Source organism: Kineosporia babensis, from assembly GCF_021129305.1.
Classification (GTDB): Bacteria; Actinomycetota; Actinomycetes; order Actinomycetales; family Kineosporiaceae; genus Kineosporia; species Kineosporia babensis.
Genome location: NZ_JAJOMB010000022.1, coordinates 57,672 through 115,342, shown reverse-complemented (window position 1 = coordinate 115,342; position 57,671 = coordinate 57,672). Strand labels below are relative to the sequence as shown.

At 70.4% G+C, this 57,671-nt stretch carries 44 protein-coding genes (2 of these 44 cut by a window edge); 25 read left to right on the top strand and 19 right to left on the bottom strand.

Annotation, left to right across the window (positions count from 1 at the left end):
• Window positions 1–1,112: the 5' portion of an alginate O-acetyltransferase AlgX-related protein gene (locus LR394_RS31775; protein WP_231448307.1), read on the bottom strand. It extends 553 nt beyond the left edge of the window; 1,112 of the gene's 1,665 nt are visible here — the first part of the coding sequence; it begins with the start codon at window positions 1,110–1,112; the stop codon falls past the left edge of the window.
• A 22-nt stretch (window positions 1,113–1,134) separates the two neighbouring features.
• The gene (locus LR394_RS31770) at window positions 1,135–2,619 is read right to left on the bottom strand and encodes an MBOAT family O-acyltransferase (protein WP_231448306.1); all 1,485 of its coding nucleotides are present in this window, start codon (window positions 2,617–2,619) and stop codon (window positions 1,135–1,137) included.
• A gap of 200 nt (window positions 2,620–2,819) precedes the next feature.
• On the opposite strand from LR394_RS31770, the gene LR394_RS31765 reads away from it, so the two are divergent.
• The 3 genes from LR394_RS31765 to LR394_RS31755 are packed head-to-tail and all read left to right on the top strand — an operon-like array spanning window position 2,820 to window position 10,591.
• Window positions 2,820–3,143, top strand: coding sequence for an MGMT family protein (locus LR394_RS31765; protein ID WP_269330128.1), 324 nt, complete (start codon window positions 2,820–2,822; stop codon window positions 3,141–3,143).
• Window positions 3,144–3,191: 48 nt separating this feature from the next.
• Complete coding sequence (locus LR394_RS31760; RefSeq protein WP_231448304.1) at window positions 3,192–6,527, top strand: ATP-dependent helicase; 3,336 nt, start codon at window positions 3,192–3,194, stop codon at window positions 6,525–6,527.
• Complete coding sequence (locus tag LR394_RS31755) at window positions 6,524–10,591, top strand: ATP-dependent helicase (RefSeq protein ID WP_231448303.1); 4,068 nt, start codon at window positions 6,524–6,526, stop codon at window positions 10,589–10,591. Before LR394_RS31760 ends, LR394_RS31755 begins: the two co-directional genes overlap by 4 nt.
• 41 nt (window positions 10,592–10,632) lie before the next feature.
• Here LR394_RS31755 and LR394_RS31750 read toward each other — a convergent pair whose 3' ends face one another.
• The 7 genes from LR394_RS31750 to LR394_RS31720 form a co-directional block, all read right to left on the bottom strand.
• Window positions 10,633–11,325, bottom strand: a complete 693-nt coding sequence (locus tag LR394_RS31750; RefSeq protein WP_231448302.1) for a hypothetical protein — start codon at window positions 11,323–11,325, stop codon at window positions 10,633–10,635.
• A gap of 56 nt (window positions 11,326–11,381) precedes the next feature.
• A complete protein-coding gene (locus LR394_RS31745; RefSeq protein WP_231448301.1) occupies window positions 11,382–12,128 on the bottom strand; it encodes a hypothetical protein in 747 nt (248 codons plus the stop codon).
• A 125-nt stretch (window positions 12,129–12,253) separates the two neighbouring features.
• The gene (locus LR394_RS31740; RefSeq protein WP_231448300.1) at window positions 12,254–13,618 is read right to left on the bottom strand and encodes a hypothetical protein; all 1,365 of its coding nucleotides are present in this window, start codon (window positions 13,616–13,618) and stop codon (window positions 12,254–12,256) included.
• A gap of 66 nt (window positions 13,619–13,684) precedes the next feature.
• On the bottom strand, window positions 13,685–14,002 hold the full coding sequence (locus tag LR394_RS31735) for a type VII secretion target (protein ID WP_231448299.1): 318 nt from the start codon (window positions 14,000–14,002) through the stop codon (window positions 13,685–13,687).
• A 90-nt stretch (window positions 14,003–14,092) separates the two neighbouring features.
• The gene (locus LR394_RS31730; RefSeq protein ID WP_231448298.1) at window positions 14,093–15,256 is read right to left on the bottom strand and encodes an acyl-CoA dehydrogenase family protein; all 1,164 of its coding nucleotides are present in this window, start codon (window positions 15,254–15,256) and stop codon (window positions 14,093–14,095) included.
• A 90-nt stretch (window positions 15,257–15,346) separates the two neighbouring features.
• On the bottom strand, window positions 15,347–16,333 hold the full coding sequence (locus tag LR394_RS31725; RefSeq protein ID WP_231448297.1) for an LLM class F420-dependent oxidoreductase: 987 nt from the start codon (window positions 16,331–16,333) through the stop codon (window positions 15,347–15,349).
• A 73-nt stretch (window positions 16,334–16,406) separates the two neighbouring features.
• Window positions 16,407–18,359 (bottom strand): anthranilate synthase family protein, encoded by a 1,953-nt coding sequence (locus LR394_RS31720; RefSeq protein ID WP_231448296.1) that lies wholly within the window; start codon window positions 18,357–18,359, stop codon window positions 16,407–16,409.
• Between the two features lie 226 nt (window positions 18,360–18,585).
• Here LR394_RS31720 and LR394_RS31715 point away from each other — a divergent pair, with 226 nt between their 5' ends.
• The 3 genes from LR394_RS31715 (at window position 18,586) to LR394_RS31705 (ending at window position 23,418) form a co-directional block, all read left to right on the top strand.
• Entirely contained in the window at window positions 18,586–19,923 is a 1,338-nt protein-coding gene (locus LR394_RS31715; protein ID WP_231448295.1) for a UDP-glucose dehydrogenase family protein, read from the top strand.
• Between the two features lie 698 nt (window positions 19,924–20,621).
• Entirely contained in the window at window positions 20,622–22,127 is a 1,506-nt protein-coding gene (locus LR394_RS31710; protein WP_231448294.1) for an LCP family glycopolymer transferase, read from the top strand.
• 214 nt (window positions 22,128–22,341) lie between these two features.
• Window positions 22,342–23,418, top strand: coding sequence for a glycosyltransferase family 2 protein (locus tag LR394_RS31705; protein WP_231448293.1), 1,077 nt, complete (start codon window positions 22,342–22,344; stop codon window positions 23,416–23,418).
• Window positions 23,419–23,522: 104 nt separating this feature from the next.
• Here LR394_RS31705 and LR394_RS31700 read toward each other — a convergent pair whose 3' ends face one another.
• The 5 genes from LR394_RS31700 to LR394_RS31680 all read right to left on the bottom strand — a co-directional run bounded on the left by LR394_RS31700 (window position 23,523) and on the right by LR394_RS31680 (window position 29,711).
• Window positions 23,523–24,608, bottom strand: a complete 1,086-nt coding sequence (locus tag LR394_RS31700; protein ID WP_231448292.1) for a glycosyltransferase family 4 protein — start codon at window positions 24,606–24,608, stop codon at window positions 23,523–23,525.
• 117 nt (window positions 24,609–24,725) lie between these two features.
• Window positions 24,726–25,757 carry an ABC transporter ATP-binding protein gene (locus tag LR394_RS31695; protein ID WP_231448291.1) on the bottom strand — a complete coding sequence of 344 codons (1,032 nt, stop codon included), beginning with the start codon at window positions 25,755–25,757 and terminating at the stop codon, window positions 24,726–24,728.
• On the bottom strand, window positions 25,750–26,661 hold the full coding sequence (locus LR394_RS31690) for an ABC transporter permease (protein ID WP_231448290.1): 912 nt from the start codon (window positions 26,659–26,661) through the stop codon (window positions 25,750–25,752). The genes LR394_RS31695 and LR394_RS31690 overlap by 8 nt, the downstream gene beginning before the upstream one ends.
• Window positions 26,658–28,037: a nucleotide sugar dehydrogenase gene (locus tag LR394_RS31685; RefSeq protein WP_231448289.1), complete on the bottom strand. Its 1,380-nt coding sequence runs from the start codon at window positions 28,035–28,037 to the stop codon at window positions 26,658–26,660. The genes LR394_RS31690 and LR394_RS31685 overlap by 4 nt, the downstream gene beginning before the upstream one ends.
• A gap of 165 nt (window positions 28,038–28,202) precedes the next feature.
• Window positions 28,203–29,711, bottom strand: a complete 1,509-nt coding sequence (locus LR394_RS31680) for a glycosyltransferase (RefSeq protein ID WP_231448288.1) — start codon at window positions 29,709–29,711, stop codon at window positions 28,203–28,205.
• 246 nt (window positions 29,712–29,957) lie between these two features.
• On the opposite strand from LR394_RS31680, the gene LR394_RS31675 reads away from it, so the two are divergent.
• The 5 genes from LR394_RS31675 to LR394_RS31655 all read left to right on the top strand — a co-directional run bounded on the left by LR394_RS31675 (window position 29,958) and on the right by LR394_RS31655 (window position 36,580).
• A complete protein-coding gene (locus tag LR394_RS31675) occupies window positions 29,958–31,562 on the top strand; it encodes a glycosyltransferase (RefSeq protein ID WP_231448287.1) in 1,605 nt (534 codons plus the stop codon).
• Window positions 31,562–32,821, top strand: a complete 1,260-nt coding sequence (locus LR394_RS31670) for a glycosyltransferase (protein WP_231448286.1) — start codon at window positions 31,562–31,564, stop codon at window positions 32,819–32,821. Before LR394_RS31675 ends, LR394_RS31670 begins: the two co-directional genes overlap by 1 nt.
• Window positions 32,821–33,912, top strand: coding sequence for a non-hydrolyzing UDP-N-acetylglucosamine 2-epimerase (gene wecB / locus LR394_RS31665; RefSeq protein WP_231448285.1), 1,092 nt, complete (start codon window positions 32,821–32,823; stop codon window positions 33,910–33,912). The genes LR394_RS31670 and wecB overlap by 1 nt, the downstream gene beginning before the upstream one ends.
• Complete coding sequence (locus tag LR394_RS31660; protein WP_231448284.1) at window positions 33,909–34,967, top strand: class I SAM-dependent methyltransferase; 1,059 nt, start codon at window positions 33,909–33,911, stop codon at window positions 34,965–34,967. The genes wecB and LR394_RS31660 overlap by 4 nt, the downstream gene beginning before the upstream one ends.
• Window positions 34,968–35,287: 320 nt before the next feature.
• Complete coding sequence (locus LR394_RS31655; protein ID WP_231448283.1) at window positions 35,288–36,580, top strand: SpoIID/LytB domain-containing protein; 1,293 nt, start codon at window positions 35,288–35,290, stop codon at window positions 36,578–36,580.
• Between the two features lie 8 nt (window positions 36,581–36,588).
• Here LR394_RS31655 and LR394_RS31650 read toward each other — a convergent pair whose 3' ends face one another.
• Window positions 36,589–37,356: a TIGR03089 family protein gene (locus LR394_RS31650; RefSeq protein WP_231448282.1), complete on the bottom strand. Its 768-nt coding sequence runs from the start codon at window positions 37,354–37,356 to the stop codon at window positions 36,589–36,591.
• A gap of 190 nt (window positions 37,357–37,546) precedes the next feature.
• Between LR394_RS31650 and LR394_RS31645 the strand changes: the two genes are divergently transcribed.
• From LR394_RS31645 to LR394_RS31625, 5 genes are all read left to right on the top strand, one after another.
• Window positions 37,547–39,739, top strand: a complete 2,193-nt coding sequence (locus LR394_RS31645; RefSeq protein WP_231448281.1) for a hypothetical protein — start codon at window positions 37,547–37,549, stop codon at window positions 39,737–39,739.
• 91 nt (window positions 39,740–39,830) lie between these two features.
• Complete coding sequence (locus tag LR394_RS31640; protein ID WP_231448280.1) at window positions 39,831–40,823, top strand: glycosyltransferase family 2 protein; 993 nt, start codon at window positions 39,831–39,833, stop codon at window positions 40,821–40,823.
• A gap of 131 nt (window positions 40,824–40,954) precedes the next feature.
• Window positions 40,955–42,178, top strand: a complete 1,224-nt coding sequence (locus LR394_RS31635) for a glycosyltransferase family 4 protein (protein ID WP_231448279.1) — start codon at window positions 40,955–40,957, stop codon at window positions 42,176–42,178.
• Between the two features lie 270 nt (window positions 42,179–42,448).
• Window positions 42,449–42,625, top strand: coding sequence for a hypothetical protein (locus tag LR394_RS31630; RefSeq protein ID WP_231448278.1), 177 nt, complete (start codon window positions 42,449–42,451; stop codon window positions 42,623–42,625).
• Entirely contained in the window at window positions 42,622–43,584 is a 963-nt protein-coding gene (locus LR394_RS31625; protein ID WP_407937162.1) for a lysylphosphatidylglycerol synthase domain-containing protein, read from the top strand. Before LR394_RS31630 ends, LR394_RS31625 begins: the two co-directional genes overlap by 4 nt.
• Window positions 43,585–43,709: 125 nt before the next feature.
• Here LR394_RS31625 and LR394_RS31620 read toward each other — a convergent pair whose 3' ends face one another.
• A complete protein-coding gene (locus tag LR394_RS31620) occupies window positions 43,710–44,114 on the bottom strand; it encodes a hypothetical protein (protein ID WP_231448276.1) in 405 nt (134 codons plus the stop codon).
• Here LR394_RS31620 and LR394_RS31615 point away from each other — a divergent pair.
• The gene (locus tag LR394_RS31615; RefSeq protein ID WP_231448275.1) at window positions 44,104–45,078 is read left to right on the top strand and encodes a DNA-3-methyladenine glycosylase family protein; all 975 of its coding nucleotides are present in this window, start codon (window positions 44,104–44,106) and stop codon (window positions 45,076–45,078) included. The genes LR394_RS31620 and LR394_RS31615 overlap by 11 nt on opposite strands.
• Here LR394_RS31615 and cofE read toward each other — a convergent pair.
• Window positions 45,067–46,113 (bottom strand): coenzyme F420-0:L-glutamate ligase, encoded by a 1,047-nt coding sequence (gene cofE / locus LR394_RS31610; RefSeq protein WP_231448274.1) that lies wholly within the window; start codon window positions 46,111–46,113, stop codon window positions 45,067–45,069. The genes LR394_RS31615 and cofE overlap by 12 nt on opposite strands.
• Entirely contained in the window at window positions 46,110–47,093 is a 984-nt protein-coding gene (cofD, locus tag LR394_RS31605) for a 2-phospho-L-lactate transferase (RefSeq protein WP_231448273.1), read from the bottom strand. Before cofD ends, cofE begins: the two co-directional genes overlap by 4 nt.
• Window positions 47,094–47,681: 588 nt before the next feature.
• On the opposite strand from cofD, the gene LR394_RS31600 reads away from it, so the two are divergent.
• From LR394_RS31600 to LR394_RS31590, 3 genes are read left to right on the top strand one after another with little or no spacing between them, the layout of a single operon-like run.
• The gene (locus LR394_RS31600; protein ID WP_269330122.1) at window positions 47,682–48,017 is read left to right on the top strand and encodes a WhiB family transcriptional regulator; all 336 of its coding nucleotides are present in this window, start codon (window positions 47,682–47,684) and stop codon (window positions 48,015–48,017) included.
• A 39-nt stretch (window positions 48,018–48,056) separates the two neighbouring features.
• Entirely contained in the window at window positions 48,057–52,694 is a 4,638-nt protein-coding gene (locus LR394_RS31595) for a glycosyltransferase (RefSeq protein WP_231448272.1), read from the top strand.
• Window positions 52,691–54,274 (top strand): DUF5719 family protein, encoded by a 1,584-nt coding sequence (locus LR394_RS31590; protein ID WP_231448271.1) that lies wholly within the window; start codon window positions 52,691–52,693, stop codon window positions 54,272–54,274. The genes LR394_RS31595 and LR394_RS31590 overlap by 4 nt, the downstream gene beginning before the upstream one ends.
• Window position 54,275: 1 nt before the next feature.
• Here the strand turns inward: LR394_RS31590 and LR394_RS43340 are convergent, their stop codons facing one another.
• A complete protein-coding gene (locus LR394_RS43340; RefSeq protein WP_231448270.1) occupies window positions 54,276–54,746 on the bottom strand; it encodes a metallopeptidase family protein in 471 nt (156 codons plus the stop codon).
• 215 nt (window positions 54,747–54,961) lie between these two features.
• Here LR394_RS43340 and LR394_RS31580 point away from each other — a divergent pair, with 215 nt between their 5' ends.
• The 5 genes from LR394_RS31580 to LR394_RS31560 all read left to right on the top strand — a co-directional run.
• On the top strand, window positions 54,962–55,345 hold the full coding sequence (locus LR394_RS31580) for a DUF3499 domain-containing protein (protein ID WP_231448269.1): 384 nt from the start codon (window positions 54,962–54,964) through the stop codon (window positions 55,343–55,345).
• A gap of 192 nt (window positions 55,346–55,537) precedes the next feature.
• Window positions 55,538–55,831, top strand: a complete 294-nt coding sequence (locus tag LR394_RS31575) for a hypothetical protein (protein ID WP_231448268.1) — start codon at window positions 55,538–55,540, stop codon at window positions 55,829–55,831.
• An 87-nt stretch (window positions 55,832–55,918) separates the two neighbouring features.
• A complete protein-coding gene (locus LR394_RS31570) occupies window positions 55,919–57,400 on the top strand; it encodes a phosphomannomutase/phosphoglucomutase (RefSeq protein WP_231448267.1) in 1,482 nt (493 codons plus the stop codon).
• Window positions 57,387–57,587, top strand: a complete 201-nt coding sequence (locus LR394_RS31565) for a Trm112 family protein (RefSeq protein WP_269330099.1) — start codon at window positions 57,387–57,389, stop codon at window positions 57,585–57,587. Before LR394_RS31570 ends, LR394_RS31565 begins: the two co-directional genes overlap by 14 nt.
• A gap of 66 nt (window positions 57,588–57,653) precedes the next feature.
• Window positions 57,654–57,671, top strand: partial view of an SIS domain-containing protein gene (locus LR394_RS31560; protein ID WP_231448265.1) — the start only. Its footprint extends 1,155 nt past the window's final position; the window shows 18 of its 1,173 coding nt (coding positions 1–18); it begins with the start codon at window positions 57,654–57,656; its stop codon lies beyond the right edge, outside the window.

Below are 57,671 nucleotides of genomic sequence, written 5' to 3'. Positions count from 1 at the left end.
TGGCTGTCGCCCTTCTGGAACACTGAGCCCGGGTCCTCGTCCTGCGCGGCCTGCAGCTGGTCCCACGAGATCACCACCGGGCCGTCCGGATCGGCGGCCCAGGTCTGCTCGGTCTGCGTACGCACCTGCTCGGAGCAGGCCAGCAGGGCGTCGGCGCGCTTGCCGAGCACGCCGGACATGATCGCGGACTTGTCCGGGGCGATCGCCACCATCAGCGACTTGCCGTTGGCCTGGGCGATCCCGGTGAGCCGGTCCAGGCCCGCCGCCACCGGGGCCGGGTCGAAGTCGTGCTTGCAGGGCAGGGTGAAGTCCTCCGACAGGAACGGGGTGCGGTTGCGGCCCAGCACCACGGCCGGGTTCAGGCTGGTGCCGAGCCGGTCGCGGGAGGCCTGGCCGATCGCCTCGGTGACGTACTGCCGCAGGGCCAGCCGGTCGCGCAGCGCCTCGTCGGTCTGCTGGCTGTCGGCGCCGCTGAGCAGACCGGAGGGGGAGACGTCGGGGAACGAGGTGATCTTGCGGTTCTCCTCGCCCCAGGGCATCGGCGGGTCGAGCAGCCAGACCGCGAGCAGGGCGGCGGCGAACCCGGCTACCAGCACCCGGGCCGCCCTCACGCTGCGCCTGCGCTGACGTTCCGCGCGGAACCGGGCCAGCAGGTCGTCGAGTTCCTCGGTGGCCGAGTGCGGTGCCGGTTCCTCGGGTTCGGCCGGCTGGTTCTCGGCCGGCTGCTTTTCGGGCGGCCGGCTGCCGGTTGGGTGCTTTTCGGTTGAGTGCTTGAGGACGGGGTCGGTCGCCTCTGGCTCGGTTGTCCCGCAGTCGCGTGGCTCGGGGGTCGCCGGGGGGTTGTCCACCCGGGCTTCGGGGGCTGGGTGGTGGATGACCTCGAGCCGGTCCGGATGCTCCGCGGAGCGGACGGCCAAGCCGGAAGATCGTTGCACGCTGTGATGGGCCGCCGGGCCGGTCGGGGAGCCTGAGGCATGCGAAGAGTGTGGGGTGGAAGGGCCGCCGACGGGGCCCAACCGGCCGAACGTGGCCGCGGATTCGGCCGCCCGGTGGCCCACTCCGGGCGGGTTCTCGGGTTCGTCGTCGTCCGGAAGGATGATGGTTCGGCCCACGGGTGACAGCATGGCAGAACAATCAGAACTGGAAGTACAGGAACGGGCTGAAATCCAGCCAGAGCACCGAGATCAACGCAACCGCGAGCAGGACCGGCGCGGTGATCGCAGCCATCGGATATCGGAATCGCCGGTGCGCTGAATGCCCGCCGTGCACCCATTGGAATCCGGTGGCATTTCGCGGCATCAGGAACGCCAGGGCGCCCAGGGTCAGGGCGAGCAGATTCCACGGGGTCAGGGTGATCAGGACGTCCGGCGACGGGCCACCCGGCGCCAGGCCGGTCATCGCCGCCCAGACGTCCACCGCCTCGGTCAGGGTCGGGGCCCGGAACGGTACCCAGCTGAACACTACGAACAGGGCCATCGCAGCACGTCGCAGGCCGGTGGTGAGCGGGCCGGGGGTGCTGCGGTGCCGGCCGGTCACCCGCTCCAGCAGCAGGGCCAGGCTGTGCAGCCCGCCCCAGACCAGGAAGCCCCAGGTGGCCCCGTGCCAGAGCGAGGTCAGCAGGAAAGTGATCAAGAGCGCGGCATACTCCCGGCGTACTCCGTGCCGATTGCCGCCGAGCGGAATGTAGACGTAATCCCGGAACCAGCGCGAGAGGGTCATGTGCCAGCGCCGCCAGAAATCCGCCGGGCCGGTGGCCGCGTAGGGCGAACGGAAATTCTCGGGAAAGCGAAAACCGAAGATTGCGGCGAGTCCTATCGCCATGTCCGAATAGCCGCTGAAGTCGAAATAGATCTGCAGGGCGTAGGCCAGGGCCCCGATCCAGGCGGTGGCGGCGTTGAAGCTGCCGTCCGGGGTGGCGAACGCGGCGTCGGCCACCACTCCGCAGGAGTCGGCGATGTAGGCCTTCTTGGTCAGGCCCCAGGCGAAGCGGGTCAGGCCGTAGGTGGCGTTGCCCAGCGTGACCTCGCGGCTGTCCTTGAGCTCCTTGGCGATCTCGGAGTACCGCACGATCGGGCCGGCGATCTGGTGCGGGAAGAGGAACAGGTAGAGCAGGTAGTCACGGCTGGAGCGCTCCGGCGGCAGGTCGCCGCGGCCCACGTCGATCACGTACGAGATGGCGTGGAAAGTGAAGAACGAGATGCCCAGGGGCAGGGCCCAGCTGACCTGCGGGGCGCCGGGCCAGGCCGTGCTGGCGAGGAACTCGCTGACCGGCGGCAGGTACTTGGCGAGCACGATCGGGACCAGAACGAGGATGACCAGGCCCGCGATCTCGGCTCTGGGGGCACTCCGGGAGGGCTCGGGCGCTCCTGGCGCCGACCCGTCCCCAGTTGTTGCTCGTGCTCTTGCCTTGGCTCTTGCCCTTCCGGCCATCCGGGCGCCGTAGAAACTGACCAGGGCGACGTAGAGCAGCACGAAGACGTGCCCGCCCGCGCCCCAGACGTAGAACACGATGCTGGCCAGCAGCAGGCAGGCGTTCCGCCACGACCGGGGCACCAGCAGGTAGGCCAGCAGGGTCAGGGGCAGGAAGAGGAACAGGAACGTCGGCGAGGAGAAGACCATGTCCGCAGATCTGTCGGGTCCGAAGCTTCAGGGTTTCCGGGATTGGAGGGGGTTGTGTGCATCGAAGGCGGGCCAGGGAAGCTTAGGGCCTTCCTGTGTCCTACTCATCGGGCATCGGTCGAACGGATGATGCTGCCGCGCACCGGATTTCTGGGCCGGCTGGGAGGAGTGCTCGGGTGACGTCTGCTGAGGATGCCGATCTGGCCGATCCGGCCGATTCGACCGCTGAGACTTTCGTGGCGGATGTGCTGGACGTGGTCAATGCGATCCCGCCGGGGAAGGTGCTGACCTACGGGGACGTGGCCGCGCTGGTTGGTCGGGGCGGTCCGCGGCAGGTGGGGAAAGTGATGTCGCAGTGGGGGAGTCTGGTGCCCTGGTGGCGGGTGCTGCGGGCCGGGGGCGCTCCGCCTACCGGGCACGAGCAGCGCGCGCTGGGGCACTACCGCGACGAGGGGACGCCGTTGCGGCCTGGTGGGGAGCGGGTGGATCTACGGCTGGCGCGGTGGTCGGCCGAGGACGAGTAGCGCTGGACAAAGCGGATGTTGTCGGTGGGCTGTGGTCTGATGTTGGCCGTGACCATCGCTACCCGTGAACGCCACACCGGGGGCCCGGCCGTTCGGCTGGTCGGCCCGAGTGAGGGCCCGGCCGAGCTGCTGGTCCCCGACCAGGCCCAGGCTCAGCTGGTCGCCCGGCGGCAGGGCAGCGGGCCGGTGGTGGTTTTCGGGGCTCCGGGCACGGGCAAGACCGCCATGCTGATCGAGGCGGTGGCGGCGCGGGTGGAGCGAGACGGGCTGTGGCCGGGTTCGGTGCTGGCGATCGCCCCTACCCGGCTGGCGTCGGCCCGGCTGCGGGAACGCTTGTCGGCCCGGATCGGCGGCACCGTGCAGGAGCCGATCTCGCGTACGCCGCACTCCTACGCCTTCGGGCTGCTGCACCGGGCCATGGCGTTCGACGGCATACCCTCGCCCCGGCTGATCTCCGGTCCGGAGCAGGACCGGATGCTGGCCGATCTGCTGGCCGGGCACGCCGAGGGGCAGGGCCGGGCCCCGAGCTGGCCCGATGCCACCGGTGAGGAGATCCGGCAGCTGCGCGGCTTCCGCGACGAGCTGCGCGATCTGCTGATGCGGGCCGTCGAGCGCGGTCTCACCCCGGAAGACCTGCGCCGCCTGGGCCGTCAGCAGGGCCGGCCGGACTGGGCCGCGGCCGCCGAGGTGATGTCCGAATATCTTGACGTGACAGCGCTTTCCACCCCGGGCGCGTACGACCCGGCGGGCATCGTCGATGCGGCCGCCGAGCTGCTCCTGTCCGACGAGGACCTGCTGGACGCGGAGCGGGCGCGGCGCCGGCTGATCGTGGTGGACGATGCGCACGAGCTCACGGTGGCCGCCGAGCACCTGCTGCGGCTGGTCTCCGGCAGCGGGCGCGACATCATCCTGGCCGGTGACCCCGACTCGGCCACCCAGACCTTCCGGGGTGCGCGGCCGGGCGGTCTGGCCGATGCGGTGCACAAGTTCACTCACACCGACGGCTCGTCGGCCGAGGTCATCACCCTGCGCACGGTGCATCGCCACGGTGCCGAACTGCGGGGTGTGGCCGGGCGAGTCGTGGAGCGGATCGGGGCGGCAGGCAAGGCTGTGCACCGCGCCGTCACCGCTACCGGTCCAGCCACTGCCTCGATCGAGGTCGAGGTCTTCGCCTCTCCGGCCCGCGAAGGTGCTTACATCGCGCAGTATCTGCGTCGGCTGCATCTGGAACAGCGGGTCCCCTGGCAGCAGATGGCCGTGGTGGTCCGCTCCACCAAGGCCACCTCGTCGCTGCGGCGCGCGCTCGGGGCCTCCGGTGTGCCGGTAGCCATTCCCACGGCCGAGGTGCCGGTGCGCGACGAGATCGCGGTGGTGCCGCTGCGGCTGGCCCTGCGCTGCGCCCTGCGGCCCGGCGAGCTCACCGCTGAGGTGGCCGGTGATCTGCTGACCAGCCCGGTCGGTGGTGCCGACGCGATCGCGGTACGTCGGTTGCGCCAGTCGCTGCGCTCCGAGGAGATTGCCGGAGGTGGCGGCCGGGCCAGCGATGCCCTGCTGGTCGAGGCCCTGGCCGAACCGGCGCGACTGGCCGCCCTGGAACCACGGATCTCCGCTCCGGCCCGGCGGGTGGCCACGGTGCTCGCCGCCGGGCGCGAGGCGGCGGCCAGACCGGAGGCCAGCCCCGAAACGGTGCTCTGGGAGATCTGGGACAAGACCGGGCTGGCCCTGGCCTGGCGGCGGACGGCCTTGTCCGGCGGCGTGGCGGGCACCCGGGCCGATCGCGATCTCGATGCCGTGATGGCCCTTTTCGAGGCTGCAGCCCGGTTCACCGATCGTTTCCCGGGGGCCGACGCCCAGGCCTTCCTCGATTTCCTGGAGGCGCAGGACGTTCCGGCCGACACCCTGGCCGAACGGGCTCCTACCGACGAGGCGGTGGCTCTGGTCACCGCAACCGGTGCGGCCGGTCTGGAGTGGGACGTGGTGGCCGTGGCCGGGGTGCAGGAAGGCGTCTGGCCCGACCTGCGGCTGCGGGACTCGTTGCTGGGTGGTCAGCGGCTGGCCGATGCGGTGGACGGGCGGGGCGACGAAGGATTCGTGGCCCAGCGAAAAGCCATCCAGGACGACGAGTTGCGGTTGTTCCACGTGGCGGTGAGCCGGCCGCGGCGGCATCTGCTGGTCACCGCGGTGCGCTCCGAAGAGGTCATGCCTTCCACCTTTCTCGACCTGGTCGATCCGGAGGCGGTGAGCGGTGAGCAGGAGGTGCGGCCGCTGGCCGAGGTGCCGCGGATGATGACGCTGCCTGCCCTGGTGGCGCAGCTGCGCGCGGTGGTGGTGGACCATCGGGCGGGCTCGTCGCGGCGCGAGGGCGCGGCCCGGCAACTGGCCCGGCTTGCCCTGGCCGGAGTGCCGGGCGCCGATCCGGCCGAGTGGTACGGGCTGGCACCGGTTTCCGTCGAGGGGCCACTGCGTCCGCCGCATACGCTGGTGCGCGTTTCCCCTTCGCAGGTGGAGTCGTTCGACCGGTGCTCCCTGCGCTGGCTGCTCGGGGCCTCCGGCGGGCGGCGGCCTTCGTCCACCGCGCAGGGGCTCGGCGAGCTGGTGCACGAGCTGGCCGAGCAGGTTCCGGACGGCAACCTGATCCGGCTGAGAACTCTGCTGAACGAGCGGTGGAGCCGGCTGGGCCTGGGCTCGGGCTGGGTGGCCGAGACCGAGCGGGCCCGGGCCGAGGGCATGGTGGCCAAGCTGGCCGAGTACGCGGCGGCGGCCAAGAAGGCCGGGCGCTCGCTGGTGGCAGTTGAGCAGACCGTCACGGTGGATGTCGGCCGGGCCCGGATCTCCGGCAAGGTGGACCGGCTGGAGCGCGACGCCGACGGCCGGCTGGTGGTCATCGACCTGAAGACCGGCAAGTCGGCGCCCAGCCGTGCCGAGCTCGCCCGGCACGCTCAGCTGGGCGTCTACCAGGTGACCATCGAGGAGGGCGGCTTCGCCCGGGCCGTGGCCAAGGCCGGGCTGCTGCCGGCGGCATCGGACGTGGCCGGGTCCGATGCCGCCGGACCGCAGGAGGCCGGGCTGGAGCCGGGTGGCCAGGACCAGCTGGGCCTGGAGCTGCCCGGTTCGGATCAGCGGGATCAGGCTGGGCCGGAGCGCAGGGCCTCGGGCGGCGCGATGCTGGTGCAGCTGGGCACGAAGAACAAGAGCGTGTCGGTGCAGTCGCAGGTTCCGCTGGCGAAGGACTCCGAACCGTCCTGGGCCCAGGACCTGGTGAAGAACACCGCCGAGGGAATGGCGGCCGGTCAGTTCCCGGCCAAGTCGAACAACATGTGCCAGGTCTGCGACGTGCGCCGAACCTGTCCGCTCCAGAACGAAGGCCGGCAGGTGGGGCAGTGAACGAGGACCAGCCGAACCTCGGTGAAACCGGGCAGGCCACTCCGGCGCCGGGGCCCGCCCAGAACAGCTCGTCGGGCAACCCACCGATTCCGGAAGGCGACGGTTCCGCGGCGGCCGGCAACAACGTCCAAAAGCACTCTACGGAAGCACCGGTCGAGGAGCAGCTCGGGTTCGATCTCGGCCTGCCCGCGCCCACCCCACCCCCCAAGCGTCGCCGCCCGCAAGCCGACCGAGCCGCCAGAAGTCCCCGGAAACAGGCCATCTCGGCCGCCGCGATCGCCAAGGCACTCGGCCGCCCGGAGCCCACGCCCGAACAGGTGGCCGTGATCGAGGCGCCGCTCGAACCGCTGCTGGTGGTGGCCGGCGCGGGCTCGGGCAAGACCGAGACGATGGCCGCGCGGGTGGTCTGGCTGGTGGCGAACGGACTGGTCGAGCCGGACGAGGTGCTGGGCCTGACGTTCACCCGCAAGGCCGCCGGGGAGCTGGCCGAGCGCATCCGGGCTCGGCTGCGGGCTCTGCACCGCAAGGGCCTCACGCCCGAGTCCCGGCCGGTCACCGTCTCCACGTATCACTCCTACGCCGCCAACGTCCTGGGCGACCATGCGCTGCGTCTCGGAATCGAGCCCGGGGCAAGGCTTCTGGGTGAGGCCGGCAGCTGGCAGCTGGTGGACGAGCTGGTCGAGCGCTGGGACGGCGACATGAGCGGCGTCGATCTCTCCCGCACCACGGTGGTCGACGCGGTGCTCGGTCTGGCCGGGGAGATCGCGGAGCACCTGCTGGATCCCGAGGGCATCGACGCGCTGGCCGAGTCGGCCCTGGAACGCATCGCCGAACTGCCCAAGAACGTCGGCGACGGGGTGCCGGGCAAGCCCAAGGGCGAGGTCAAGGTCGTGGCCCAGCGCATGCAGGCCCGGCGCGCGCTGATTCCCCTGGTCGCGGCCTACCACCGGCGCAAGCGAGAGCTCGAGGTGCTCGACTTCGGTGACCAGGTGGCGCTGGCCGCCCAGCTGGCACGGACCGTGCCGGACGTCGGAGCGGTGGAGCGCCAGCGGTTCCGGGTGGTGCTGCTGGACGAGTACCAGGACACCAGCCACGCCCAGGTGGTGCTGCTGCAGGAGCTGTTCGGCGGTGGGCACCCGGTGATCGCGGTCGGCGACCCGCACCAGTCCATCTATGCCTGGCGCGGCGCCTCGGCGGGCAACCTGCAGCGCTTCGGCCTCGACTTCCCGGCCACCGACGGGGGGCGGGCGGCCACCCGGCACCTGTCCACGAGCTGGCGTAACGACCTGGCGATCCTCCAGGTGGCGAACGAGTTGGCCGCGCCGCTGCGGCACACCCCGATCTGGAGCGACCCCGATCTGAGCGTGGACGTGCAGCCGCTCGCCGCCCGCCCGGGCGCCGGCCCGGGACGAGTGCGGCTGGAATGGCACGCCACGCTGGAGGACGAGGCCCGGGCGATCGCCGACATCGCCGAGTACGCCTGGGTGAACAGCGACGAGAGGCCTTCGGTGGCGGTGCTCTGCCGGGCCCGGGCCCAGTTCCCGCTGATCGAGGCGGCGCTGCGGGGGCGAGGTCTGCCGGTCGAGGTGATCGGTCTGGGTGGTCTGCTGCACGTTCCCGAGATCGCCGATCTGCGCGCGGCCCTGGAGGTGGTGCACGACCCGACCCGCGGTGACGCGCTGATGCGGCTGCTCACCGGCCCGGCCTGGCGGATCGGTCCCCGGGATCTGGATGGTCTGGGCGCCTGGGCCCGCGAACTGGCGGCGAGCTGGCGAGGCGACAAGAAAGACGGAAAGGTCCGCCTCCCGGCCGATTCGGGCCTGTCGGCGGCGCACATCCAGCTGGATGCGGTGGACGACGTGTCCATCGTCGACGCCATCGATGCCCTGCCCGAGCCGGACTGGGAAGGCGCTCAGGGGCAGGCGCTCTCGCCGGAAGGAAGGCGACGGCTGGAACGGCTGGCCGCACTGCTGCGAGGGCTGCGCGGCCGGCTCGCCCTGCCCCTGCCCGACCTGGTGCTGGAGGCCGAGCGGGCGCTGCTGCTCGACGTCGAGGTGGCGGCCCAGCCCAACCGTTCCCCGGCCGCCGCCCGGGCCCATCTCGACGCTTTCACCGATGTCGCAGCCCAGTTCGCGGACAGCGGCGACCGGCCGACCCTGGGCACCTTCCTGGGCTGGCTCACCGCGGCCGAGGATCGCGAGCGAGGCCTGGACGCAGGCGTGGTCGAGCAGCACGAGGACGCGATCCAGCTGCTCACCGTGCACGGCTCCAAGGGCCTGGAGTGGGACGTGGTGGCGGTCTGCGGCATGGTCGAGGGCACTTTCCCGGCCGGGCACGCGGGCCGGGCGCCGAAGCGGTCCAAGGGCTGGCTCGGCGACATCGGTGCGGTGCCCTTCCCGCTGCGCGGTGACGCGGGTGGCCTGCCGCAGTGGGATTTTCGGGCCGCGAGCACCCAGGACGAGCTGGAGGCCGAGCTCAAGCGGTTCATGGACTACTGCGGTGAGCACGAGGTGGCCGAAGAACGCCGGCTGGCCTACGTCGCCGCCACCCGGGCCAAGGATTCGCTGCTGCTCACCGGCGCGGTCTGGGGCGATGGCTCCACCCCGCGCGAACCCTCGCGGTTCATGGTCGAGATCCGGGAGATGTTGCGGCGGGCCGAAGGTGGGCTGCTGCCAGGGATGGGCGAGGCCGCGGCGACCACCGAGCGGATCACCGTGGGGCTGTGGACCGATCAGCCGGACGAGGGGGCCGAGAACCCGCGCGCGGTCGAGGGGCGCACTGCGGTCTGGTCGGATCCGCTGGGGGAGCGGCGCGAGGTCGTGGAGGACGGCGCCGAGCTGGTACGTCTGGCGATCGAGGCGCTCAGCGGTGAGCGGCGTCGGCTTTACGGCACCCGTCAGTTCACAACTGAGGACGTCGGTGGGGCCCGGGGCGGTGATTCAGGAGGACCAACAGAAACGGGCGAAGCCGGCGCGCCGGGCGCTGATCAAGGCAAGGACGCGTTCGGTCGGGTTGGGGGAGTAACGGCTGAGAACCAGCAGTTCGACGAAGGTTCCACGGTCGAGGTGGATGCCTCGGAGATGGGCGCGGCCGAGATCCGGGTCACCGAGTTCGGCGTGACCGAGGCGGGCTGGGCCATCGAGGACGACTGGATGCCCCTGGACGACTGGGCTCCAGATGACGAGTTCGAGCCCCCGCCGGACGATTTCGCCGACCAGCGGCTGATGCCGTACGAGCAGGGCCTGGCTCAGACGCAGCCGGCCGGTGCAGCGATCCGGCCCGGCCAGACGTCTCAGCCAGAGCAAGCGGCCGGGCCGGACCGAGCAGTCCCGGCCGATCAGGCCGGGCCGGTGAACCCGGCCGACGACCGTCATGCCTTCGCCCTCCTGGACCCGCAGACCACCGAAGAAGCAGCCTGGGCCCGCGAGGTAGAAGTCCTGCTCGCCGAACGCGATGCCGCCGCCAGCGGCGAGCTCACCGTCAAGCTGCCCACCCACCTGTCCGCGTCCCGTGCCGTCGCCCTGGCCGAAGACCGCCAGGCCCTGGCCGAACGCCTACGCCGGCCGATGCCCACCCAGCCCAGCCCGCAGGCCCGGCGAGGCAGCGCCTTCCACGCCTGGCTGGAAAGACGCTTCGGCGCCGCCGCCCTGGTCGACATCGACGATCTGCCCGGCGCCGGCGACGACCACTCCGACGCCAAACTCCAGACCCTGCAACAGAACTTCCTGGCCTCGGAATGGGCCGAGCGCACCGCCGAGACCGTCGAGGTCTCGATCGAGACACCGGTGGCCGGAGTGGTCCTGCGCGGCCGCATCGACGCCGTCTTCCGCAACCCCGACGGCAGCTGGGACGTGGTCGACTGGAAGACCGGCCGGCCGCCCACCCGCGAGCAGATGCCTGCCCTCTCGGTCCAGCTCGCCGTCTACCGCCTGGCCTGGTCCCGCCTCCAGAACATCCCGGTGGAGCAGGTCAGCGCCGCCTTCTTCTACGCCTCGGCCGGCCGCACCGTACGCCCGGTCGACCTGCTCGACGAGGCCGCCCTGGAAGAGCTGCTCACCATGTAGCCCGATGCCGCCATCGGCTGCCTCAGCATGCCGAGCTCGGGTTAGCTCTGAGCCGGGGAATGCGGCACCCCGAGCGGAGGATCGAAAGGCCCTCGGGTGGTGGGCATCAAGGCAGTGCCCTTCTTGCTGCGGCTGGCTCGCACCCGGGTCCGCACGGCGTTGGCGGCCAGCCCCTGGGCGTCGTAGCCGGCCTGGACCATGGCCTTCTCGATGGCTTCGGCGAGCTTTTCGGGACGGTGCGTACCGAGCAGCCAGTAGGTGAAGACCGGGTCCCAGGTGGCGGTGTTGAAACCGTTCAGGGCCAGCCCGGAGTCGGCCAGTCCGGCCTGGTTGCTGCGCTTGATCGAGTTGAATTCGCTGTGATGGCCCGCAGCTGAGAAGTTGTCGACGATGTGGACCCGGCCCGGGTCGATGGTTTCCCAGGGAATGATCAGCGGCTGGAGCCAGCGCGGGCCGAGGACAAGACCGTGCTCGTGGACGCGCTGCTTGTAGCTGATTGCAGTGAGCATGATCGGGATGTAGTAGACGCCAGCGGTGCAGCTCAGCACCCCGATGACGCCGGTCAGGCGAGTGGCCCAATCACCCCATGGGAAGAACCAGATAACCGCCGAGAGAACAGCATTCAGCAAAAGAATGCTGCCGAGGCGCTTCCAGGTCGGAAAGACCCGGAAAGTCTTCAAACGCTTGCCCATGTCGCGCCGACCCAGCCGGACGTAACGATCGATGGTGGGCACGACATCAGGGTCGTCCGGGCCTTCGACACGGAAAAACTCTCGCTGGTTCAAGGATGTCACTTTCGCTGATCGGTGGTCCGGACAGTGAGCTCTTCCCAGTGCCGCAGGAGATCACCTTCAATGCACCCGTGGTAGTTCACACCGTCGGAGTCGGGGCTGGCCAGGTAGATCTCTTCGGTGCTGCTGTGGACCGCGCTCCAGGACTCGGTGACAGCATTGCTGGCCCGGTCGACCGTGAACTGGGTAATGATGCTGGTCACGGGGCAGCTGACGACCATGCGAGGCCCTTCGACGGCGCCAGCAGGCAGATGCACCAGGTACCCGTCGGATCTGAGATGGGTGGTGTTCGTGTCTGGAGCACACCAGCGGGCCAGTTCCGCAACCCAGTGACTGGTCCGGCCCAAAGCAAAGGTGTGTATCCCGTTGCCGGTGACCACTTCATGCAGCCACAGGTCTGAATGCTGCGGGTACAGCAGCGCCCACTCCACAGCAGCGTCACGATGTCTTTCGGCGATGATTACTGCGGGAACCGTGCTGCGCATACTCAGAACAGCCAGCAGCCGCCCGTCTGCTTCGCCGGCTAGACGAGCCGGGGGCCCAGCAGCGGGAAGCGCCTGATAGAGACCGCGAGCTGCCAAGCCTCGAAGGGCCGTGGCCAGGACCGCGGCCTTCGACTCGGCCGGCACGCTGCTCAGCCACGGAAGAGGCGCGATGCCGGATTCGGCCGCCGGATCGAGGGCCACGATCTCCTCGTCGGTGAGGGACCCGAGCTCCAGAGGCTGGTCCTCAGCCGCGACGAACAAGCTGAGCCGGATCCTGCGCAAGGGCTCTGGAAAATTCGCTTCGAGCGCTGGGAAGGCTGGGTCGTCTACCGGAACGTCATACATGGGCATCCTGAAATCGTGGGCACGGGCGGTGGAAGCGCTTGCTACCAGGGGATGAAGGGGCGAGGAATGAACCGCTGCACGCCACCGGCGGCGTTGAGGGTTGCGTCGGCGGCCTTGCCGGCGACATTGCCGATGGCGCCGACCGCGCGGTCACGCAATTCGCCTGCCGCTTCGGGCGTCTTGCCCACCGCATCTCCTACCGCATCGGTAGCCCTTCCGGCTGTGTCCCAGCCGGCGCCCAGTACATCGCCGATCTGTTCGCGATGTTCGTAGGCGTAGGCGCCGGTTGCGACGATGCCTCCGCCGACAGCAGCCACAGCTAAGACTGGTGCTCCAACAGTGGCGGTTGCGCCAAACGCCAGCGCGGTCACGGCTGCTCCAGCGGCAGTCCCGGCTACGCCGCCCACTCCTTTGACAGTACGGTCCGTGGTCGAGGCCGTTTCGTCGGTCACAGCTGAACGGACGTCCGCGAGACCTGTGGCAATCCCCACCGGCCCCATCACTTTGGAGACGAACGGAGCAGCCAGCCGGGCGGGCCGGCCCAGCTTGTCCAGGATGGTGACCTTCCCCAGGACATCCGCCTCGGACAACGCCGGATACATGTTCTGCACGGTCTTGATGGCACCCGCATCACCCTGATAACTGCGGATGCTCTTGTAGAGGAAGTGGCCGCGAGAGGCGTCCAGCAGATGCTGCTGCTGGGCCAGAGGCAGGTGGGCGCCGCTGCGGGCCAGACTCAGCGTCTGGCCTTCGAGATCGATGTGCTGAAGCCGGGACATCAGGTCGCCCGGGTTCTGGTTCTGCAGAGCTTGTAGGGCTGACCAGGTGCGCTGGTACTCGAGATACTTGGGCATGGCTGAGGTCGGCACCAGGGCACCGCGGGTCAGGGCGAGGGTTTTCGGGGTGTACGAGGCGGCGGCCTTGGCCAAGGTGTATGCGGGCAGGAACGGGGCTACCTGCGTGATCGCGGCGGCAAGCCCCTCGGAGAGGTCGACATCCAGCTGGACCGCCTTGTTCAGCGCCTCCTCGACCAGCCGCGCAGCCTCTTTGACCATCAGGTCGCGTTCAAGCGTGTATTCCTTCGCGGCGGCCGGAGAATCGAGCAGTGGTGGCTCCAACTCGTCGGTCACCGAGCCGTTCCCGGCGATCCGCAGGCCGCGGCTCTCCGCGTAACTCTCCGCGTCGCCCACTGCCCGCTCGACGCCGGTCATTGCCGTGGCTGCGCCAGAAAGGGCCTTACGCAGATCAGTGACGGTCTGCAGTCTGCTCTCCAGTTGCCCGGTGAGCGCCTGCTTCTCGGTGCCAGCAGCGTCAGCCGCGACACCCGTCCATTGCTGGGTCTTGGTCTTGGCCAGGTCTTCGTCCACACGCTCGATCGCGTCAGCGATCCGGTTGGCCTCGTCCACCCCGGTGTCCAGCGACGCGGACTTCCACTTGCGCACCTGTTCCCAGTCGATCGGCACGATGCGAGATCACCGGTCCAGGATGGTGCTGCGCCGCAACAACGGTCCCCGGTAGTCCGCGGCCGCCGACTGATCGGTCGCTTCGTAGGCACCCGCTGCAACGTCCAGGTTCGACGCGTGCGAGGTCCCCTGTTCTCCCCAGCGGTCAAAAGCCGTACTGAGCCCCTCGGACACCAGTGCGACCAGGTCAGCCGAAACTGAGCCGGGCATGGCCTTGCGGATGCTGTCGAACTCGGGAGCGATCTTCTTCATGCGGCCGGCCAAGCCCGAAATCTTGTCCGCACTGTCGGTCAACTCCGAGGTCGTAACCTCGACCTTCTCGCCCAAGACCGCCTCGCTCCGCCGGAAACACGTCGAGCCGGGACCCTAACAAAGCCCTCTAACCAGTTGATGAACTGGGCTTTGTGGCCTTGGTCATCACCTCAGCAGGGCCCGCGCCATCACCAGCCGCTGGATCTGGTTCGTCCCCTCGTAGATCTGGGTGATCTTGGCGTCGCGCATCATCCGCTCCACCGGGTGGTCGTTCACGTACCCGGCCCCGCCGAGCAACTGCACCGCGTCCACCGTCACCTTCATCGCCACGTCCGAGGCGTGGCACTTCGCCGCCGCCCCGAAGAAGCCCAGATCCGGGTCGCCCCGTTCGCTCTTGGCGGCCGCCGCGTAGACCATCTGGCGGGCCGACTCCACCGCCATCGCCATGTCCGCCAGCATGAACTGCAGGCCCTGGAACTCGGCCAGATGCTTGCCGAACTGCTTGCGCTCCTTCACGTAACCCACCGCGTAGTCCAGTGCCCCCTGGGCGATCCCGACCGCCTGGGCCCCGATCGTCACCCGGGTGTGGTCCAAGGTGCGCAGCGCCAGCTGCAGCCCTTCATCAGGCTGGCCCACCAGCCGGTCGCCGGGCAGCCGGACATTGTCGAAGTGCAGCTCGCGAGTGGGGCTGCCCTTGATCCCGAGCTTGCGCTCCTTGGCCCCCCAGGAGAAGCCCTCGTCGCCGGTCTCGACCACGAAGGCCCCGATGTTGCGCCCGCGCCGGCCGTCCGGATCGGTCACCGCCAGCACCGTGTAGTACCGGCTCTCGCCCGCGTTGGTGATCCAGGACTTCTGGCCGTTCAGGATCCAGTCGTCGCCGTCGCGCACCGCCCGGGTGCGCATGCTGGCGGTGTCGCTGCCGGCCTCCCGCTCGGACAGGCCGTACGAGAACATCGCCTCGCCGGTGGCCACCGGCGTCAGGTAGCGCTTCTTCAGTTCCTCGCTGCCGCCGAGCATCAGCGGCAGGGTGCCGAGCTTGTTCACCGCCGGGATCAGCGAGGTGGATGCGCAGACCCGGGAGATCTCCTCGATCACCAGGCAGGTGGCCAGGGCGTCGGCCCCGACCCCGTTGTAGGCCTCGGGAATGTGCGGGGCGTGGAAGTCGCCGGCCCTCAGCGCCTCGTACGAGGCCTGGGGGAACTCCCCGTTCAGGTCCGCCGCGGCTGCGTGCGGGGCGATTTTGCTGGTGCACAGCTCCCGGACCGCGGTCTGGAGCTCACGCTGGTCGTCGGACAGCGCGAAGAACGGGAAGTCAGCCACGTCGCTCATGCCTTCGAGAGTAATCACGCCGACCGCGATCCGCGCCCCACCAGATGCGCCACAAATCACTCGGCCGGCGTGACCACTGCGCCGAAACCGTCAGGACAGGGCCGGAACGACTTCCTTCTGGAAGAGTTCGACACCACTGGAATCGGTGGCGACCTCGGGGAAGTACAGGATCGAGTACTCCAGCCCGTGCCCGCTCATCTTCTGCAGCTGCTCGGCGATCTGCTCCGGGGTGCCGATCAGCCCGGCGTTGCGCACGTTGTCGACCGTCCGGGTCACCGCCTCGGCCGCCATGAACGGCTTGTACCGGTCCTCCAGCTTCGCCAGCCGCTCGGCCACCTCGGCCTCGTCCCGGCCGATGATCACGTTGTAGTCGGCGGTCCGGGTGATCTCGGCGAAGTCCCGGCCCAGGTCACGGCAGTGCCCGGCGAGCACCTCGGACTTGTGCAGGAAGGTCTCCTCGTCACCGGAGTAGTTGGTGTACGAGGCGTACTTCGCGGCGATCTTCAGCGTCTTCTTCTCCCCGCCTCCGGCTACCCAGAACGGGATGCCGCCGGCCTGCACCGGCTGGGGGTAACAGAGCGCGCCGTCCACCTGGTAGTGCTCGCCGGAGAACGTGGCCACCCCGTTCTGCCAGGCCTGACGCATGATCTCGACCCCGTCGGCGAGCATGCCGAGCCGGTCGCCGGCCCCCGGGAACCCGTACCCGTAGGCGTTCCACTCGTGCTCGTACCAGCCCGCGCCGATCCCCATCTCCAGCCGTCCGGCCGAGATCACGTCCACCGTGGCGGCGATCTTGGCCAGGTGCATCGGGTTGCGGTAGCCCATGCACGTGCACATCTGCCCCAGCCGGATCCGGCTGGTGGTGGCGGCCAGCGCGGACATCAGGGTCCACGCCTCGTGCGTGGCCTCCGAGGTCGGCACCGGGGTCGTATGCATGTGGTCGTAGACCCAGACCGATTCCCAGGGCCCGGCCTCGGCCAGCTGGGCCACCCGGAGCATCGTCGGCCAGTGTTCGCTGACGTCGATCCCGACCAGGTCGAGTCGCCAGCCCTGCGGGATGAACAATCCGAAGCGCATACGGTCACACTACGGCCCGCAAAGGGCTGGCGACGGGGCTCAGATCAAAAAGATCTAGAGCAGAGCCAGACCTTCAACTGGAGACGTCGGCGACCGGTGCGCGCGGATCGGTCACTGTCCGTGGGGTCGCCAGCCGGGCCAGTTCGGCCGCCAGGATCAGCCCGCCCTCGGTGGTCAGTACCGACTCGGGGTGGAACTGGAACCCGGCCAGGTTCCGGCCGCGCAGGGCGTGCACCAGCTGTCCGCTCTCGTCCAGTGCGAAGCTGACGTCACCCACCGGCTGGTCCGGGGCGGCGACCACGAAGCTGTTGTAGAAGCCGACCCGGTGCGCCTGGCCGAAGAGGTTGATGCCGCGCTGCTTGCCCTGGTCCGGTTCGGGCAGTCGTTGCACCACGAAACCCATTGCCAGGGAAAGGATCTGGTGCCCGAGACAGATGCCGAGAGTGGGTAGACCGGAGGCCAGGCGGCCTTGGGCCAGCGAGCGCAGCGCCCGGATCCGCCGGTCCAGGAGGTCGCGCGGATCGCCCGGGCCGGGGCCGAGCACCACCGGGTCGGAAGTGCTGACCAGGTGGTCGCCGATCGGGCCGGACAGGGCTTCCCAGGAGTGCTCGGTCACCGTGAAGCCCAGTGAGCGCAGCAAATGCCCGAGCATGGCGGTGAAATCGTCCTCGGCGTTGACCACCTCGACCCGGCCCCCGGCCGGCATCGACTCGACGGTTCCGAAAGGCTGCATCCAGTAACGGGCCAGGGTGTGGTTGCGGCTGGCCAGCAACTCCGCGAACTTGTCGGGCGAGTCCGGACCCGACCGCAAACGTCCTCTGCTTGAAGTTCCGGTCAACGCGGCCATGATTCCGGCTGCCTTGGAACGGGTCTCGGCCAGCTCGGCCTCGGGTCGGGAGCCGCGGACCAGGGTTGCGCCGGCGGCCACCCGCACCTTCCCGTCGGGGGTGATCTCGGCGGTGCGGATCAGGATCGGCGCGTCGAGACGCTGTCCGCCGTTCTCGTCGGTGTCGATCAGGGCCAGAATGCCTCCGTAATAACGCCTTCCACGCTTCTCGTGACGAGCGATCACGCGGCAGGCATTGCGGATCGGGCTTCCCGTCACGGTGGGGGCAAACATGGTGGCCACGAGGATGTCTCGGACGTCGGCGGTGGCGTGGCCGTCCAGCACATACTCGGTGTGGGTGAGGTGGGCCATCGGTTTGAGGAAGGGGCCGCGCACCCGTCCGCCGTTCTCGGTGACGGCCGCCATCATCTTGAGTTCCTCGTCCACCACCATGGCGAGTTCGTCGCGTTCCTTCTCGTCGGTCAGAAACGCCTCCAGGGCAGCTTCTCTGGCCGCGTCATCGGCGAAGCCGCCCGGCGGGTGCCGCAAAGTGCCGGAGATCGGGTTCATCGACACCACGCCGGACTCCAGGCTCACGTGCCGCTCCGGCGTCGCCCCCACCAAAGTGGTGCGCGGGGTGTGCAGCAGGAAGGTCCAGTAGGCGTTGTGCTCGGTCTGCAGGAGCCGATTGAGGACGCCGAGCGCGGCTCGGGCGCGTGGCTCCCGTCCCAGATCGAGCTGGCCTTCCAGACAGCGATGGATGACGAAGTTGGAACCCTCGCCGGCCGCGATCTCCTGCTCCAGGACCTCGCGGACCGAGCGTTCGTAGGCGGCGTCGGCCACGTCGAAGCCGTTCTCCACGAAGGTTTCCGGGCCCTTGGGCAGCACGCTCAGCAGTTCGGCCACCTCGAGGGTGGTCCGTTCGGACACTTCGAGGGCGAGGATGGGCGTGTCGTCGTCCACCACCTCGAAGCCGCGCTCGGTGATCTGCCGGAAGCCGACCGCGGCCAGCACCGGCCGCCCTCCTCCGCCGGGCTGCGGAAGGTCATGGATTGCGGTGACTTCGGTCCCGGTGCCGATGAGGATCTCGGCTCTGGCCGGGCTTCTACCTGGCCGGTAGAGCACGGCGAAGGACTCGGCCGTCTCCAGCCGGGTGACGAGATCGCCTACGCGGGACGGTTGTTGCTGATGATCGGACATTGGGCGCCTGTTCGGTCAGGGGCGCCCCGCCGGCCGGAACCGGGGCAGAAATGCCATCGGCCGCCTCGACGAGGCGGCCGCGGATGAGAAACGAATGAGAATCGAATCAACGCGAGGTGGCCGCCGACTAAGCGAACCACCAGAAAGTGCGGCTGATTCTCATACGTACACCGTATCGCACCCCGTACGACGCGTGCCGGTCTCATCGCACCGATACTCTCGATTCATGCGCTTATCAGTCATGGGGTGCGGCTACCTGGGCGCCGTGCACGCCGCGTGCATGGCCGACTTCGGCCATGAGGTCATCGGAGTCGACGTCGACGAGCGGAAGATCGCCGACCTGACCCGGGCCAAGGCCCCGTTCTTCGAGCCCGGGCTGCCCGAACTGCTGCAGCGGGCGATGGATTCCGGCCGGCTCTCGTTCACCACCGACGTCGCGGCCCTCGCGCACGACGGCGCCGCGCCCACGGTGCACTTCATCTGTGTGGGCACGCCGCAGCGGGCCGGGGAGTTCGCCGCCGACACCACTTATGTGGACGCGGCGGTGCGGGCCCTGCTGCCGTACCTGCGGCCCGGCGACCTGGTGGTCGGCAAGTCCACCGTCCCGGTCGGCACCGCGGCCCGGCTGGCCGCGATGATCTCCGAGGCCGTGCCCGGCGCGATGCTGGCCTGGAACCCGGAGTTCCTGCGCGAGGGGCACGCGGTGCAGGACACCCAGCGGCCCGACCGGATCGTCTACGGTCTGCCCGCCGACCCGGACGAGGCGGCCCGCACCAAGGCCCTGCTCGACGAGGTCTACGCCAACCCGATCGCCACCGGCACGATCCCGGTGCTCACCTCCGACTACGCCACCGCCGAACTGGTCAAGACCGCGGCCAACGCCTTCCTGGCCACCAAGATCTCGTTCATCAACGCGATGGCCGAGGTCTGCGAGGCGGCCGGGGCCGACGTCTCCGCGCTGGCCGCCGCGATCGGCCACGACGAGCGGATCGGCCCGAAGTTCCTGGGCGCCGGCCTCGGTTTCGGTGGCGGCTGCCTGCCCAAGGACATCCGGGCGTTCATGGCCCGGGCCGGTGAGCTCGGCGCCGACCAGGCCCTGACCTTCCTGCGCGAGGTCGACGCGATCAACATGCGCCGCCGCACCCGGATGGTGGACCTGGCCCGCGAGGTGCTGCACGGCACGTTCCTGGGCCGCAAGGTGGCGGTGCTCGGCGCCGCGTTCAAGCCCGAGAGCGACGACATCCGCGACTCCCCGGCGCTGAACGTGGCCGCCCAGATCCGGCTGCAGGGGGCCGAGGTCGTGGTCACCGACCCGGCCGCGCTGGAGAACGCCCGCCGGGCCTGGCCCGACCTGCACTACGAGGACAAGGTCGAGGTGGCCTGCGACGGCGCCGACGTGGTGCTGCTGCTGACCGAGTGGAAGCAGTACAAGGCGATCGACCCGGCCCAGCTGGCCGGCATCGTCCGGGCCCGCAACGTGCTCGACGGCCGCAACGCCCTGGACCCGCAGGCCTGGCGGGCCGCGGGCTGGACGTACCGGGCGCTGGGCCGGCCCCGGGTCTAGGTCGTCAGGAACGGGGAGGGCGTCCGCGCGATGCCCTCCCCGTTGCCGTTCCCGCCAGGGATGTGCTGGCCGTGTTCTTACGACAGGAGCCTTGTCGTAAGAGGGCGTGAGGTTTCAATCTCCTCGCCCGGCTTCGCTCCTCCTGAACCGGGAGCCGTGAAAATCCGCCTGGCAAGTCCCTCCCGGGCCGGGCCGCTGGGAGCGCTACCAGCCGGGCGGCCCAAAACCGTTACTCACCGCGCGATAGGGATGAGCCGTGAGTTACCTCTGACATGCCCTGTCCCTGTCCGTCCCTGACGGCTACGATTGCCCCTGTGTGCCCCCGCCCCCCGTCGGGGGCACACACCTTTTGTTGGCCGTCCTACCCAGATTCGGCCTGTAGCAACGGTCATCCGGCCGGTGAGAGGTGCGTTGTGGCGCTGAAAATGCGACACGACGGGCGTTCATTCACCGGCCCCGGCGTGTCTCAGGGCAATACTTAAGCAATGTCCGACTCCCGATCTCCGGCGGCCCGGCGTTCGTCGCGCCCCGGAACGGGAACTCCTCATGCACTCAGGCGTCATCCCCGGGCCCGGCGAATCGGCGCCGCCCGCCTCGGCGATGACGACGTAGTCAGGCCGGCCCGGCGCAGCGGGGGCGGCCCGCAGGGGCCGCGCGGCCCGAAAAGGCCGAAGGGGCCGAGGCCGGACCGGGAGGGCATGGGCGCACTGCGGGTGCGTCGCTCGATCACGCTGCTCGTGCTCACCCTGCTCGCCCCCGGCGCCGCGCAGACCGTCACCGGTCCCTCGCCCACCTCGCACCGCCCCGAGCGCCTGGGCCGGATCCGGCTCGCGGTGGCCCGCGCCGGACTGCGGCTCTGGCTCGGCTGCGCCGTCCTGGCCGTGCTGCTGGTCCTGATCTCCCTGCTGAACCGCGAGTGGGTGCTGGGCCTGTTCACCCACTCGTGGGTGCTGCGTCCGCTGGCGATCGGGCTGTTCGCCGGGGCGATCCTGTGGCCGTTGCTGATGCTCGACGCCTGGCGGATCGGCCAGGCCCCGGAACTCAGCCGCCGTTCGCGCCAGTGGATCGCGCTGCTGACCGCAGTGCTGATGATCGCCACGTTCGCGGTGCCGACCCTGCTGGGGCGCCGGGTCTGGGCAGCCGCAGACCTGCTCTCCGGGGTGTTCGGTTCCGGCAAGGACTCGGCCGCGGTGGACGGCCGGTACAACGTTCTCCTGCTCGGCGGGGACACCGGACCCACCCGGGTCGGCACCCGCCCCGACAGCATCCACCTGGCCAGCGTGGACGAGAAGACCGGGCAGACGGCGTTGTTCAGCCTGCCCCGCAACCTGCAGAACGTGCCCTTCCCGGCCGGTACGCCCGCCGCCAAGGCCCTGCCCCAGGGCTGGAACTGCGGCGACGACTGTCTGCTGAACGCGATCTACAAGTACGGCAACGACAATCCCGCACTCTTCCCCGGGGTCGCGGACCCGGGTGCCGAGGCGATGATGCAGGCGGCCGAGGGCGTCACCGGGCTCAAGGTCAACTACTACGTGATCATCGACCTGCAGGGCTTCGAGGACCTGATCGACGCGGTCGGTGGGGTGGACATCGATGTCGCCACCCGCACCCCGATCGGTGGCGGCAGCAGCCCGATCCACGGCTGGATCGAGCCCGGTGAGCAGCACCTCGACGGCTACCACGCGCTCTGGTACGCCCGGTCCCGGGCGACCACCAGCGACTACGACCGGATGGCGCGGCAGCGCTGCGTGATGACGGCGATGGTGAGCCAGCTCGACCCGGCCAAGGTGATGCGCAACTTCCAGGGCATCGCCGCGGCCGGTTCCCAGGTGGTGGCCACCGACATCCCGGCGAACCGGCTGCCCGCCTTCCTGAAGCTGGCCCAGAAGGCCAAGCGCAGCCAGATCGAGAGCGTGCAGTTCGTGCCGCCGCTGATCGTTCCGAGGCACCCGGACTTCGCCCAGATCCGCACGACGGTGGCGCAGACCCTGAGCAGCCTGCGCGACGGTCAGTCAGAAAAAGCCGAAAAGGATTCCACCCCGACGCTCGCGGCACCTTCTGCCAGCAGCGAGCCGACGGCCGCGGCCCCGGGCGAAGATCCGGAACTCCCGGCCGCAGGCGCGGATTCGACGGCCGAGGGGAAAGGGTCCACCCCGGAAGCTTCGTCACAGAGCGCATCGGCAAATGTGCGCTCCGTATGCTGAAGAGATCGACTTTCGTTCCCAGGAAAGGGAAATCCGGCCCGGAACGGCGAACAGCCCGGCTCCTCTCGCCCTTACGGGCATAACTTTGCTGTGACATTCCCGGTTGTTCCCGTACGGACATGCCTGATCAGAGCCGTCTGGGGGTAATCCGGCACAGATCCGCGAGCCATCCGCGCACCTGGCACGCCCCGGGCGCGGATAGGCTGGCCGGGACATGGACGGCCACCTGCCTGAGGCGCCCGGCGCCCACTCTCACCCCGAATTGCTGGCTGCGGACGCGCCGGTGAGCATCGTGCTCTGCGTGCTCAACGAGCAGCGTCACCTGGAGCAGGCGGTTCGCCACGCTCTCGACCAGGACCACGAGGGTCACCTGCAGATGGTGATCGCGCTCGGCCCGTCGAAGGACAACACCGACGCGATCGCCGAGCGACTGGCCGCGGCCGACTCGCGGATCATCCTGGTGCGCAACCCGGACCCGCACGGCAGCACCCCGGCCGGCCTGAACGCGGCCATCGCCGAGACCAAGTACCCGGTCGTGGTCCGGATCGACGGGCACTCGATGCTGCCGCGCGACTATGTCCGCGTCGCCGTCGAGACCATGCGCGAGACCGGGGCGGACAACGTCGGCGGGGTGATGGCGGCCGAGGGGGAGACCCCGTTCGAAGAGGCTGTCGCCCGGGCGATGACGAGCAAGATGGGCGTCGGCAACGCGGCCTTCCACACCGGCGGTTCCGCGGGCGAGGCCGACACGGTCTACCTCGGTGTCTTCCGCCGCTCCGCGCTGGAGCGGGTGGGTGGCTACGACGAGACGTTCCTGCGGGCCCAGGACTGGGAGATGAACCTGCGGATCCGTCGCACCGGCGGCCGGGTCTGGTTCCAGCCCAAGCTGCGGGTGTCGTACCGGCCGCGCTCCACGGTCAAGGCGCTGAGCCGGCAGTACTTCTTCTACGGTCGCTGGCGCCGGGTGGTCATGCGCCGGCACGAGGGTACGGTCAACTTCCGCTACCTGGCTCCGCCGATCGCGCTGGCCGGCGTCGTGGGTGGGCTCGGTCTGGCGGCCGCCGGGGTCAAGGCCGGTGCGGTACTGCCCGCCGGGTACCTGGTGGCGATCTGCGCGGGGTCGGCGTTCGAGGGCCGGGGTCTGCCGCCCGGTGCCTGGGTCCGCCTGCCCGTGGTCACCGCGACCATGCACCTCAGCTGGGGCGCCGGGTTCATCCTGAGCCCCCGCAAGTTGGCCGAGCTGCCCAGCAAGATCGGCGGGCTGTCTCTGCCGGACACCTCCGCCTCCTGAGCCACTCGCTCAGGCGCGCAACGCATCTTGGGTGCCCACAACGTCTCCAATTGAAGACGTTGTGGGCACCGATGCTTTTGGGGCTCGTTTCCGGGGGAACGAGATCAGTGCACGGACGCGCCGACGCTCCAGTCCCTGATCAACTCGGCGAATGTTTGCCCATCGGTGCTCCAGTCCAGATCTACCCGCGCGGCCGACCAACCGGCTGACCCCAGCCGTTCGCGTACCCCGGCGTTGCTGCGCAGTTCCCGGATGACAGCCTCCGCGGCGTCCACATCGCGGAAGGGGACCACTTTTCCGCTGCCGTAGTGCCCCACCATCTCGGCCGCGACGGCGTTCGGGGTAGTCACCACCGGCACCCCGCAAGCCATGTACTCCATCACCTTGGTCGGCCGGGACACGGCGTAGTTGGGCTCGTCGTGCAGCAGCGCCAGCCCGGCCAGCGATCCGGGCAGCAGACCCAGGGCCTGGCGGTTGGGCACGAAACCGTGGTGCACGATCCATTCTTCGGCGTGGGCGTGGGCCAGTAGCCCGGCCAGATCGCCGTCGGCCGGGCCGATGAGTTCGACCTTCACCTCCGGCCCCAGCCGCCGGCCCAGCTCGATCATCTCCAGCGCGCCGCGAGCCTTGGTGATCCGGCCCAGGTAGACCACGCGATCGGTGCCCGGCGGCGGGGGCTTCTGATCCGGTACGGGCACGCTGTTCGGCACCACCGGATGATCCAGGCGGAACCGGTCGCGGTAGCCCTCCTCGGCCAGCAGCAACGAACAGCGGCGCTCGGCCCAGCGCTCGGCGGCGCGGACGGCAGCCCCGGTAAGGGGGCGCACCGAGCGGGGGAGCCAGGGCTTCATCCGTAACGCGGCGGCCGTGTCTTCGTGCACGTCCCAGACGACCAAGGGGGGACGGCGGCGGTTCAGGCCGGGGACGGCGAGCAGGAGTTCGGGATCGTGGAGCAGCGCGAGATCGTGCTCCGGGCCGATCCGGTGCAGCAGACGCCGGGCGGCCGAGACGGCGGTGATGCGCTGACGGCCGGCCGCGCGGGGGAGTTCTACCGCCGTCACCCCTTCCGGGGGCCGCCGATGGGTGGCCTCGAAGGGCGCGGCGTAGGTGACCTGAATGCCGGCGGCCAGCAGGGCGGAGAGCTGGCGGTAGCGGATCCGGGCGTCGTCCGGGTCATGGACCACGGTCATTACCAGGACGCGAGGGGCCTTCGGGACTTCTGGGACAGCGCCGGGGACAGGCGGGAGCGACGTGCCCAGCGGCAGGGAACTGTCCTGGGGCACGTCGCTCTCACCCACCCGTACGCTTCACTCGGGGCCGTTCTCCGAATCGGTGTAGGCCTGGATGACCTCGTCCACGCCGCCGTCCATGATCAGCTTGCCCTTGTGGATCCACAGCACCCGGTTGCAGGTCTTGGTGATCGCCGGCAGGGCGTGGCTGACCAGGAAGACCGTACCGGCCGATTCCCGCAGTTCGCGGATCCGGGCCTCACTGCGCTGCTGGAACTGCCGGTCGCCGACCGAGAGCGCCTCGTCGATCATCAGCACCTGGTGCGAGACCGAGGCGGCGATCGAGAACCGCAGCCGGGCCGCCATGCCCTGCGAGTAGGTGCGCATCGGCAGATCGAGGAACTCCGGCTCCAGGCCGGAGAACTCCACGATGCTGTCGTACTTGGCCCGCACCTCCTCCATGCTCAGGCCCAGGGCCAGACCACCGAGGATGACGTTGCGCTCGCCGGACAGCTCGTTCATCAGGGCCGCACCGACGCCCAGCAGGGTGGGGTTGCCCAGCGAGAAGATCGAGCCGCGGGCCGGCGGCACCAGCCCGGCGACACCCTGCAGCAGGGTCGACTTGCCGGAGCCGTTGGTGCCGACGACGCCGATCGCGTCGCCTTCGTAGGCGGTGAAGCTGATCCCCCGGACGGCGTGCACCTCGCGGGCCCGGCGCAGCGCTGGAGTGCGTGCCAGCAGGCCCTTCTTCTCGCTGTTACGCCCGCTGGCCGCCTTGCCGGTGGCCCACACCTTGTAGGTGATGTGCAGGTTGTCCACGATCACGGTGGGCCGCTCGCGCGGGCCGGCCGGGACCCGGGTCTTGATCTTCTTCAGGCCGCTCGGGCCGACACCCTTTTTGGCCGCTTTCTTGGCCGGGGCCTTCTTGACGGGCGCGGGGGCGGGCTCAGGCTGCTCCGGTTCCGGCTCGGTGGCCCAGGCGGCCGGGGCCGAGCCCACCGGGTCGGCCAGGGTGGGCTTGGGGGCGTCCTGCCCAGGGGCGTTCTCCACGCCCTCCCCGTTGTAGCCGGTTGCCACCGACCCGCGCGGGAAAGGGGTCTGCTCAGTCACGTCCGTACAGTCCTTCAGCTCGCCAGAAGAAGATGAACCCAACAACGAACAGCACCACGCCGTAGCCGCCGGCCAGGGCCCAGGTGGCCGCAGTGATCTCGATCCCGTTCTCGGCGCCGCGCAGCCCGTCGAGCATCGCGTACCGGATCAGGCTGATGTAGACGTTGAGCGGGTTCAACTCGAGGAGGGTGCCGAGGATGCCCTCGTCCTGGAAACGGTCCCCGATGATGTAGAAGATCCCGGACAGGTAGAAGAACAGCCGGGTGACGAACGGGATCAGCTGGGTGATGTCGCGCATGTGCACGGTCAGCCGGGCGGCCAGGAAGGCCACGCCCGCGCAGAACAGGGCCATCAGCGCGTAGGCCGGGACGATCATCAGCCAGTCGATGTCCGGTGCCTCGCCGGTCAGCATGACGATGACCATCATCACCAGCACCATGGCGCACAGCTCGAGCGCCTTCTGGATCACCGTGGCCAGGGGCAGCACGGCCCGGGGGAAGTGCAGCGCCCGCACCATGCCCCGGTTGCTGATCAGCGACTTGGCGCCGTCGGAGAAGCAGCCCGAGAAGAAGGTGAAGGTGAAGACCCCGACCACCAGGAAGGCCGGGTAGTTGTCCGGCCGGCTGTCGTTGGACATGATCACGCTGAACACCAGGCCGTAGACCGCCGCCTGGATCAGCGGGTTCAGGATCACCCAGCCCATGCCCAGCCGGTTGGCCTCGTTCTGCGCCCGGAACCGTGACTTGGCGAACTCCCAGGTCAGGTGCCGGCGGGACCACAGCTCTTTCAGGTACGCGCCCAGCGGGGGCCGGCCCCCGAGCTGGACCAGACCGTACTGCGCAGCTCTCGCTGCAGCCCGCTGCGATGCGCCCGTCTCGGGCCGGATCGGCAGGATGCTGGTCAAAGTCGCTCCACGGTTGCGCTGTCTGCACGGTTGTCGAAGGCGCCACGGGTGTCGAGCACGAGGGGTGCGAGCCGGGCGATCTCGTCGAGATCGTAGCTTGAGTGGCGTTGCAGGAGTACGGCGATGTCGGCTTCGGGCAGGGCGGCGCGCAGGTCCGGAACGCACCGCAGAGCGCCGTGCGAGGTCGGCGACGCGCTCGCTTCACCTTCCGGTGCCAAATCGTGACCAAGTGGTTCACTCTGGCTGCCGCCCGGGTGACCGCTGAGTGCCCAGTCGGACACGAACGGGTCATGGAAGACCACGTCGGCCCCCGCGGATTGCAACCGGATCGCAATCGGCGCCGCGGGCGTCTCGCGCTGGTCCGAGATGTCTGCCTTGTACGTCACACCGAGCAGCAGCACCCGGGACCCGCGCAGCGGCTTGGCCGCGTCGTTCAGCCGGTCCTGCACCCGCTGCACGATGTAGCTCGGCATGGCGTTGTTGATCTCCTGCGCCAGCTCGACGAACCGGAACGGGTAGCCGAGCGCGGCCCGGACCCGGTAGGAGAGGTAGTTCGGGTCGATCGGGATGCAGTGCCCACCCACTCCCGGACCGGGGTAGAACGCCTGGAAGCCGAAGGGTTTGGTGGCCGCGCAGCGGATCACGTCCCACAGGTCGATGCCCAGTTCGTGGCAGAACCGGGCCATCTCGTTGACCAGCGCGATGTTGACGTGCCGGTAGGTGTTCTCCAGCAACTTGGACATCTCCGCCTCGCGGGTGCCGCGGGCGGTGACCACCTCGTCCACAATTTTCCGGTAGAACGCGGCCGCCCGCTCGGTGCAGGCCGCGGTGGTGCCGCCGACCACCTTGGGGGTGTTGCGAAAACCCCAGCGCGGGTTGCCGGGGTCGATCCGCTCGGGTGAGAAGGCCAGGAACAGGTCCTGCCCGACCCGCAGGCCGCCCTCCTCGAGCATCGGGCGCAGCAGTTCGTCGGTGGTACCCGGGTAGGTGGTGGACTCCAGCACGACCAGGGTGTCGCGCTGCACGAAGGCGGCCACCGAGGCGGTGGCGGCCAGCACCATCCGCAGGTCGGGCCCGCCGTCCTCGGCCAGCGGGGTGGGCACGCAGATCACCACGGTGCGGGCGTGGGCCACGATCGAGGCGTCGGTGTGAGCGGTGAACCCGGCCCGGCGCATTGCCGCGATGTCGGCGTCGTTCAGGTCGTCGACGTGTGAGCGGCCGACGTTCAGCCGCTCGACCACTGCCAGGTCGAGATCCAGCCCGGCCACCTGCAGGCCGCTGCGGCAGGCCTCCTGGGCCAGCGGCAGCCCGACGTAGCCGAGCCCCACCACCACCAGGTCGGGCGTGTCGGAGCCGGTTGTGGTGTGGTGCGACATCACGTACGAGGTCCTTCCGCCCACCGGCCGGATCACGGGCGCCGGACGAGGCGGAGGAGCTGCTGCCGATCTCCGCGTGCCGCCGACCGGATGCTGTCTCCAGGCGCCCGGTTGAATTGTGACACGCTGTGCGCATTAGTGGGGCGGCACGTAACTAATACCTGGTCAGCGGCCGGACCAACCCAGGCCGGTCCAGTCCCTTCCGTCGCTTTTCGCCCGAATCGCCTCGCCCAGCTCGGTTTCGGCCGAGGCCAGGCTCCCCAGCCGGTAGTAGCGGGCGGCGATCTCGGCCCGGGCGCGCACGTAGTCGTCGCTGGCCCCCGGCAGCAGATGCTCCACGAAGCGCCCGTCGAACAGCCCGGGGGTGAGAGCGTCGGTGACCAGCAACTGGTCCCGGCCGATCTGCGGCACGCCCTGCAGACCGGGCGCCAGCACCGGGCTGACCGACAGCGGACCCCGCAGATCGCCGGGCCGGGTGAGTCGGGGCGGGCGCCCCACCAGGTTGGCCACCGCCGGCGGCAGCACCCGGCCGATGGTGCGCCGGGCGAACCGCTGGGCGTGCAGCGAGGCGGCTTCCATCCGCTCGCCGGCCGGGACCCCGACGGCGGCCAGGCCGATCACGGTGCGGGCGGCCTCGGTGGCGCCGGTCGGCGGTTCCAGGTCGCGGCAGGACGCGGCCAGCCGGTCGCGCACCCGCTGGTCGAGCAGGCGTTCCAGGGCGGCGTCGAACTCCCGCGGCCGGTCCGGGTCGGCCGAGAGGGCCAGGCCGGTGTTGGCGACGATCCGGGCCCGGGTGCGCTGATCGTCGGTGACCGCGTCGGCGTTCGGCACCAGCAGAGTGGGCACGGCCGAGTAGAGCAGCTCGTGCACGGCGTTGTAGCCGCTGGCCGAAACCGCCGCGTCGAACGCCTTCATGTAGCGCACCAGCGGGAAGACCGAGATCTGCTTGAGCCCGTTGGCCGCGGCGGCCCGGCCGCGCAGCGGCGAGGAGGTGACCACGACCTGCCAGCCGGCCGCGCTGAACTGCTCGACCGTGCGCTGGTAGGCGGCGTACAGGTCGCTGCGCTTGCTGCTGCCCAGGGTCAGCAGCAGCCGGGGCTTGTCCGGGTCCAGGCCGAGCTCGGCGCCCGCCTGCTCGCGGTCGAGCTGCGGCACCTGACCGACCAGGGTGATCGGGCCGACCCGGCGGGAGTCCTCCAGGTAGACGGTGCGCCCGACGTCACCGGCCGAGGCCAGGTCGCCGGGCTCCAGAACGGCAGCGAACAGCCGGCGGTAACGCAGCGCCCGGGCCCCCACGCCCTTCTTCCACATCGCCCGGCGGCTCCAGATGAACGGCACGTCCGGCATCCGGCGCAGCGCCCGCAGCACCCCGTCGTAGGGATAGACCCCGTCGAAGACGAACGCGCTGGCATTGGTCTCGGCCACCACCGCGGTGATCCGCTCGGCCAGGTAGGCGTCCCAGTGCCGGCGCGGTACCTGTTTGCGCTGCGAGCCCGGGGCCCACTCGGCGCGCATGCCGTACTGGTTGACCACGGTGACCGCTGAGGACAGCGAGAAGATCACCGGGTCCATCCCGCCGAGCGAGGCCAGGGCCAGAGCCAGCTGCCGGGACAGGTGTCCCATCCCCTTGCCGTTGGTGGTGGCGAGCACCACCGTGGGCGGTCCGGTGCGCATGGAGTGAGGTCGCCGTCCTCATCTTCAACGAGAGCCTGCTGTTCGCTTCTGTCGCCTCGGCCGTTCGGAGGGGTGGACCCTCGGTAACCGTGGTGGGGTTCAACATACGGCAGACTGGGCGGTCGCCGAGCAGGTGCACGCTGTGACGATGCCGGTTCGGCCGGCCGTGGGCACAAGCTGAGGAAGAGGTCCGGGATGGGAGCGCTCGCCCGCTGGCGGCGCAGGCTCAGGCGTCAGGTTCGGTCCGTGCCCAAGGGCAGCCGCCGGGCCGCCCGGCTGGCGATCACCTACGCCGAGACCGCGGCCGCGGTCCGCCGCGACAAGGAGCGCCGGCACGAGGACGCGCTGCGGCTGCTGCAGGACGCGGCCCGGCGCAGCCCCAAGGACATGCGGGTGGCCCGGCTGCGCGCGCAGGTGCTGGCCCGCACCGGGCAGCTGTCCGACGCGGTGGCCGAGGCCTCCCGGCTGGCGCTGACCGCGCCCAGCAGCAAGAACATCCGGCTGCAGCGGGCGGTGCAGGGCCGGTACGTGGAGACGGACGCAGCCTGGCGCCCGCGGGTGCCGGGGGTGCATCCGGCCCGGTTGCCCGAGCCGTTGCCCGGCCGGGTGCTCTACCTGGCCAAGGAATCGATGCCGCACCGCAACAACGGCTACTGCACCCGGACTCACGAGACGCTGTTGGCGGTGCGTGGGGCCGGGCGGGACCCGGTCGCCGTCACCCTGCCCGGCTTCCCGGCCGCGGCCGACGAGAACCAGGCGGTGGGCCCCACCTCCCGGGTGGACGACATCGAGTACCACCACGTGATGCCCGGGGCGGGCCAGCTCTCGGCGGTGACCTGGGAGGAGTACGTCCAGCTCACCACCACCACGTTCGCCCGGCAGGTGGCCCGGGTACGCCCGGAGGTGCTGCACGCCGGCTCCGGCCACCGCGGTTACGACCTGGGCGTGGTCGGGCAGGCGCTGTCCGACTGGGCCGGGCTGCCGTGGATCTACGAGGTGCGCTCGTTCTTCGAGACCACCTGGACCGCGGACGAGCGGTACGCCGAGCACGCCGAGTACTACCGCCGCCGGTTCGCCGCGGAGACCCGGGCGATGCTGGCCGCAGACGCGGTGGTCACCCTGAGCGGGCCGATGCGCGAGGAGATCGTGCACGCCCACGCGGTGCCCGAGGACAAGGTCTTCGTGATCCCGAACGCCGTGGACCTGGACCGGTTCGAGCCACGCCCGCGCTCGGAGCAGTTGCGCAAGGAGCTGGGTCTGGACGGCACCTTCGTCCTGGGCTACATCAGCAACCTCGATCACTTCCGGGAGGGCCAGGAGGTGCTGCTCGAGGCCGCCGCCCGGCTGCGCTCCCAGGGCCTGCCGGTCAGTGTGCTGCTGGTGGGCGAGGGCCGGCGCCGGGCCGCCCTGGAGGCTCAGGCCCAGGAGCTCGGTCTGGGCCCGGCCGCGGTGTTCGCCGGCTCGGTGCCGTTCGACGAGGTACCCGACTGGTACGCCCAGATCGACCTGTTCGTGGTGCCGCGGGTGCCGGAACGGGCCGGGCGGATGGTCTCGCCGATGAAACCCTTCGAGGCAATGGCGATGGAGGTGCCGGTGCTGGTCAGCGACCTGCCCGCGCTGGTCGAGATCGCCGGCGAAGGGCTGGGCCGGGCCAGCGTGTTCCAGGCCGGCAGCGCGCAGTCCCTGGCCGAGACGGTCACCTGGCTCACCGACCACCCGGAAGAGCTGATGAAGAAGGCCGCCGAGGCAGCCGAGTGGGTACGCCGGGAACGCACCTGGGCCGGCAACGGCCAGGCGTTCGACGCGGTGTACAGGTTCGCCGCCGAGCGTTACGCGGAAAGGGCCCGCTGATGCTGATCTCGATGCCCGGCCGCGACCAGAGCACCGAGGCCTGGAGCGCCGAGACCTTCTCGGCCCTGGCCCGGATGCCGGTCGAGGGCCCCGAGCCGGTGGTCTGGCCGTTCACCCCGTACTACACCGGCAACCCGTTCCAGAGCGTGCTCTACAGCCGGTTCGCCACCCAGAACCTGGTCGCGGCCCCCACCTTCCGGGCCGCTGACCTGCAGGTGAGCACCCGCAACTGGCCGGGTGACGTGCCCCTGGTGGTGCACCTGCACTGGCTGAACCAGGTGCTGGCCAAGGCCACCACCGACCGGGAGGCGGACGAGGCCGTCGGCCGGCACACCGATCTGCTGGACACCCTGCGCAACCGCGGCGCCCGGCTGGTCTGGACGGTGCACAACGTCCTGCCGCACGACGCCCGCTTCGAGGCCCAAGAGGTGCGGCTGCGCGAGCAGGTGGTGCAGCGGGCCGACCTGGTGCACGTGATGAGCTCGCGCACGGTCGAGGCGGTGGAGGACTGGTTCCGCCTGCCGCCCGAAAAGATCTATCAGTGCGATCATCCCGGCTATCAGGGGGTGTACCCGGACTGGGTAGGGCGGACCGAGGCCCGTCGCCGGCTGCGGATCCCCGACGGTGCGGTGGCGCTGCTGCTGACCGGCGCGGTCAAGCCGTACAAGGGCCTGGCCGATCTGCTCGAGGCGGTCGACCGGGTGTCGCGGGTGCGGCCGGGCGAAGTGGTGCTGATCGTGGCCGGCCGGCCCGACGAGGCGCCCGAGACGAAGGAATTCGTGACGGCTGCGGCTGCTCATCCGGCCGTGCGGCTGCTGCCGGTCCAGGTGCCGGACGCAGACATCCAGGTGCTGATGCGCGCTGCCGACCTGGTGGCGCTGCCCTACCGGCGCTCGCTGAACTCCGGAGTTCTGGCGCTGGCGCTGAGCTTTGGCCGGCCGGTCCTGCTGCCGTCCAACTCCGGTTCGCTGCCGGTGGTGGAGGGTGGTGCGGCGCTGGTGTACCCGCCCGACGGGGTGGAGGCGCTGACCGAGGCTGTCTTCAGTTGTCTGGAGGCCGATCTGGGTGCTCTGGGCCGGGCCGCCGAGGTGGCTGGCCGGCGGATCGACCGGCAGGTGATCAGCGAACGCTTCGCTACGGACATGCGCTCGTGGGTAGGCACCGGTGTGGTGCCCCGGACCGCTCCGGCCGCTGAACTGGCGGTACAGAGCGAGACGATCGACGGGGTGGCCGCCGGAATCCCGCCCGGAGCCTCGTGATGAGCCGGATCGTGCACATCACCGGCGCCCGGCCCAACTTTCCCAAGGCCGCCCCGGTGCTCGCCGCCCTGCACGGCCGGGCCGAGCAGGTGCTGGTGCACACCGGCCAGCACTACGACGACCGGTTGAGCCGGGTCTTCTTCGACGAACTGGACCTGCCGGAGCCGGATCTCAACCTGGGGGTGGGCTCGGGCAGTCACGCCGAGCAGACCGCGGCGGTGATGATCGGCCTGGAGAAGGTTTTCACCGAGCGGCGCCCCGACCTGGTGGTGGTCTACGGCGACATCAATTCCACCTTGGCCGCCGCCCTGGTCGCGGCCAAACTGCTGATCCCGGTGGCGCACGTCGAGGCCGGGCTGCGCAGCTTCGACCTGAGCATGCCGGAAGAGGTGAACCGCCGGGTCACCGACCAGCTTTCCGACCTGCTGCTGGTCACCAGCGCCGATGCGGTGGGGCACCTGGCCCGGGAGGGGGTGCCGGCCGATCGCATCCACTTCGTCGGCAACCCGATGATCGACACGCTGCTGAAGCACCTCGACCGGTTCGACGAAGAGGCGGCCCGGAGCACCCACGGCCTCGAGAGCGACTACCTGGTGGCCACTCTGCACCGGCCGGCGAACGTGGACGACCCGGCGGCGGTGCAGCAACTGGTCGCCACCCTGCACAAGGCCGCCGAGCGGATGCCCATCGTGATCCCGCTGCACCCGCGCGGCCGGGCCGGACTCGAGAAGGCGGGCCTGCACGCGTCCTCTGGCGTCAAGCTCGTGGATCCCTTGCCCTACACCGCTTTTCTGGGCCTGGTCAGGGGCGCGGCGGCGGTGCTCACCGACTCCGGGGGAGTGCAGGAGGAGGCGAGCGTGCTCGGCGTGCCCTGCCTGACCATGCGGCCCAATACCGAGCGGCCGGTGACTATTACCCACGGCACCAATCGACTGGTCGGCCTGGACGGCGTGCTGCCCGCTCTGGACGAGGTGCTCGCCGCCTCCCGGCCGGAGCGCCCGGCGCCGCTGCACCAGCGTCCGCCGTTGTGGGACGGTGCCGCCGGTCCGCGCATCGCCGACGTCGTCCTGAACTGGCTGGCCGCCCGATGAACCTGCGCGCCGGCGTCCTCAAAGCTCTTCGCCACCTGCCCGAACCTCGTGACGAGGCAGCGATCCGCGCGGCCATCGCCGCCCGCGATCTGGTGCTGGGCCGCAAACCCGCCCCGTTCGCCCGCCCCCAGAAGCCGGCCCCGAGCCCGATGGTGCGCCGACCGACCGGTCTCCCCGACGTCCCCAGTTTGCCCGAAGATCAGCAATGGCTACTGCCGCAGGGCATTACCGGATCCGGGCACAAGGTGCGCAGTCTGTACGAGACCGGTGACGGCGGCGGGCGCAGCTACGACATCGAACTGCTGGAGCAGCTCAACACCGAGTACCGGGGCAAACGCCTGGTGCCCAGCCCGCCCTCGTACAGCGACACCGCCCTGGCCGAATCGGCCCGACGGCGGGTGGGCTGGGTGAACGCAATGGTGGGTCTGGCCGGCCAGCGCACGCTGGAGATCGGCTGTGGCAACGGTTTTGAGGTCTGGTCGTTGGCGCACAACCTGGGCTGCGATGCCCACGGGGTAGACGTTACCCACTATCGGCCGTGGGACCAATTGCAGGGCGAGAAGGTGCATTTCGAGTGCGCCGACCTGGCTGCGCAGAGCCCGTACCAGCCCGGCAGCTTCGACCGGGTGCTCAGCTTCACCGTCTGGGAGCACGTCACCCACCCGTACGCGATGCTCAAGGCCACCTACGATCTGCTGAAACCGGGCGGTCTGGCCTGGATCCGGGCCAATCTGCACGCCGGGCCGCAGGCCTCGCACCGCTATCGCGACATCTACTTCCCCTGGCCGCACCTGCTGTTCACCGATCAGGTGGTCCGCGACTGGGACGTGGCCAACGGCCGGCGGCCGATCGGGCATGCCTGGGTGAACCGGCTCAGCTGGCTGCACTACGAGTTCTACGCCGACCAGCTCGGGTTCGAGGTCGCGCACCGGGCGTTCACCGAGACCCGGATCGACGAGGAGTTCTACACCCGGTTCGAGGACGTGCTGGGCCGCTACCCCCGCACCGACCTGCAGCGCGACTACTTCCTGCTGGTTCTGCGCAAGCCACTCTAGCGTCGGGTTCCTGTTCACCCAGCGTCTCGCTTCACCCGTTCCCGTGCGCTCAAGCTCCTCGCCGGTAGCTCCGAGGAGTCAAGGGAAGCGCCAGGAGAGTGGTGGACTGCTCTCTTCGGGCGACGGGCGATGTGCTGCGGGGGCCGGATTCCAGCCGGTACGGGGCTGTTGTCCGCGCCCTGGTGGGGTTACTCCGGACGATGGTTGCCCGGGGACGCCCCCTCACCCCCGCACGGATGCGGCCGATGGACTCTTCGTGGCCGGCTCAGGTCTTTTCAGCCGGCCACCCTTGTGTCCACAACCCGAGGGAGCCACACCCGATGCGCCGTCCCCACTCGATCACGCTGACCGTCCTGGGAACTGCAGTCGCCGTACTGGCTGGAAGCGGAGCTGCTGCGGCCGCACCGCTGCCGGTCGCGGCCCCGAAGAAGAACTGCCCGTCGGCCTCCGGCGGAAACATCGGCAAGGCCAGCGTGCCCAAGGGCGCGGTGAAGATTTACGGCCACGGTTGGGGCCACGGTATGGGGATGAGCCAGTACGGCGCGCAGGGAGCGGCCCGGCTGGGATGTGGTTACAAGACCATTCTGAAGACTTACTACCACGACGTGTCGCTGACCAAGCAGAACCTGAACGCGCCGGTGGTGCTGAATCTGGGCTCGGGCGCGAGCAAGTCGAAGCTTCAGGCCCGGACCGGATCGGTGCGCTGGTCCAGCAGCGTGCGTAATGTGGTGCAGCCCAAGGGAACCACCTGGACGGTCTCGCGCAAGACGATCAACAGCCGGCCCGGTATCGCGCTGTTCGACGACGCCGGCAAGCGGCGGATGTTCGTGCAGAACTCCGGCCTGATGTCGGCCGCGCACACCGGCAAGGTGGTGAATGTCTATCCCTACGGCGGCAGTACGAAGCTCTCCACCCGGTACGACACGGCGCGCTTCGTCGGCTCCAAGGACGGGATCACGGTCAAGGAGGTGATCACCGCCTCGGACGGCCAGAGCGCCGTGCAGAAGTACCTGATGGGTCTGGCCGAGGTGCCGATCTCCTGGCCGATCGAGGCGCTGAAGGCCCAGACCGTGGCCGCCCGGACGTACCTGGCCTCCAAGTACAGCGAGTCGTCCGAGGCCTACGTGCTCAGCACCACCACCTACGACCAGGTGTACAAGGGCTGGGACGTCGAGTCGGTGGACCTGGCCGGGACCGGCCGCTGGCGCAAGGCGGTGACCGCCACCAACGAGCAGGTGCTGGTGGACGGTTCGGGCCGGCGGATCGAGGCGCTGTACTCCTCGTCGATGGGTGGGTACACCGAGAACCGGGAATACGTCTGGGGCAACTACGAGATCAGTTACCTCAAGCCGGTGGACGACAGCCGCTGGGACGCCGCCTCCGACAACCCTTTCCGCAACTGGAGTGTGGGGATGTCGAAGAAGGTGTTCGCCAAGAAGTTCGGGTTCGACTCGGTGAGCTCGTACAAGGTGGCGGCCCGGGGCAAGTCCTCCCGGCAGAACGGGGTGACGATCACCGGCAAGATCGACGGCAAGAAGCAGACCAAGACCTTCACCGGCGCTCAGGCCCGGTACCGGCTCGGCCTGAAGTCCCCGGGCTTCACCTTCGGCTGACGTACGGCCTAGAGCGCGGGGCCGAGGTCGGTGATGGTGACCTGCTCCTGGCTGACCAGGTGCTCGCGCTGTTCGACGGTGAGTTGGCTCAGGTCGTGGTGCAGCACCACCGAACCCCCGGCGACCAGAGGCGCTAGGTAGGCCTCGATCGCCCGGGAGGGCCCCGCGTCGGTCAGCAAGCGGGTGCCCGGCTCCGCCGCTGCCGTGCTCGCCTGGACCAGCAGGTCTCCGTAGCTCACGGTCAACTCACCCGTGGTCAGGGCCGGCGTGTCGGCGGTGGGCGCGGCGTAGGGGGTGAACACGTCTGGCTGCAGCCGGATCTCCGCCGCCGCGTCGATCGCTCCCGGGGGTACGTCTCCGGTCCAGCGCGTGGCCAGTGACGGCAGCGCCACCACGACCAGTTCGGCCTCGGTACTGCCCTTCGGCGGGGAGGAGGGGCGGTCGGTGACCAGGACGTCGAACTCCAGGTCGGTGCGGGCGGGGCCCAGGTTCTCGTCGAAGACCACCGCGTGCACCCCGACCGCCCAGGCCGCCAGCAGCCAGGAGACGCTGCGCCAGTGCACCGGCAGCGCGATGCCCACGGTCGAGCCGGGCTGGCAGTCCAGCTCCTCGACCAGCAGGTTCGCAGTCTTGGCGACCCAGTTGCCCAGCGTCTTGGCGGAGAACTCGACCCGCTCGGAGTTGGGCCCGTACCAAGTCACGCGCGGGCGGCCCGGGTCGGCGGCGAGCAGGGACGACATCAGCGCGGCAATGTCCGCCGGGGTCTGAGGAATCACGGCGCTCAGCGTATGCGGGGGTGATCGCCGGCGCTTGCCGGGTGGGGACCGGTGCTTGCCGGGCCGGGTGGGGATTGGAGCGCAGCGGGAACTGTCTCGTAGGTTTGGCGCCCGACGCCGGTACAGCCGCTGGCCGTACGCCCCGGGCCCCCGCCGGTGGGGTGATCCGCACGACCGAAAGTTGAGAGCCGTGAGCCAGCGGACGAGCACCCCTGCCGCCACCGACTCCCTGCCCGGACTGCGCGGAGAGCAACTGTCCGGCATCGTCCTGGCCCGCGGTGGCCCCCTGGCCGCGGGATTCGCCGCCGTGGTCGGGCTGCTGGCCGCCGTGCTGGTGCCCTTCGGGGGCTGGCGGCCGTGGCTGGTGCTGCCGCTGGTGATCGCCGGTTTCGCCGCTGTGGTGTGGCTGGTGCGCTGGATCCCGGCGAGTCAGGCGCCGCGCTGGACAGCTCCCGCGGTCCTGGCGATCGCGACCGGGCACGGGCTGTGGGCCGCGCTTACCCACGCTGAGCATGTGGTGCTGCGACGGGACGCCGGCTCGTACGCGCTTTACACCCAGTGGATCTCGACCCGGCACGGTCTGCCGATTCCCTCCTGGCTGGAGGCGTTCGGGGGTAGTGAGGCATTGGCTGACCCCGCGTTCCGGCTGGCGAGTCCGGCGTACTACCAGGTGGCGAACGGCAGCGGGGTAGACATCGTCCCGCAGTTCCTGCTCGGCGCCCCCGCGGTGTATTCGCTGGGCTGGTGGGTGAACGGCTGGGGCGGCGTGCTGGTGATGCCGGCGATCTTCTCGGCGCTGGCCATGCTGGGCTTCGCCGGGCTGGCCACCCGGCTGATCGGCGCGCGCTGGGCGGTGCTGGCGACAGCCTCCCTGGTGTTGGCGCAGCCCATGCTCCAGGCCGCACGCTCTACCTACTCCGAGCCGATCGCCCTGCTGCTGGTCACCGTTGCTGCCGCGCTGCTGGTGGACGCGGTGAAGTCCGGCAACGAGGGAGTCGAAAAGGCCGCCCGGATGCTGGGGCTGAGCGCCGGTCTGGCCTTCGGTCTGGCGGGGCTGTTCCGGGTGGACGGCCTGCGCGAGGTCTCGTTGCTGCTGCCGGTGGCCGCTGTGCTCGCGTTGCGCAAGCATCCGGCTTCCCGGCCGCTGGTGGTCGGGACGTTGGCGGGCACGGCCGTCGCGGTGGTGCCGGCGGTGTGGTTGTCCCGTCCATACCTGGGGACGATCTCCGCCAGTTTGATTCCCCTGATCGCCGGCGGTGTGGTGCTGGGGCTGTTCAGCCTCGCCGTCGTTCAGATCGCCCGCCGTCGGGAGGGAAAGACTTCCGCACTGGGCACGGCGCTGACCACCGATGCCTGGCGCGCGCGGTGGCCGTGGTTGCTGGCCGGGGCGGTGGCGCTGATCGGGGTAGGGCTGGCCAGTCGGCCGCTGTGGATGGTGGCCCGGCAGGACCCGAACGACCCGGGCGCGAAGGTGGTCGCCGGGCTGCAGCTGGAACAGGGCCTGACCTTGGACGTCGGCCGCACCTATTACGAGTACAGCCTGAACTGGATCAGCTGGTACCTGGGACCGCTGATGATCGTGGCCGCCTGGGCGGTCTTCACCTTCCTGGCCGCGGCCACCGCGCGCTGGTGGCTGGCCACCCTGCCGACCCGACCGACCGAGGCGAGCCCGACGTCCTCAAGCAGTAGGGAAGTTCCGGTCTGGCTCGGCCCGGCCGTGATCGCCTTCGGCAGCATCCTGCTCACGGTGTACCGACCCGGGATCACCCCGGACCACCCCTGGGCCGACCGCCGGATGGTCCCCGTGGTCATCCCCGCCCTGGTCCTGGCCGCCACCGCCGCTGCAGCGTGGATCGCCCGCCGGGCCCTGCGCCGCTGGACCGCCACCGCCCTGACCGGGGTGATCGCCGCAGCGGTCGTGATCATGCTGGTGCCGCCGGCCCTGGCCACCCTGCCGATCGCCGGCCAGCGCACCGAGAAGGGGCAGGTCGCGGCGGCCGAGAAGGTGTGCGCCGCGCTCGGGGAGAAGGATGTGGTGGTGGCTCTGGACAACCGCGCCGCCAACGAGTGGCCGCAGGTGATCCGCGGGTTCTGCGACCGTCCGGCGGCCTCGGTCCGGATCACCGACATCGACGACACCCAGGCCGTGGCCGACACGGTCCGGCCGATCGTGCAGCGGATCACCGCGGCCGGCAACCGCCCGGTGCTGCTGGCCGCCACCGAGCAGGGCGAGGCCGTGATCACGGCTCTCGGCCTGACCTCGCGGCAGGTGGTGGACCTGGTCTCGAACGAGCCGCAGCGCTACCTCACCCGGGTGCCCGACGGCGAGGCCCGGCTCGATGTCGATGTGTGGCTGGCAGATGCCTCAGAGGTGTCCCGATAGGGCTCAACGGGCGATTGGCGGCCCAACCGTTATCCACAGCTACCCGGGCACCGTCCGAAACGTCCTCCGGCAGCCGGTAACCTCTGCCCCGATGAGTGCTTCGCCCGTGGCCCCGCAGACCCCGACGTCGAACCAGCCGATCGGGGAGCCGGTCGCGCCCGAGTCCGGCGGCGTTACCGCCACCATCGTGCTGCCCTGCTTCAACGAGCAGGACCACGTGCTGGCCGAACTCGAGCGCATCACCACCTCGATGGATGCCTCCGGCCTCAGCTACGAGGTCCTGGCCATCGACGATGCCAGCTCCGACAACACCCTCGCCGTGCTGCGCGAGGCCGCCACCCGGATGCCGCACGTGCAGGTGCTGGCGTTCCGGCGCAACGGCGGCTCGGGCACGGCCCGGCGGATCGGCACGATGCGCGCCCGTGGTGACATCGTGGTCTGGACCGACGCCGACATGACGTACCCGAACGAGCGGATCCCCGAGCTCGTGCAGATCCTGCTCACCGACCCGAGCTACGACCAGGTGGTCGGTGCCCGGCTCACCGAGGAGGGCACGCACAAGTGGCTGCGCGTGCCGGCGAAGTGGCTGATCCGCAAGATCGCCGAGCGGCTGAGCAACCAGAAGATCCCCGACCTGAACTCCGGTCTGCGGGCCTTCCGGCGCTCGGTCTCGCTGCCCTACCTGCGCCTGCTGCCGCCCGGGTTCTCCTGCGTCACCACCATCACGCTGTCGTTCCTGCAGAACCAGCACGACATCCGCTACGTCGAGATCGACTACGCGAAGCGGGCCGGCACGTCCAAGTTCCACTTCGTGCGGGACGCCTACCGCTACATCCTCCAGGTGCTGCGGATGATCATGTACTTCGACCCGCTCAAGGTGCTCATGCCGCTGGCCCTGTGGCTGCTGGCGATCGGGTTCGTGAAGGGGATCGTGGACATGGTCCGGCACCCGTTCTACTTCCCGGCCAACACCATGCTGCTGGTCATGGCCGGGCTGCTGATCGCCAGCATGGGCCTGCTGGCCGACCTGATCGTCCGCTCGCGCGGGGACAGCGCGCTCGATCCCGGCGTGCACGAGGGCTGAGGCATGGCGCCCCGTTCCGCGCGCTGCACCGCGCCACGGCTCGTCGGTCCCCGCTCGACGCGTAACTCCCGGACCTGCCGTTACCTGGTCTTCCGGTCGCAGACCCGGCGCTGCCGGGGGTGGCGGGCCTGATGACGAGCTTCCTGGTCTCCTCCGGCCAGCGCCCGGCCCCCACGCCTGGTGGCCTGCGCATCGCCGTCGTCGGTCCGTCGCACCCGTTCAAGGGCGGCGTGGCCGCGCACACCACGCAGACCGCGCACGCTCTGGCCGCGGCCGGGCACGACGTGCAGCTGGTGTCGTGGTCCCGGCTGTACCCGCACGCGCTGTACCCGGGTGAGCAGGCCGTGCCCGACGGCGGGCCCGACCTGCCGCCCTACCCGAACACCGTCCGCCCGCTGCGCTGGGACCGGCCGAACACCTGGTGGAGCACCGGTAAGGCGCTGCGCGAGGTCGACCTGGTGATCGTGGTGGTCGTGGTGCCGATCCAGGTGCCCTCGCTGCTCACCCTGATCCGCTCGATCCGGATGTCCTCGCGCGGGCGCAAGATCGGTTCGCCGAAGCCGCGGATCGTGGCGATCGCCCACAACGTGGTGCCGCACGAGACGCATCCGGGCGGCGAGATGCTGATCCGCCAGATGCTGCGCTCGGTCGACGGGATCGTGGTGCACTCGGCCGAACAGGCCCGGCTGGCCCACGAGCTCGGTCTCGACCGGCGTCCGGTGGTCACCGTGCCGCTGGCCCCGCACCTGCCCGGAGGGCTGCCCGACCCGGCCGGCCGGCACCTGGCCGCCACCCGCCCGATCCGGGAGGAAGGCGATCCGCTGCGCGTGCTCACGCTCGGCATGGTGCGCGAGTACAAGGGCTACGACCTGCTGCTCGAGGCGGCCAAGGGTGTTCCCGAGGTCACCGTCACGGTGGCTGGGGAGCAGTGGGGCCAGGCCGGCGAACGGGTGCGTGAACTGGCGGCCGACCCGGCGCTGGCCGGGCGGGTGAACGTGCGCGCGGGTTACATCGCGGGCATCGACATCCCGGCCCTGCTGGCCGAGCACGACGTGCTGGCGCTGCCGTACCGCCATGCCACCGCCTCGCAGAACGTGCTGCTCGGGCATGCCCACGGGCTGCCGGTGCTGGCCACCTCGGTGGGCACCTTCGGCGATGACGTGAAGGACGGGGTGGACGGCCTGCTGGTCCCCCCCGCGGACGTGCCTGCGCTGGTCACCGCGTTGAAGCGGCTCACCGCCACCGGTGAGCTGATGCGCCTGCGGGCCGGGTTGCCGGACATCGATCTGGCCGGGCCCTGGGCGCGGTACGTGGACGCGCTCACCGGAGTCACGCCGGTCGAGTCGCGGCGGTGAGTTCGGTGGGGGGTCACGAACCGGAGCCCGGCGGCGAGGTTTCGGAGCAACGGACGTCGGGCGGGCCTGCCAGGGCTGGTTCGGCTTCGGGATCTGGTTCGGTTTCGGAGCAGCGGACGTCGGGCGGGGCTACCGGGGACGGTTCGGCTTCGGGTGTGAGCCCGGCTTCAGATGCTGGTGCGGCTCGAGGCACGGAGTCGGCTGCGGGTGATGGTTCGGCTTCGGGTGTGGAGCCGGTGGCGAGTTCGGTCCCGGCTGCCTCGGCCGGTCATGACCCGGGGGAAGATCGTGCTGGTACCGCTGATGCTCTTGGTGATGCTGCTCTTCGTAGTGGTGGCGGTGGTGGTAGTGGTCGCAGTGGTGGCGGCGCTGCTGGTCTTCGTGGTCCCGCCGCTGACGGCGATGCTGCTGGCCCTGGTGAAGCGGCTCATGGCGGCAAAGCACTGATCGCCCGGGTCGGCGCGCTGGCCGGCCAGGCCAGCGAACTCAGCCGCACCCGCTGGTTCCGGCTCTCCTTCGGCCTGCTTCTGGTGGCCCTGGCCGGCTGGGCCGTGTTCTCCCAGTACGAGCAGGTGGCCGACGCGATCGGTCAGCTCAGCCCGCCCTGGCTGGTGCTCGCCACATTGGCCACCCTGGTCAACGTAGGACTGGCCGGCATGGTCTGGCGCACCAACCTGGCCGACCTCGGCTCCCCGCTCAAGCTGCCGGTGGCCGCCCGGATCTTCTTCGTCGGCCAGCTCGGCAAGTACCTGCCCGGCAGCGTCTGGCCGGTGGTCATGCAGACCGAGCTGGGCCGCGACCACCAGGTGCCGCGCCGCCGCACCGCCACCGCCACCGTCGTCGGCATGCTGATCTCGGTGCTCAGCGCTCTGCTGGTGGTGCTGATCGCGCTGCCCTTCGCCCCCGAGGCGCTGCCCGAGGGCTTCGGCTGGGCGGTGCTCCTGGTGGTGCCGCTGGCCGTGGTGCTGCACCCGGCCGTGATGGGCCGGGTGGTCGACCGGGCGCTGCGCATCGTCAGCAAGGAAGGCCTGCCCGAGCGCAGTTCCGGCCGGGGGATGGTCACTGCCACGCTGTGGGCGGTCGGCTCCTGGATCGGGGCGGGCCTGCAGGTCTGGGCGCTCAGTGTGCCGCTCGGCGCCGACGCCACGGTCTCCACTGCGGTGCTGCTGATCGGCGGCTACGCGCTGGCCTGGGCGGTCGGCTTCGTGATCATCATCGCTCCGGCCGGGGCCGGGGCCCGCGAGGTGGCCCTGGCCGCGGTGCTCTCGCAGGTGCTGGACAGCCACGGCAAGGTCGTCGTGGTGGTGCTGGTTTCTCGCGTGCTCTTCACCGTGGTCGACCTGGTCGCGGCCGGCGCCGGAATCCTGGCCGCCCGGCGGCACCAGCCCGTCACTCCGGCGTCCTGAAGAAAAGTGCACGACTAGGACAAAAGTCTGCGACGGGGGTTGCCGGTCGTGGGATGAATCCGCAGGGAGTGGCTCCCGTGGTCGCACGCGGCAGGGCAGGATGTGCCTGTGACTCCGGGCAACCCCTACTCTCGGCGAAATCCGGCCGAGTTAGGTCGGGTCACGGGTCTGGCTGGCTCGTATCCGGTTGGCGATGAGAGCGGTAGACCCTCGTCGCGGCGGCGGCGGTCGGCCTGGCCGAACTCGGCGAGGCTGAACGGCGCCGATCCGGGCACCACCCGCCCCAGCGCTACCGGCCCGAACATGCCCAGGTCGAACGAGACCGGCTCGAACATGACCGGGGTGAGCGGGACGGGCTCGAACACGACCGGGGTGAGCGGGACCGGCTCGAACATGACCGGGGTGAGCGAGACCGGCTCGAACACGACCGGGGTGAACGTGACTGCGCCGAACACAACCGGGCCGAACACAGCCGGGCCGAACGCGACTGGGCCGAACGCGACCGGGCCGAACACAACCGTGCTGGTCACAGCAGGTTCCGCAACCCACCCGACCAGCCCGGGCCCCGCGCGCTCGTCCGCCCGCACCTACCGCCCAGGTCACCCGGTCAACATCCACCAGATCCTGTCCGGGTTCCGCCGCGGCGGCAGCGACCCCTGCTACCGCACCCAGGCCGGGGCCCCGATCTGGCGGGCCACCCGTACTCCCGACGGCCCGGCATTGCTGCGGGTGAACGCCCGCGCATCCCTGGGCGAAGTCGAAGCCACTGCCTGGGGCCCGGGCGCAGCCTGGGTGCTCGACGGCATCCCCGAACTGCTGGGCGCGGCCGACGACCCAGCCGGGTTCGTGCCCAAGCCGGAGCACACCAAGCTGGTCCAGGCCTGGCGCTCGCATCCCAACTACCGGCTGCCGCGCAGCCGGACGGTGTTCGAGGCCTTGGTGCCGGCGGTCCTGGAACAGAAGGTCACCGGTCTGGAAGCCCGCCGGTCCTGGCGCGCCCTGGTACTCAAGTACGGAGAGCCCGCTCCCGGTCCGGCCCAGGAAGCAACCGGGATGTTCGTGCCACCCGACGCGGCTACCTGGAGGCAGATCCCGTCGTGGGTATGGCTCAAGGCCGGGGTAGATGAATCCCGGCGGCGGGCGGTGCTCAATGGGGCACAGGTAGCCGGACGTCTGGAGCAGACCGTTGATCTACCCCACGACGAAGCCGCCCGGAAGCTGAGGACGATCCCGGGCATCGGAGTCTGGACGGCAGCGGAGGTTCGGCAGCGCTCGCACGGCGATCCGGACGCGTTCTCCTGGGCCGACTATCACGTGTCGCGCAACGTCTCGTGGGCGCTGACCGGCACTGTCATGGACGACGAGGGCTGTGCCGAAGTGATCGAGTGCTACCGGGGGCACCGCTACCGCGTGCAGAAACTGCTGGAGCTGGACGCCGTGGCCCGCCCCCGCCGGGCCCCGCGGATGACCCTGCCCACGCACCTACCCAGGTAGTACGCGCAGGCCGCGGGGCTCCAGGCTGATCGTGACGGTCAGGTCCTCGGACCAGGCGGCCGCGGACAAGCGCTGGGCCAGCGCGCCGAGGGCCACCGGGTCGGCCGGCAACTCGGGCACGACGAAGAGCCCGGACTGTTCCACGTTCACCACGCAGATCGGGGCACTGACCCCCGGCAACGGTGAAGGTGCGGCCAACGCCACCTCGACCGCGCGAAGCAACCGGTCGAGCACCGGCCCAGGCGGCGCAGTCGGGGCCTCCACCGTTTCCGGATCTACCCCCAGCGCCCAGCGGACCGCCTCGACCTGGCCATACCGGAACCAGTCCGCCGCAACCGGCCGCAACATGACCGCGGCGCCGGGACCGTCCTCGTCCTTGGGCAGAACGAAATCGCCGTACCCCCGGACCAAGGCCACCGGTACGCCGCTGAGCTTGCCCTTGACCAGATCCGCTGCCCCGGCCAGTTCGTCGGCTACGGCGCGGATGGTCACTTCCATGCGCTGCCCGTGAGTGTCGTCCTGACCGCGCAGATCTTCGGTGGGGGAAAGGCCGGCGCATCCCAACGCGAAATCGGTCTGGCCGTCGCGCCAGGCCCTGCCAGCGGTATCGGAGACCACTACCCCCAGCTGCAATCCGGTCAGGGAGGTCAGGGCCGCCCGGATCGCGCGGGCCGAGGCATCCGGATCGCCCGGGAGCAGCAGCACCGTGCCGGGGGCGACGTTGGAGTTGTCCACCCCGGCCGCGGCCATCACTGGTCCCGCCGCCGCCTCGACAATGCGAGCCAGGCCGCCGGGGGTACGCCGGGCCGCGACCAACCGTTTGGACTCGGCACTGATCTGCTCGTCCCGACCGTGCGCGTCGACCGTGCGCCCCTCGGCCTTGGAGATGATCTTGCTGGAGACGACCAGCACATCACCGTCTTCCAGACCCAGCCCGCTGCGGCCGGCCGCGTCCAGGACCAGGGCGGCCACATCGTCCTCGGTTGTGACCTCCCCGATCCCACGCACCGGGTAGACGTGCAGTTCGCCGTTCATCCGAGTTCGGCGGCCAGATCGAGAGCGGCGCCGGCGATGGCGGCGGTGGCTTCCGTATCGGTCATCAGCAACGGCACCGCCCGTAGGGTCACACCCTCGGGCATCGGGCTCTGTGCATCGCCGGGGGCGACCAGCCAGCCCCCGAGGAAGTCGGAGTACAAGTCGGCCACCGCGGCCGCCGAGGTCTGGACCCCGATCGCGCTGAGGCAGGCATCGGCCATACCCCGCACCGGAGCCCCACCGATGATCGGGGAGACACCCACCACCGGGGCCTTGGTCGCCCGGATCGCGTCGCGCAGACCGGGCACCGCCAGGATCGTGCCGATCGAGACCACCGGGTTGCTCGGCGGCAGCACCACCACGTCGGCCTCGGCGATCGCGTCCAGCACCCCGGGCGCGGGCTTGGCCTGCTCGATGCCGACCGCGAGGATCTGCCGGGCCACCGGGGCGGCGTGCAGGCGAACCCACCATTCCTGGAAGTGCACCGCCTTCACCGCGGGGGTGCCGTCGGCCGAAGGTTCACCCTCCGGGTCGTCGATCACGACGTGGGTCTCGATCGGGTCGTCGCTCATCGGCAGCAGCCGGACCCCGGGCTGCCATCGGGCGCACAGCGCCTCGGTCACCGCGGACAGCGGGTAACCCAGGCCGAGCATGCGCGAGCGCACCAGATGGGTGGCGATGTCGCGGTCGCCCAGGGTGAACCACTGTGGCTCGGCCCCGTACTCGGCCAGCTCCGCGGCCACGCCGAAGGTCTCGCCGGCCCGGCCCCAGCCCTGGTCGGGATGGATCCCGCCGCCCAGGGTGTACATGACGGTGTCGAGGTCCGGGCAGATCCGCAGACCGTGCAGGGTGACGTCGTCGGCGGTGTTGCCGATGACCGTGACCTCGTGCGGGCCGTCCGCCCGGGAATCCAGGTGATGCAGGAGGCCGCGGAGGAATCGTGCGCCGCCGACCCCACCGGCCAAAGCCGTGATGCGCATGGCTTGATCCTTTCAGACGGCTTTTCGCATCGCGGCCCGGGAGCACCCAACCGCTCGATGGACCCGGTGCATCAGTGCAGGGGCGCACCGGTCCTATACATACGGGTGTGCACTACCGAAGAGATCCGTGTGAGGGGCATCATTCCGGACCCATCGGGACTCATCACAGGGAACCGAATGGCCGCAACCGGGAGTTGGCACCTGCAACGGAGGATTTCGCCCCGACGAACGGGGGAGGAGAGCGTCACATGGCCGGACGACATTTTCTCGGCCCAATTCCGGTCGCTGTGGTCCGGAAGCCGTGATCGCCATCGCAACGCTGAACTGCAACCTCATGCGTCACGGGGTGGGATGTCCTAGCTTCTCCCGATCGGTACGGGTGAAATTCCGCGTGTTACATGGGATGGTGCACGTGTCAAACGCAAGTGACTAGCAGACTTCAGCTTGACGGAGCAGGCACGACACGCGTGTAATTTCATTGGTGTCAACAGCAGGAAATCACCTAACGTATGCGCGCCATCACGCTTAGTGGGGGGAACGCCCTGTCACAGGGGCCCGGGTCGAGGGAGGCGCCAAGTGCACGAGCTCATGGCGGCAGGTGACATCATCATCAGCGACAGCACGAATGACGCAGAGCAGTCAGAGAATTCGGCCGAGCTGGATGTTCTCACCCTGGTTGCCACGAGTTCCGACGGGCTGCCTCCGGAGCTGGCCTGGCAGGAACGGGCGCTCTGCGCGCAGACCGACCCGGAGGCGTTCTTCCCGGAGAAGGGCGGCTCCACCCGCGAGGCCAAGCGGGTCTGCATGTCGTGCGAGGTCCGGGCCGAATGCCTGGAATATGCACTGGCCAAGGACGAGCGGTTCGGGATCTGGGGCGGTCTGTCCGAGCGCGAGCGCCGCCGGGTGAAGAAGCAGGCGGTCTGAGCCGGGCGAACACCGTTCCGTTGTCATGAGAATCTCACGGTGAGTTTTCGTGGCCAGGTACCGACCACACCGTCTCCCCGATCGACGCCCGGCGCCGACAACCGGCGTCCGGGTCTGCTTTTCGTCGAGCCCGAGGCGGAGCAGCCGGACGAGGAGATCGACTGGTCGGCCTGGCAGCCCCCGAGCGAGCCAGGACCGGCGGTCGTCGTCACCGCGGTCCTGGTCGCCCACGACGGCGCGCTCTTCCTGCCGCGCACTCTTGATGCACTCGAAGGACAGACCCGCAGGCCCGACCGGCTGATCGCCGTCGACGCCGGTTCGGCCGACGAAAGTCCGCAGATGCTGGCGATCGCGACGCCCGACCTGGTGCGGCTGGGGCCGCAGACCGGTTTCGGTGAAGCGGTGCGTTCGGCTCTGGCTGCGGTCGGTGACGAATCGGGGACGGGTCCCGCCTCCAGTTCGACGAGTGGCCGAAACCCGGCTTCGGCCGCGATTTCCGGGGCTCTGACGCTGCCCGTGCAGCAGTCCCCGGTGGAGTGGCTGTGGCTGCTGCACGACGACAGCGCGCCGGCTCCGGACACCCTGCAGCGGCTGGTCGAGACGATCGACGCCGGTCCCTCGATCGGGATCGCCGGGTGCAAGCAGGTGCACTGGGCCGACAGCCGCCGGCTGCTCGACGTCGGGTTCACCACCTCACGGTTCGGCGCCCGGGTGACCGGGGTCGACGTGGACGACATCGACCAGGGGCAGCTGGATCACCGCAGCGACGTGCTGGCCGTGGGCACCGCCGGAATGCTGGTCCGGCGCGAGCTCTGGGAGAGTCTCGGCGGCCCGGACCCGGCGCTGCGCAACGCCCGGATCGACCTCGACCTGTGCCGGCGGGCGCACCTGCGGGGCGAGCGCGTGGTCGTGGTACCACCCGCGGTGATGGCCCACGCCGAGGCGACTTCGTCCGGCCTGCGCGCGTCTTCGCCGAACCCGGCGGCCTGGGCCCGGCACGACCGGCGGGCCGCCGTGCACCTGCGGCTGGCCTCGGTCGCGCTGCCGCTGCTGCCCTTCCTGATCCTCTGGCTGGGCGCGGCGGCGGTGCTGCGCGCGCTGGCCCGGCTCACGCTCAAGCAGCCCGACCGGGCGCTGGGCGAGATCACCGCGTACCTGGCGGCGGTGTTGCGGCCGATCGCCTGGATCAAGGCCCGGTGGCGGGCTCGCAAGGGCCGCACCATGTCGCGCCGGGAGTACCGGCGCCTGCTTGCGGGCACCTGGCCCACCCTTCGGCAGCGGCGCGACCGGCTGTCGTCCTACCTGCGGGCGCAGGAGGCGGTGTGGGCCGAACCGGCCCCGGCCTCAGCGGTTGCCGCACCGCCGGCGAAACCAGCCGGAGCGAGGCGGAACGGGTGGGCGGTGCGTCGCCCTCGGGCCGACGAGCTGGTCCAGCCGCCGACCGCCGAGCACGAAGGTCTGGTCGTAGACCTGCGGGAGTACCCGGCCGGCCCGACCCACCCGCTGGACGACCCGTCCCCGGTCGATGCTCCGATCACTCCGGGCCCGCCGGTCGACTTCGCGGCGGGGATGCCGGTCGAGGACGAGGCGCGGTTCGACGACGAGCGTGAGCCGCTGCGTGGTCCGGGACAACTGCGCTTCGGCCTGCTGGTCGCCTTCCTGACCGGGACAGCCGGGCTGGTGGCGTTGCGGGTGCTGCTGCGCGGTTCCGGCGTTGCGGTGGGTGACGCGCTGATCCCGGCCCCCGCCGAGGCCGGCCGGTTGTGGTCGGCCGGCCTGGCCAGCTGGCGCTCCACCGGCCTGGGCCTGTCCGCCGCGGCCGACCCGTTCGACCTGGTACTCGCCCTGATCTCCTGGCCGTTCGCCGGCTCCACCCGGGGCGGCGTGGAGTTCCTGCTGCTCGGCGCTCTGCCGTTGGCCGCCCTGTCGGCCTGGGCGGCAGCCTCGGCGCTGACCCGTTCGCGGGCGCTGCGGGCCTGGGCGGCGCTGGTCTGGGCCGCGGCGCCGTCGCTGATCCTCTCGGTCACCGCGGGCCGGCTCGGCGCCGTGGTGGCCCACCTGATGCTGCCGATGACCGCTCTCGCGCTGACCCGGGCGGTCGGCCTACGCCCGCTGGAGCTGCTCGGGCCCTCGATGCCAGGCATGGTGCGGCGGCGCCGGGCCTCGATGGCCGCCGCCTCCGGCGCCGGGCTGGCCCTCACGGTCGTGATCGCCGCGGCGCCCGCTCTGGCCCTGCCCGCCCTGGCTGCCGTGCTGATCCTGATGGTGGTGGCCCGGGCCGGACGCTGGCTGCTGCTCTGGACGCTGGCCGTGCCGGGGGTGCTGCTCGCGCCGTGGTGGCAGGCCGTGGCCGGTGATCCGCGGCTGCTTCTGGCCGAGCCCGGCGGTGCCAGCGCGGTGCTGCCCGGTTCGCCCGGCTGGGCTGCGGTTCTGTGGCCGACCGATCCTGCGGTGATCAACCACGGCCTGGTGCATCGCCTGGGCCAGGCCGTCGCCGACTTCATCGGCTTCGGCGACGCAGGGGTCTGGCTGCGGATCTTCGCCGTGTTCGTGGTCGTGCCGCCGATCGTGCTCGGCGTGGCCGCCCTGACCGGGGCCCGGCGCCGCCGGATCGCCGCGCTGGGCTGGCTGGTCGGCCTGATCGCGCTGCTCACGGCCGTGGCGATTCCGGTGGTCGACACCCGCCGGGGGGCAGACGGGCTGCTGCACGGCTGGTCCGGCCCAGCGGTCTCGCTGTTCCTGCTGGCGTTGATCGTGGCTGCGCTGTCGAACCTGGACGGGGCGGCGGGCCGGTTGCGTGCGCGCAGCATCGGCATCGGCCACTGGAGCGCGGTGAGCATGGGAGCTCTGGCCGTGCTCACTCCTGTCCTGCTTCTGACCTCCTGGGCGGCTGATGGCTGGACGGGGAGCCCAAACCGCTGGGTACACCGGACCGACCCCGAGGTGCTGCCCGCCGTGGCTGCGGCCGAGGCGAACGGCCCAGCGGCCACCCGGACGTTGGCGATCCAGCCCATGGCGGACGGCGTGCGGTGGACGCTGTACCGCACCGGCGGTCCACAGATCGGTCAGGAGTCGGCCGCTTCACTCACACCCTCGGCCACCGCGGCGCGGGCAGACGGTGACGAACCGGTGCTACAGGCCATCGGCGCGCTGGTGTCCGGGGCCGGGGACGACCAACGTGAGCGGTTCGCCGACCTGAACATCGGCTCGGTGCTGCTGCTGACCGGGAGGCCCGCTGACCAGGGCGCGACCGAGGCTGCACAGGCTGCGCTGGATGTGGCGCCGGGGCTGGTACGTGTGAGCAACGGCGACGACAAGGTGCTGTGGCGCGTCGAACTCGGCGCCACCGCTACTGACAGCGAGGCGGATGAGGCGGCTCCCACCCGCCCGGCCCGGGTACGGGTGCTCTCCGCCGAGGGTGAGCTGATCTCGACAGTTCCGGCGTCGGACGTGAACTTCAGCGCCGAGGTCGACCAGGGGGAGACCGGCCGCCTGCTGGTGCTGAGCGAACGCGCCGACCCCGGCTGGACGGCCACGCTGAACGGGACCGAGCTGAAGCCGGCCACGCACGGGGGCTGGGCTCAGGCCTTCGAGCTGCCTGCCGACAGCGGGGAACTGGCGGTGAGTCACTCCGCCACGTCCGGCAACGCGCTGGACCTGTCGCGCCTTGGGGTACTGGGGCTGGCGTTGCTGGTGGCGGTTCCGCTGCCCCGGCGGCGGTTGCGTCTGCTGATCCCGCAGAAGGGCTGGCGGTCGCTCTCGCAGCAGGAGGCACCGGAGCCGATGGTCAGCACCGGACGTCGGGTGCGGCGTCCCGGCGATGCGCCGGAACGTCCGCGCCGGGGGACCACTGATCCGGCCCAGGCCTATGCGGATCACCAGGCCCGGATGGCCGAGCTGGCTCGCCGATTGGCTCTGGAGACGGCTGACGGGGACGACCCGATGGCGGAGCCGCCTTCGCGTCGCCGTCGTCGGGCGGCCCGGCAGGCAGCGGAGGCGATGGCGGCCGAGGCCATGCTGGTGGAGGCCCGGCGTGATGCGGCCAAGCGGCGCAAGGAGCGGCGGGCGCTGGAAACGGCTGCGGTGGAGGAGCCAGAACCAGAGGACGGCGGTGAAGACACCAGGGGCGCTCAAGGGGATGCCGGGGGCGCTCAAGGGGGCACGGAAGCCGACGATCAGCCGCCGGCCAGGACCGAGCCGGACCCTCAGGCGACGGCCGAGATGGTGGTCGGGGACCTGACCGAGGCGAGCCACGTCGAAACGGTGCGGGAAACGTCCCCAAGCACTGCTACCCCAGCCCCGACGCAAGGTGGGCCGACCGCGCCCGGCGCGTTGCACGTCCAAAAGCAGCTTGTAAGCCAACCAGAGGCCAGTGGGGGCCCGACTGCTTCCCTGCCGCCCGAGCCGCGGACGTCGGACGAAAATGCCCTCCCGGGTACCGAGAATTTCGCCGAGGAAAGCCCGGCCGAAGCGGGCGATTCACGACCGGTGGAAAGCGCGCCGAATCCGGCGGGTCCGGCCGATAGCGCGGACGGCGAGGCCCGAAGTGGGGACGCGGCAACGTCCGGGGAGTCGGGAGAGACTGCCAGCGGATCGGTTCGTCAACCGGCCCGTGAGCGCGGCCAGGAAGCGGGTCACGACGCTCCGGCCGACTCCGGGGAGGAAGAGAGTTCGTGAATCAGCGCGCGCGTGGGGTGCTTTCGGTGACGGGAGTGCTGACGGTCGCAGGGGGGATCGCGGTCGGCGCCGCGATGCTTCCCGAACAGATCGGGGTAGGTCCGGTTTCGAGTCCGGTAGCCAATCGGCTGCCGGCCGCGATCGCGGTGCCGACGCTGGCCTGTTCCGGCCCGGAGACGCTGGTCGTCCCGGACGGCGGCAAGGCTGTGAGCCCGGGAGCGGGCGTGCTGATCAGTGCTCTGCTGGCCTCGGACGGCGAGGCGGAGGCCACGCTTCAGGCCGAGGGCAAGAACTTCGACGCGATCCGCGATCTGAGTGAAAGCGTCCCGAAGAGCGCGGTTTCCGTACATGCCGGTACTCGGGTACCGTTGGGGGCCAAGGCCGGGCGGACGTCCATTGCTGGGCTCTCCACCTGGAATCTCGGGCCGATCGTGATGACCGGAGAGAGCGAAAGCACGGCGCCCCCGCCCGAACTGGCCGCTGTGCAGTCGACTTTGACTCCCAAGGGCGATCTGCGCGGGCTTTCGGCCAGTCGATGTGACCAGACGTCGGCGGATGCCTGGCTGGTCGGAGGGGGTACGAAAACCGGTGAGCGGCTGAGGTTATTGCTGTCCAACCCGACCGCGGCCACCGCCGTGGTGGACGTTTCCGTCCTGGGGGAGAAGGGCAAGGTCGAGGCGCCGGCGGGAGACGGGGTCGTGGTCCCGGCAGGTGGCCAGACTCCGGTGCTGGTGGACGCTCTGGCTCCCGATCAGGAGCGGGTGGCGGTTCATCTGGTGGCCCGGAGTGGCCAGGTGGTTGCGCGGATGCACGGCTCGAAGCTGCGGGGGCTCGTCCCGGGCGGGGTGGATGTGGTCTCGCCCTCCGCCGAACCGGCCAAACGCCAGCTGATACCCGGTATTTCGCTGGTCAACGGCTACTCCAAGACGGCGGACGATCCGGCTGCGGCGGGTTCCACCTCGATCCGGCTGGCCGTACCGGGCAATGAGGAGGCCGTGGTCAAGATCCGGCTGCTCAATTCCTCCGGCGAGGTGGAGATGCCTGGCGCCGCGGTACTGAACGTGCCTGCCGGCGGAGTGGTCGATGTGCCGATCGCGGGGATCGCCTCGGGCACCTACACGGCCGTGATCGACGCCGATGTGCCGGTGGTGGCCGGTGCCCAGATCGGCCGCCCGGCCGCCGCGGGAGCACAGGCCACCGACTTCGGCTGGGCCCCGGCGGTGACCGCCCGTAAGAGCGGCGGGTACACCATGCTGCCTCCCGGCACCCGGGCCACGGTCTCACTGGTCGCCGCGGCCAAGGCCAGCTCGCTCACGATCACTCCGCTCGACGCCGAGGGCGAGGAGCTGGACGTGGTGAACGTGGAGATGAAGGAAGCCACGGCGGCGGCGTTCCCGCTGGCGGAGGGCGCGGTGGCGTTCCGGATGTCCGATCCTCAGGGTGGGGCGGTGGCGGCCTCGGTGGTGGCCACCGCGACCGATGCCGTCGGCACCCTGATCACCGTGCTCGGGGTCGACCCGGCCAAGGCCGACGAGGTGCCGGCCACGGCCGTGGCCGACACCCGGGTGGGCCTGAAGTAGTTCAGCTGTCCCGGTTGTAGCGCGGATCGACCTCTTCGGGGGTGAGGTTGAGCAGATGCGCCACCTGCTCGACCACCACGCTCTGGGCCAGCTCGCCGATGTCGTGGGCGTCCGCAGCCCGGGTCTCGACCGGACGCCGGTAGACCACGATCCGCGGGGGCAGATCGCCGTCGGCGGGGAAGAATCGGCCCAGGGGTACTTCTCCGTGCTCCCAGGGCGAAGGATCGCTCGGGGGTACGTCCTCCACCGCGAACTCCACGTCCTGCAGTTGCTTGTCCCAGCGCCGCGAGAGGTGCTCGACCGCGTCCAGAATCAGGTCGTCGAAGCGGTCGGCACGGCTGCGCCAGGCCGGGACGGTGCGGGGCAGGAGCTGACCCCGGATCCCCCGGCCACGCCGGTCGCGTCGTTTCGGGTGGCGTGCGCCGGGCCCTCCCGAGGCGGCTGGATCTGGGATCGCGCGAGGTCGGGACACGTGTCCGAGGGTACTCCGCGGGCCTTGGGCGACCGCGGAAATTCGGCCCGCCGCTGATCTGCAGGCTCGGCATCCGTGACGTCCGGGGACGGATCGGGCAAGATGAGGGCGTCATCGCCGGAACCGAGCAGCGGGACCGGCGGGTTGGCGAAGACACGGATCGGGTGGCGTGCCGGTGCAGCCGGTACGCCTGATGAGGGAGTAACTTCTCAATCGTGAGTGGAGTGCGCCGTTGTTCCCGGACCGCTTGCCAGCGGGTAGCGGTCGCCACCCTCACCTATGTCTATTCCGACTCCACGGCGGTGCTGGGGCCCTTGGCCACCTACGCCGAGCCGCACTGCTACGACCTGTGCGCGGTGCACGCGGAACGGCTGACCGCGCCGCGGGGCTGGGAGATCGTCCGGCTGGCGCCGGGCGAGTACGTCCCGCCGCCGCCTTCGCACGACGACCTGCTGGCCCTGGCCGACGCGGTGCGCGAGGCGGCCCGGCCACCGGCCACCGAGCTTGCGCCGGACGCCGAGTTGTCCACCGTCGAGGTCAACCGGCGTGGGCACCTGCGGGTGCTGAAGGATCCGATCCTGGGTGAACCCCTCACCTGATCCAGTGCGATCTGAATCACGTTCAGGATGCCGCTTTCGCGGCGCTTGATCCGGGATGCCGCGACGCTCCGGTGGCTCAAGGTGCCGGTGTGACTCGCCGAATGACAGGGAGCATCGCCAGCAGCCCGCGTTCGAGTGATTACTCGCCGTCGGGTTACTTCCCCTGTCGTCCGAAGCAAGGACCTTTCCTCAATGACTCCTCAGTCCTCGGATTCCACCGGCACACCCGCCCCCACCCGGGGGCGGCGGCGCGGCCGGGCGGCCGGACCGTCGATCCCCCTCGGCTCGCTGACCCAGCGCGAGCATCGGTCCGAGATCCAGTGCCAGGCCTGTGGAAGCAGCCGGGTCACCCGGCTGTCGATGAATCTGACCGACGGTACTCCGGTGGAGTTCACCTCTTGCCACCGGTGCGAGCACCGCACCTGGGAGCACGGCGGGGACGCCCTGAGCGTCGCCTCGGTGCTGGACAAGGCTCGCAAGAACTGACGTACCGGATCCGGGCCACGAACCATCGAGACCGGCTCGTGGCCCGATCCGTGCACGTCACCGGGTCGGCTCAGATAGCCTGCCCCGGTGGCTCAGCTCACCGAAATCGTCAAAGCCAACGACATCAGAGGCCTGGTCGGCACCCAGTTGACCGAGCGGACCGCCAGGGCCCTCGGCTCGGCGTTCGCGCGGGCGGTGCTCACCTCGGACCCCGATGCCCCGCCCGGACGGGTCCTGATCGGCCGGGACATGCGCGACAGCGGCGAGTCGCTGGCCCAGGCCTTCGCCGACGGCGTCACCGGTGAGGGCGCCGAGGTCGTGATGATCGGCCTGTGCAGCACCGACGGGCTGTACTACGCCAGCGGGGCGCTGGACGCGCCCGGGGTGATGCTCACCGCCAGCCACAACCCGGCCAGCTACAACGGGATGAAGATGTGCCGGGCCGGGGCCCGCCCGATCGGCCTGGACAGCGGCCTGGCCGAGATCCGCGACCTGGCCCAGGCGCTGCTCGACCACCCCACCTGGGGCACCGGCGAGCCTTCGGCCGCGCCGGGCAAGGTCAGCGAGAGCGACACCCTGCGCGGTTACGCCGAGCACCTGCGCGGTCTGGTCCCGCTGACCTCCCGGCGCAAGCTCAAGATCGTGGTGGACGCCGGTAACGGCATGGCCGGCCTGACCGTCCCCGCGGTGCTGGGCAGCGCCCTCGGCCTGGACGACCTGCCGCTGGAGATCGTCCCGCTGTACTTCGAGCTGGACGGCACCTTCCCCAACCACGAGGCCAACCCGCTCGACCCGGCCAACCTGCGCGACCTGCAGAAGGCGGTCCCCGAGCACGGCGCCGACCTGGGCCTGGCCTTCGACGGTGACGCCGACCGCTGCTTCGTGATCGACGAGCGCGGCGAGCCGGTCAGCCCGAGCGCGATCACCGCGCTGGTCGCGGCCCGGGAGATCGCCAAGGAGCGGGCCGCCGGGCACCAGGCCACGGTGATCCACAACCTGATCACCTCGCGCACCGTGCCCGAGGTGATCGCCGAGAACGACGCCAAGGCGGTGCGCACCCGGGTCGGGCACGCCTTCATCAAGGTCGAGATGGCCAAGTACGACGCCGTGTTCGGCGGCGAGCACTCGGCGCACTACTACTTCCGCGACTTCTGGTTCGCCGACACCGGGATGCTGGCCGCGCTGCACGTGCTGGCCGCCCTGGGCGAGCAGGACGGGCCGCTGTCCGGCCTGGTCGAGCAGTACGAGCGGTACACGCCCAGCGGTGAGATCAACTCCGTGGTGGCCGACGTGGACGAGGCCACCGAGCGGGTGGCCAAGGCGTTCGAGGGCCGCCCGGGTGTGGTGGTGGACCGGCTCGACGGCCTGACCATCAGCCACGAGGCCGACGCGCCGAGCGGCGAGGGCAGCCTCCCCGGCCTGTGGTGGTTCAACCTGCGCCCGAGCAATACCGAGCCGTTGTTGCGGCTGAACTCCGAGGCGGCCGACCCGGCGGTGATGGCCGCGCTGCGCGACGAGGTGCTCGCGCTGGTCCGGGTCGCCGAGCGCGCCACCGATGCGACAGGATGAGCGCGTGACCGCTATCGAACCCTGGCTCCAGGAGATCCTCCGCTGCCCGAGCTGCCGCTCGGCCCTGACCGAGGGCCAGGGCCCGGACGCCGCGCCGGAGCTGCAGTGCACCGGCTGCTCGCTGGCCTACCGGATCGACGACGGCATCCCGGTGCTGCTCGTGGACGAGGCCCGCACCCGGTCCTGACCGGTTTTCCGGGTGGCTCGGTCGGCAGGTTAGGAACCGTACGTACGGCTCGCTGGAGATTGCGCGATGGCACTGGACGAACAG

Excerpts from the sequence above, each read along its gene's own strand:
- LR394_RS31705 (WP_231448293.1), top strand. The coding sequence starts at position 22,342 with ATGGACGGCCACCTGCCTGAGGCGCCCGGCGCCCACTCTCACCCCGAA.
- LR394_RS31725 (WP_231448297.1), bottom strand. The coding sequence starts at position 16,333 with ATGCGCTTCGGATTGTTCATCCCGCAGGGCTGGCGACTCGACCTGGTC.
- LR394_RS31640 (WP_231448280.1), top strand. The coding sequence starts at position 39,831 with ATGAGTGCTTCGCCCGTGGCCCCGCAGACCCCGACGTCGAACCAGCCG.
- cofE (WP_231448274.1), bottom strand. The coding sequence starts at position 46,113 with ATGAACGGCGAACTGCACGTCTACCCGGTGCGTGGGATCGGGGAGGTC.
- cofD (WP_231448273.1), bottom strand. The coding sequence starts at position 47,093 with ATGCGCATCACGGCTTTGGCCGGTGGGGTCGGCGGCGCACGATTCCTC.
- LR394_RS31635 (WP_231448279.1), top strand. The coding sequence starts at position 40,955 with ATGACGAGCTTCCTGGTCTCCTCCGGCCAGCGCCCGGCCCCCACGCCT.
- LR394_RS31720 (WP_231448296.1), bottom strand. The coding sequence starts at position 18,359 with ATGTCCGATCATCAGCAACAACCGTCCCGCGTAGGCGATCTCGTCACC.
- LR394_RS31680 (WP_231448288.1), bottom strand. The coding sequence starts at position 29,711 with ATGCGCACCGGACCGCCCACGGTGGTGCTCGCCACCACCAACGGCAAG.
- LR394_RS31565 (WP_269330099.1), top strand. The coding sequence starts at position 57,387 with ATGCGACAGGATGAGCGCGTGACCGCTATCGAACCCTGGCTCCAGGAG.
- LR394_RS31730 (WP_231448298.1), bottom strand. The coding sequence starts at position 15,256 with ATGAGCGACGTGGCTGACTTCCCGTTCTTCGCGCTGTCCGACGACCAG.
- LR394_RS31600 (WP_269330122.1), top strand. The coding sequence starts at position 47,682 with ATGGCGGCAGGTGACATCATCATCAGCGACAGCACGAATGACGCAGAG.
- LR394_RS31685 (WP_231448289.1), bottom strand. The coding sequence starts at position 28,037 with ATGTCGCACCACACCACAACCGGCTCCGACACGCCCGACCTGGTGGTG.
- LR394_RS31655 (WP_231448283.1), top strand. The coding sequence starts at position 35,288 with ATGCGCCGTCCCCACTCGATCACGCTGACCGTCCTGGGAACTGCAGTC.
- LR394_RS31770 (WP_231448306.1), bottom strand. The coding sequence starts at position 2,619 with ATGGTCTTCTCCTCGCCGACGTTCCTGTTCCTCTTCCTGCCCCTGACC.
- LR394_RS31630 (WP_231448278.1), top strand. The coding sequence starts at position 42,449 with ATGACCCGGGGGAAGATCGTGCTGGTACCGCTGATGCTCTTGGTGATG.
- LR394_RS31710 (WP_231448294.1), top strand. The coding sequence starts at position 20,622 with ATGGGCGCACTGCGGGTGCGTCGCTCGATCACGCTGCTCGTGCTCACC.
- LR394_RS31575 (WP_231448268.1), top strand. The coding sequence starts at position 55,538 with ATGACTCCTCAGTCCTCGGATTCCACCGGCACACCCGCCCCCACCCGG.
- wecB (WP_231448285.1), top strand. The coding sequence starts at position 32,821 with ATGAGCCGGATCGTGCACATCACCGGCGCCCGGCCCAACTTTCCCAAG.
- LR394_RS31670 (WP_231448286.1), top strand. The coding sequence starts at position 31,562 with ATGCTGATCTCGATGCCCGGCCGCGACCAGAGCACCGAGGCCTGGAGC.
- LR394_RS31700 (WP_231448292.1), bottom strand. The coding sequence starts at position 24,608 with ATGACCGTGGTCCATGACCCGGACGACGCCCGGATCCGCTACCGCCAG.
- LR394_RS31715 (WP_231448295.1), top strand. The coding sequence starts at position 18,586 with ATGCGCTTATCAGTCATGGGGTGCGGCTACCTGGGCGCCGTGCACGCC.
- LR394_RS31660 (WP_231448284.1), top strand. The coding sequence starts at position 33,909 with ATGAACCTGCGCGCCGGCGTCCTCAAAGCTCTTCGCCACCTGCCCGAA.